Source organism: Lysinibacillus sp. NPDC094403, assembly GCF_050278745.1.
Taxonomy (GTDB): domain Bacteria; phylum Bacillota; class Bacilli; order Bacillales_A; family Planococcaceae; genus Lysinibacillus.
This window is the reverse complement of sequence record NZ_JBNNTL010000012.1, coordinates 1-57,671: the sequence shown is the minus strand read 5'-3', so window position 1 is coordinate 57,671 and position 57,671 is coordinate 1. Positions and strand designations below refer to the sequence as shown.

The 57,671-nt window shown below is 39.4% G+C and carries 67 protein-coding genes, 1 pseudogene and 2 other annotated features (1 of these 70 running past the window's edge); of the genes and pseudogenes, 64 read left to right on the top strand and 4 right to left on the bottom strand.

Translation table 11 applies throughout. The annotated features are described in order from the left end of the window. A protein-coding gene (corA, locus tag ACQKMV_RS16785; RefSeq protein WP_427505296.1) for a magnesium/cobalt transporter CorA crosses the window boundary here: on the bottom strand, positions 1-283 show its start. 674 nt of this gene lie to the left of the window's left edge; 283 of the gene's 957 nt are visible here — the first part of the coding sequence; its start codon is at positions 281-283; its stop codon lies beyond the left edge, outside the window. 72 nt (positions 284-355) lie between these two features. Next, complete coding sequence (locus ACQKMV_RS16780; RefSeq protein WP_427505295.1) at positions 356-1,039, bottom strand: class I SAM-dependent methyltransferase; 684 nt, start codon at positions 1,037-1,039, stop codon at positions 356-358. A gap of 122 nt (positions 1,040-1,161) precedes the next feature. On the opposite strand from ACQKMV_RS16780, the gene ACQKMV_RS16775 reads away from it, so the two are divergent. The 8 genes from ACQKMV_RS16775 to ispD all read left to right on the top strand — a co-directional run bounded on the left by ACQKMV_RS16775 (position 1,162) and on the right by ispD (position 10,021). Further along, a complete protein-coding gene (locus tag ACQKMV_RS16775) occupies positions 1,162-1,467 on the top strand; it encodes a DUF4870 domain-containing protein (protein ID WP_427505293.1) in 306 nt (101 codons plus the stop codon). Positions 1,468-1,669: 202 nt separating this feature from the next. Further along, on the top strand, positions 1,670-2,140 hold the full coding sequence (locus tag ACQKMV_RS16770; RefSeq protein WP_427505292.1) for a CtsR family transcriptional regulator: 471 nt from the start codon (positions 1,670-1,672) through the stop codon (positions 2,138-2,140). Between the two features lie 14 nt (positions 2,141-2,154). Beyond that, positions 2,155-2,703, top strand: coding sequence for a UvrB/UvrC motif-containing protein (locus ACQKMV_RS16765; RefSeq protein WP_427505291.1), 549 nt, complete (start codon positions 2,155-2,157; stop codon positions 2,701-2,703). After that, on the top strand, positions 2,700-3,809 hold the full coding sequence (locus ACQKMV_RS16760; RefSeq protein ID WP_427505289.1) for a protein arginine kinase: 1,110 nt from the start codon (positions 2,700-2,702) through the stop codon (positions 3,807-3,809). The genes ACQKMV_RS16765 and ACQKMV_RS16760 overlap by 4 nt, the downstream gene beginning before the upstream one ends. Beyond that, complete coding sequence (locus ACQKMV_RS16755) at positions 3,799-6,243, top strand: ATP-dependent Clp protease ATP-binding subunit (RefSeq protein ID WP_427505287.1); 2,445 nt, start codon at positions 3,799-3,801, stop codon at positions 6,241-6,243. The genes ACQKMV_RS16760 and ACQKMV_RS16755 overlap by 11 nt, the downstream gene beginning before the upstream one ends. Positions 6,244-6,520: 277 nt before the next feature. Next, positions 6,521-7,897, top strand: coding sequence for a DNA repair protein RadA (gene radA / locus ACQKMV_RS16750; RefSeq protein ID WP_427505285.1), 1,377 nt, complete (start codon positions 6,521-6,523; stop codon positions 7,895-7,897). A gap of 330 nt (positions 7,898-8,227) precedes the next feature. After that, a complete protein-coding gene (locus ACQKMV_RS16745; protein ID WP_427505284.1) occupies positions 8,228-9,313 on the top strand; it encodes a PIN/TRAM domain-containing protein in 1,086 nt (361 codons plus the stop codon). A gap of 12 nt (positions 9,314-9,325) precedes the next feature. Then, entirely contained in the window at positions 9,326-10,021 is a 696-nt protein-coding gene (gene ispD, locus ACQKMV_RS16740; RefSeq protein ID WP_427505389.1) for a 2-C-methyl-D-erythritol 4-phosphate cytidylyltransferase, read from the top strand. Positions 10,022-10,212: 191 nt separating this feature from the next. Here the strand turns inward: ispD and ACQKMV_RS16735 are convergent, their stop codons facing one another. Beyond that, positions 10,213-11,016, bottom strand: a complete 804-nt coding sequence (locus ACQKMV_RS16735) for a hypothetical protein (RefSeq protein ID WP_427505282.1) — start codon at positions 11,014-11,016, stop codon at positions 10,213-10,215. A gap of 292 nt (positions 11,017-11,308) precedes the next feature. After that, positions 11,309-11,872 carry an SWIM zinc finger family protein gene (locus tag ACQKMV_RS16730; RefSeq protein ID WP_427505281.1) on the bottom strand — a complete coding sequence of 188 codons (564 nt, stop codon included), beginning with the start codon at positions 11,870-11,872 and terminating at the stop codon, positions 11,309-11,311. 282 nt (positions 11,873-12,154) lie between these two features. Between ACQKMV_RS16730 and ispF the strand changes: the two genes are divergently transcribed. The 56 genes and pseudogenes from ispF to ACQKMV_RS16450 all read left to right on the top strand — a co-directional run. Then, the gene (gene ispF, locus ACQKMV_RS16725; RefSeq protein ID WP_427505280.1) at positions 12,155-12,631 is read left to right on the top strand and encodes a 2-C-methyl-D-erythritol 2,4-cyclodiphosphate synthase; all 477 of its coding nucleotides are present in this window, start codon (positions 12,155-12,157) and stop codon (positions 12,629-12,631) included. A 91-nt stretch (positions 12,632-12,722) separates the two neighbouring features. Continuing rightward, on the top strand, positions 12,723-14,183 hold the full coding sequence (gltX, locus tag ACQKMV_RS16720) for a glutamate--tRNA ligase (protein ID WP_427505278.1): 1,461 nt from the start codon (positions 12,723-12,725) through the stop codon (positions 14,181-14,183). Positions 14,184-14,233: 50 nt separating this feature from the next. Next, positions 14,234-14,451 (top strand) — a binding site (T-box leader). Between the two features lie 157 nt (positions 14,452-14,608). Beyond that, the gene (epsC, locus tag ACQKMV_RS16715; RefSeq protein WP_427505277.1) at positions 14,609-15,259 is read left to right on the top strand and encodes a serine O-acetyltransferase EpsC; all 651 of its coding nucleotides are present in this window, start codon (positions 14,609-14,611) and stop codon (positions 15,257-15,259) included. After that, entirely contained in the window at positions 15,256-16,656 is a 1,401-nt protein-coding gene (gene cysS / locus ACQKMV_RS16710) for a cysteine--tRNA ligase (RefSeq protein WP_427425633.1), read from the top strand. Before epsC ends, cysS begins: the two co-directional genes overlap by 4 nt. Next, the gene (locus tag ACQKMV_RS16705) at positions 16,641-17,081 is read left to right on the top strand and encodes a Mini-ribonuclease 3 (protein WP_427505275.1); all 441 of its coding nucleotides are present in this window, start codon (positions 16,641-16,643) and stop codon (positions 17,079-17,081) included. The genes cysS and ACQKMV_RS16705 overlap by 16 nt, the downstream gene beginning before the upstream one ends. Beyond that, on the top strand, positions 17,081-17,833 hold the full coding sequence (gene rlmB, locus ACQKMV_RS16700; RefSeq protein ID WP_427505274.1) for a 23S rRNA (guanosine(2251)-2'-O)-methyltransferase RlmB: 753 nt from the start codon (positions 17,081-17,083) through the stop codon (positions 17,831-17,833). The genes ACQKMV_RS16705 and rlmB overlap by 1 nt, the downstream gene beginning before the upstream one ends. A 2-nt stretch (positions 17,834-17,835) precedes the next feature. Then, positions 17,836-18,348, top strand: a complete 513-nt coding sequence (locus ACQKMV_RS16695; RefSeq protein ID WP_427425630.1) for an NYN domain-containing protein — start codon at positions 17,836-17,838, stop codon at positions 18,346-18,348. Between the two features lie 68 nt (positions 18,349-18,416). Next, positions 18,417-19,064, top strand: coding sequence for an RNA polymerase sporulation sigma factor SigH (sigH, locus tag ACQKMV_RS16690; RefSeq protein WP_427425629.1), 648 nt, complete (start codon positions 18,417-18,419; stop codon positions 19,062-19,064). A gap of 7 nt (positions 19,065-19,071) precedes the next feature. Next, entirely contained in the window at positions 19,072-19,287 is a 216-nt protein-coding gene (gene rpmG, locus ACQKMV_RS16685) for a 50S ribosomal protein L33 (protein ID WP_427425748.1), read from the top strand. Between the two features lie 48 nt (positions 19,288-19,335). Next, the gene (gene secE / locus ACQKMV_RS16680) at positions 19,336-19,521 is read left to right on the top strand and encodes a preprotein translocase subunit SecE (RefSeq protein WP_053482826.1); all 186 of its coding nucleotides are present in this window, start codon (positions 19,336-19,338) and stop codon (positions 19,519-19,521) included. A gap of 656 nt (positions 19,522-20,177) precedes the next feature. After that, positions 20,178-20,711 (top strand): transcription termination/antitermination protein NusG, encoded by a 534-nt coding sequence (gene nusG / locus ACQKMV_RS16675; protein WP_427505272.1) that lies wholly within the window; start codon positions 20,178-20,180, stop codon positions 20,709-20,711. A 226-nt stretch (positions 20,712-20,937) separates the two neighbouring features. Further along, entirely contained in the window at positions 20,938-21,363 is a 426-nt protein-coding gene (gene rplK / locus ACQKMV_RS16670) for a 50S ribosomal protein L11 (RefSeq protein WP_004233593.1), read from the top strand. Positions 21,364-21,482: 119 nt separating this feature from the next. Then, complete coding sequence (gene rplA, locus ACQKMV_RS16665; RefSeq protein WP_368637303.1) at positions 21,483-22,181, top strand: 50S ribosomal protein L1; 699 nt, start codon at positions 21,483-21,485, stop codon at positions 22,179-22,181. Positions 22,182-22,242: 61 nt separating this feature from the next. After that, positions 22,243-22,389, top strand: a sequence feature (ribosomal protein L10 leader region). 33 nt (positions 22,390-22,422) lie between these two features. Beyond that, the gene (rplJ, locus tag ACQKMV_RS16660) at positions 22,423-22,923 is read left to right on the top strand and encodes a 50S ribosomal protein L10 (protein WP_427505270.1); all 501 of its coding nucleotides are present in this window, start codon (positions 22,423-22,425) and stop codon (positions 22,921-22,923) included. A 71-nt stretch (positions 22,924-22,994) separates the two neighbouring features. Further along, the gene (gene rplL, locus ACQKMV_RS16655) at positions 22,995-23,357 is read left to right on the top strand and encodes a 50S ribosomal protein L7/L12 (RefSeq protein ID WP_427505269.1); all 363 of its coding nucleotides are present in this window, start codon (positions 22,995-22,997) and stop codon (positions 23,355-23,357) included. Between the two features lie 83 nt (positions 23,358-23,440). Then, positions 23,441-24,043 (top strand): class I SAM-dependent methyltransferase, encoded by a 603-nt coding sequence (locus ACQKMV_RS16650; RefSeq protein WP_427505268.1) that lies wholly within the window; start codon positions 23,441-23,443, stop codon positions 24,041-24,043. A gap of 242 nt (positions 24,044-24,285) precedes the next feature. After that, entirely contained in the window at positions 24,286-27,861 is a 3,576-nt protein-coding gene (gene rpoB / locus ACQKMV_RS16645) for a DNA-directed RNA polymerase subunit beta (protein ID WP_427505267.1), read from the top strand. A gap of 205 nt (positions 27,862-28,066) precedes the next feature. Next, the gene (rpoC, locus tag ACQKMV_RS16640; protein ID WP_427505265.1) at positions 28,067-31,753 is read left to right on the top strand and encodes a DNA-directed RNA polymerase subunit beta'; all 3,687 of its coding nucleotides are present in this window, start codon (positions 28,067-28,069) and stop codon (positions 31,751-31,753) included. 137 nt (positions 31,754-31,890) lie between these two features. Next, positions 31,891-32,139 (top strand): ribosomal L7Ae/L30e/S12e/Gadd45 family protein, encoded by a 249-nt coding sequence (locus tag ACQKMV_RS16635; protein ID WP_427425624.1) that lies wholly within the window; start codon positions 31,891-31,893, stop codon positions 32,137-32,139. Positions 32,140-32,237: 98 nt separating this feature from the next. Beyond that, positions 32,238-32,657 carry a 30S ribosomal protein S12 gene (gene rpsL, locus ACQKMV_RS16630; protein ID WP_008181595.1) on the top strand — a complete coding sequence of 140 codons (420 nt, stop codon included), beginning with the start codon at positions 32,238-32,240 and terminating at the stop codon, positions 32,655-32,657. Between the two features lie 148 nt (positions 32,658-32,805). Further along, entirely contained in the window at positions 32,806-33,276 is a 471-nt protein-coding gene (rpsG, locus tag ACQKMV_RS16625; RefSeq protein WP_036123710.1) for a 30S ribosomal protein S7, read from the top strand. Between the two features lie 42 nt (positions 33,277-33,318). Continuing rightward, positions 33,319-35,397 (top strand): elongation factor G, encoded by a 2,079-nt coding sequence (gene fusA / locus ACQKMV_RS16620; protein ID WP_427505264.1) that lies wholly within the window; start codon positions 33,319-33,321, stop codon positions 35,395-35,397. Positions 35,398-35,536: 139 nt separating this feature from the next. Further along, positions 35,537-36,724, top strand: a complete 1,188-nt coding sequence (tuf, locus tag ACQKMV_RS16615) for an elongation factor Tu (RefSeq protein ID WP_427505262.1) — start codon at positions 35,537-35,539, stop codon at positions 36,722-36,724. Positions 36,725-37,482: 758 nt separating this feature from the next. Continuing rightward, entirely contained in the window at positions 37,483-38,169 is a 687-nt protein-coding gene (locus ACQKMV_RS16610) for a response regulator transcription factor (protein WP_427505387.1), read from the top strand. A 2-nt stretch (positions 38,170-38,171) separates the two neighbouring features. Beyond that, positions 38,172-39,188 carry a sensor histidine kinase gene (locus ACQKMV_RS16605; protein ID WP_427505261.1) on the top strand — a complete coding sequence of 339 codons (1,017 nt, stop codon included), beginning with the start codon at positions 38,172-38,174 and terminating at the stop codon, positions 39,186-39,188. A gap of 96 nt (positions 39,189-39,284) precedes the next feature. Continuing rightward, entirely contained in the window at positions 39,285-40,046 is a 762-nt protein-coding gene (locus ACQKMV_RS16600) for an ABC transporter ATP-binding protein (protein WP_068986547.1), read from the top strand. Further along, a complete protein-coding gene (locus tag ACQKMV_RS16595) occupies positions 40,036-42,024 on the top strand; it encodes an FtsX-like permease family protein (protein WP_427505259.1) in 1,989 nt (662 codons plus the stop codon). The genes ACQKMV_RS16600 and ACQKMV_RS16595 overlap by 11 nt, the downstream gene beginning before the upstream one ends. A 163-nt stretch (positions 42,025-42,187) precedes the next feature. Beyond that, the gene (locus tag ACQKMV_RS16590; RefSeq protein WP_427505257.1) at positions 42,188-43,504 is read left to right on the top strand and encodes a Na+/H+ antiporter family protein; all 1,317 of its coding nucleotides are present in this window, start codon (positions 42,188-42,190) and stop codon (positions 43,502-43,504) included. A 380-nt stretch (positions 43,505-43,884) separates the two neighbouring features. Then, positions 43,885-44,193, top strand: coding sequence for a 30S ribosomal protein S10 (gene rpsJ, locus ACQKMV_RS16585; protein WP_004233624.1), 309 nt, complete (start codon positions 43,885-43,887; stop codon positions 44,191-44,193). Positions 44,194-44,236: 43 nt separating this feature from the next. Beyond that, a complete protein-coding gene (rplC, locus tag ACQKMV_RS16580) occupies positions 44,237-44,866 on the top strand; it encodes a 50S ribosomal protein L3 (RefSeq protein ID WP_049662843.1) in 630 nt (209 codons plus the stop codon). Positions 44,867-44,892: 26 nt separating this feature from the next. After that, positions 44,893-45,516, top strand: a complete 624-nt coding sequence (rplD, locus tag ACQKMV_RS16575; protein WP_197142513.1) for a 50S ribosomal protein L4 — start codon at positions 44,893-44,895, stop codon at positions 45,514-45,516. Further along, complete coding sequence (rplW, locus tag ACQKMV_RS16570; RefSeq protein WP_004233628.1) at positions 45,516-45,800, top strand: 50S ribosomal protein L23; 285 nt, start codon at positions 45,516-45,518, stop codon at positions 45,798-45,800. Before rplD ends, rplW begins: the two co-directional genes overlap by 1 nt. Positions 45,801-45,847: 47 nt before the next feature. After that, on the top strand, positions 45,848-46,678 hold the full coding sequence (rplB, locus tag ACQKMV_RS16565; protein ID WP_427505256.1) for a 50S ribosomal protein L2: 831 nt from the start codon (positions 45,848-45,850) through the stop codon (positions 46,676-46,678). 60 nt (positions 46,679-46,738) lie between these two features. Continuing rightward, complete coding sequence (gene rpsS, locus ACQKMV_RS16560) at positions 46,739-47,017, top strand: 30S ribosomal protein S19 (protein WP_049662848.1); 279 nt, start codon at positions 46,739-46,741, stop codon at positions 47,015-47,017. A gap of 22 nt (positions 47,018-47,039) precedes the next feature. Then, on the top strand, positions 47,040-47,384 hold the full coding sequence (gene rplV, locus ACQKMV_RS16555) for a 50S ribosomal protein L22 (protein ID WP_004233639.1): 345 nt from the start codon (positions 47,040-47,042) through the stop codon (positions 47,382-47,384). A gap of 3 nt (positions 47,385-47,387) precedes the next feature. Further along, positions 47,388-48,041 carry a 30S ribosomal protein S3 gene (rpsC, locus tag ACQKMV_RS16550; RefSeq protein ID WP_049662850.1) on the top strand — a complete coding sequence of 218 codons (654 nt, stop codon included), beginning with the start codon at positions 47,388-47,390 and terminating at the stop codon, positions 48,039-48,041. Position 48,042: 1 nt separating this feature from the next. Beyond that, the gene (rplP, locus tag ACQKMV_RS16545) at positions 48,043-48,477 is read left to right on the top strand and encodes a 50S ribosomal protein L16 (RefSeq protein WP_010860599.1); all 435 of its coding nucleotides are present in this window, start codon (positions 48,043-48,045) and stop codon (positions 48,475-48,477) included. Further along, positions 48,467-48,667 (top strand): 50S ribosomal protein L29, encoded by a 201-nt coding sequence (rpmC, locus tag ACQKMV_RS16540; protein ID WP_049662852.1) that lies wholly within the window; start codon positions 48,467-48,469, stop codon positions 48,665-48,667. Before rplP ends, rpmC begins: the two co-directional genes overlap by 11 nt. Before the next feature lie 18 nt (positions 48,668-48,685). Further along, the gene (rpsQ, locus tag ACQKMV_RS16535) at positions 48,686-48,949 is read left to right on the top strand and encodes a 30S ribosomal protein S17 (RefSeq protein ID WP_053482810.1); all 264 of its coding nucleotides are present in this window, start codon (positions 48,686-48,688) and stop codon (positions 48,947-48,949) included. Between the two features lie 43 nt (positions 48,950-48,992). Continuing rightward, complete coding sequence (gene rplN, locus ACQKMV_RS16530; RefSeq protein ID WP_004233650.1) at positions 48,993-49,361, top strand: 50S ribosomal protein L14; 369 nt, start codon at positions 48,993-48,995, stop codon at positions 49,359-49,361. A 35-nt stretch (positions 49,362-49,396) separates the two neighbouring features. After that, the gene (rplX, locus tag ACQKMV_RS16525) at positions 49,397-49,705 is read left to right on the top strand and encodes a 50S ribosomal protein L24 (protein WP_053482809.1); all 309 of its coding nucleotides are present in this window, start codon (positions 49,397-49,399) and stop codon (positions 49,703-49,705) included. Positions 49,706-49,732: 27 nt separating this feature from the next. Then, positions 49,733-50,272 (top strand): 50S ribosomal protein L5, encoded by a 540-nt coding sequence (gene rplE, locus ACQKMV_RS16520; RefSeq protein WP_427425617.1) that lies wholly within the window; start codon positions 49,733-49,735, stop codon positions 50,270-50,272. Between the two features lie 22 nt (positions 50,273-50,294). Beyond that, positions 50,295-50,480, top strand: a complete 186-nt coding sequence (locus ACQKMV_RS16515; RefSeq protein WP_004233656.1) for a type Z 30S ribosomal protein S14 — start codon at positions 50,295-50,297, stop codon at positions 50,478-50,480. A 29-nt stretch (positions 50,481-50,509) separates the two neighbouring features. Next, positions 50,510-50,908 (top strand): 30S ribosomal protein S8, encoded by a 399-nt coding sequence (gene rpsH, locus ACQKMV_RS16510; RefSeq protein WP_008181717.1) that lies wholly within the window; start codon positions 50,510-50,512, stop codon positions 50,906-50,908. A 30-nt stretch (positions 50,909-50,938) separates the two neighbouring features. Beyond that, complete coding sequence (gene rplF, locus ACQKMV_RS16505) at positions 50,939-51,478, top strand: 50S ribosomal protein L6 (RefSeq protein ID WP_402927294.1); 540 nt, start codon at positions 50,939-50,941, stop codon at positions 51,476-51,478. A gap of 32 nt (positions 51,479-51,510) precedes the next feature. Continuing rightward, positions 51,511-51,870, top strand: a complete 360-nt coding sequence (rplR, locus tag ACQKMV_RS16500; protein ID WP_427505254.1) for a 50S ribosomal protein L18 — start codon at positions 51,511-51,513, stop codon at positions 51,868-51,870. A 21-nt stretch (positions 51,871-51,891) separates the two neighbouring features. Next, a complete protein-coding gene (gene rpsE / locus ACQKMV_RS16495) occupies positions 51,892-52,395 on the top strand; it encodes a 30S ribosomal protein S5 (protein ID WP_249075422.1) in 504 nt (167 codons plus the stop codon). 13 nt (positions 52,396-52,408) lie between these two features. Further along, a complete protein-coding gene (gene rpmD / locus ACQKMV_RS16490; RefSeq protein WP_053482805.1) occupies positions 52,409-52,591 on the top strand; it encodes a 50S ribosomal protein L30 in 183 nt (60 codons plus the stop codon). 34 nt (positions 52,592-52,625) lie between these two features. Further along, complete coding sequence (rplO, locus tag ACQKMV_RS16485) at positions 52,626-53,066, top strand: 50S ribosomal protein L15 (RefSeq protein WP_427425614.1); 441 nt, start codon at positions 52,626-52,628, stop codon at positions 53,064-53,066. Further along, positions 53,066-54,361 (top strand): preprotein translocase subunit SecY, encoded by a 1,296-nt coding sequence (secY, locus tag ACQKMV_RS16480; protein ID WP_427425613.1) that lies wholly within the window; start codon positions 53,066-53,068, stop codon positions 54,359-54,361. The genes rplO and secY overlap by 1 nt, the downstream gene beginning before the upstream one ends. A 70-nt stretch (positions 54,362-54,431) precedes the next feature. Next, entirely contained in the window at positions 54,432-55,085 is a 654-nt protein-coding gene (locus tag ACQKMV_RS16475; RefSeq protein WP_427425612.1) for an adenylate kinase, read from the top strand. A gap of 411 nt (positions 55,086-55,496) precedes the next feature. Beyond that, the gene (infA, locus tag ACQKMV_RS16470; RefSeq protein ID WP_004233690.1) at positions 55,497-55,715 is read left to right on the top strand and encodes a translation initiation factor IF-1; all 219 of its coding nucleotides are present in this window, start codon (positions 55,497-55,499) and stop codon (positions 55,713-55,715) included. 37 nt (positions 55,716-55,752) lie between these two features. Next, positions 55,753-55,866 carry a 50S ribosomal protein L36 gene (rpmJ, locus tag ACQKMV_RS16465; protein ID WP_000868344.1) on the top strand — a complete coding sequence of 38 codons (114 nt, stop codon included), beginning with the start codon at positions 55,753-55,755 and terminating at the stop codon, positions 55,864-55,866. A gap of 24 nt (positions 55,867-55,890) precedes the next feature. Further along, positions 55,891-56,256 (top strand): 30S ribosomal protein S13, encoded by a 366-nt coding sequence (gene rpsM, locus ACQKMV_RS16460; RefSeq protein ID WP_004233729.1) that lies wholly within the window; start codon positions 55,891-55,893, stop codon positions 56,254-56,256. Between the two features lie 25 nt (positions 56,257-56,281). Next, entirely contained in the window at positions 56,282-56,671 is a 390-nt protein-coding gene (gene rpsK, locus ACQKMV_RS16455; protein ID WP_004233731.1) for a 30S ribosomal protein S11, read from the top strand. Positions 56,672-56,810: 139 nt separating this feature from the next. Further along, positions 56,811-57,584, top strand: a pseudogene (locus ACQKMV_RS16450) (DNA-directed RNA polymerase subunit alpha); the annotation flags it as partial. Between the last annotated feature and the right edge of the window lie 87 nt (positions 57,585-57,671).

Sequence of the window (57,671 nt, the reverse complement as noted above, 5' to 3'; positions counted from 1 at the left end):
CAAAAATATTTACTTCCTCAGCTGTTAGTTCTTCGTTAACTCTTTGGATAACAAAGAAATGGAAATCATCATAAAAATCGAGCTTTGGCCGCTGTAAACGCATTAAACAATCTTCTATAGCGAGTGGATGGAAATGAAAAAATGTATCTAAAAGTAGTTCTTCCTCATAGGTCGGACAATTAAAATCGACCCAGTACCATTCAAATTCGTTTTTGTGTATATCTTCAAGCGGAAAATCTTTTATAAGCTTTTGGTCTTTTGTAATACCGATTGTACGTATCACAGCATTCACCTCAATCCTGTAATTCTATCCTAACAGATGTATTTATCTTCTCAAGAAATAACGCTCTAAATTTTATACGCTCTCTCTATAGCATATCCAGCCGCCAAATAAAGTAGTGGCAAAGAATCTAGATGGTTTTGTAAAGCCAGCCTGCTGTAAGAGTGATAAAATATCCTCTTCAAGCATAAATGAAAGAGAACGAATGGATTTCTCCATTTCCGCTACGTCTGATGGTGATAGCTTTGTATGCTGTAGCCAATAAGCACGCCATAAATCAAATTGTAGCTCAGTTTCTAAGGAACCAGGCTGCCCGTATTTTGAGACGAGCACAAATGGAGCACCAGGCTTTAAATTATTTGCTATTTTTTTTAATGTTTCAAGCTTCTCTTGAGTATCTTGTATAAAATGAAGCACTAGTACGCAGCTTGCTGCATCAAACTTCACTGAAGGTAGCTTAGTTTCCAGTATAGTTCCTTGATATAAAGAAATATTATTAGGTAGAGATTTTAAACGTTCGCCAGCTATTTGTAGCATCGCCTCTGATGGATCGATACCAACAAATGACCAATGAGGTCTTTTCTCTGCAAGTTGTAAAATTTCATTACCGCTTCCAGAGCCAACTACTAAAAATTCAGCTTTCTCATGTAATGTAGATTGATAAAAGGTTTGTGTTAAACGTAGCATTGCATCGTAGCTTGGTAGCGTACGACGAATACCTTTTTCATATTCGTTTGCAAGTGTGTTATTAAATTCCATCAAGTATCACATGCCTTTCAAAAATTTTATAAATCCAATTTATATTTGAAACTATTTAAGGTATGGTGCCGTAAATAATAGTACATAAAATAAAGAAAAATTAAATGGAAGGGTTGATATAAGTGGAAACTAAATGGTCTAAGGTAATCATACACGCAAGTGCGTTTTTTGCGCCATGGGTAGTACCAATTATATTTTTCTTAATTAGTTCGGATGAAGAAATAAAAGCTATTTCCGTTCAAGCGTTACTGTTCCAAGTTGTGATGTGGGTTTTAGTTGGAATTTCAAGTGTTTTAAGTTTTTTATTAATTGGCATACCGTTTTTAATAATTTTCGGGATCATGTTATTTGTTGTACCAATTATCGGTATTGTGAAGGCTTTATCTGATGAGCCTTGGCGTTATCCAATTGTTGGTCGCTGGGTATAATTTTTATAGACGCAAGTATATGCTAGTTGCATATGCTTGCGTTTTTTCTATTGCTGAAAAGGGTATCTTATAACTAAGGATAGGCGCATTAATTTTTCTGTGGGCGAAATAATTGCAATTATTTTCAAGCGTTTTGTATAATATACTCAAAGAAAGTCAAAGATAGTCAAAGTCAGTGAAGTAAGCGAGGTGAATTCCTAAAATGCGTAATATATCAGACATCATAGAAGGCTACTTAAAACAAGTACTTGAATTAGGTGGAGAAGGGCATATTGAAATAAAACGTAGTGAAATCGCGGATAAATTTCAATGTGTACCCTCACAAATAAATTATGTAATTAATACAAGATTTACGGCCGAACGAGGTTACCTTGTTGAAAGCAAACGTGGTGGTGGTGGATACATTCGAATTTTACGTGTCCGCGCGAATTCACAAATTGATCTAATCGATGATGTCCTCAGGCAAATAGAAAGTGGGGCATCGCAAACAATGGCAGAAGATTTAGTTTATCGATTAATTGATGAGCAGGTAATTTCAAAGCGAGAAGCGAAATTAATGTTAGCGGCAGTTGATCGCTCAACTATCGATTTGCAACTCCCGTTACGAGATAAAATTCGAGCCAAAATTTTACGAGCGATGCTAACAACGATTAAATATGAACAGCAAAAATAAAAGAGGTGATGGAAATGATTTGCGAACATTGTAAGCAGCGTAATGCGACAGTTACCGTAACACAAGTTCAAAGTGGTCAAAAGGTGGAGCACCATTATTGTGACGTCTGCGCCTCGCAGTTCCATCCATTTCATGCTGAATTTAAGCAAGAGCCAATATCTATTCAACAGCTATTATCCAATTGGTTTGGCTCACCTTCATGGCAGCAACAAAAAGTGGGTGAAAAACAGCAGTCGCAACCACAAACTCAAACATGTCCACAATGTGGATTTACGTATAAACGGTTTTTAAAAGAAGGTAAATTTGGATGCCCTATCTGCTATGACACCTTTAGCGAACACTTACCGAAGCTCTTTAACCGTATACAGGCTGGTCCTCAGCATATAGGGAAAGTGCCCGGTGCTCAAAGTAATGTCTATGTCATCAAAAAGCAAATTGAAGATATTCGTAAACGTATGAGGGTTGCTGTAGATGAAGAGCAATTTGAAGAGGCAGCTAAGCTTCGTGATGAAGTGAAGGAACTTGAGAAGCAGCTACAATTCGAAGGTGGTGATGTGTCGTGATGATTGAAGGGTTTTTAGAGCGTGCTACACCAATATGGATGAGTATGGAGGACGATTATTCAGATATTGTCATTAGTACGCGCATCCGCCTTGCTCGAAATTTAGATGGTTATCGTTTTCCATTAGCCTTTACAGAGGATGAGGCATTACAGGTGGAACAGGCAGTTACACATGCAATAAAGGATAGTACAGAACTTCAAGAAAATTACTCATATTTTGCTATAAAGGATTTAACACCTTTACAGCGTCAAATACTTGTAGAAAAACATTTAATTAGTCCTCAACTTGCAAAAAAAGAGCAAGTTGGCTCCATGCTTTTATCTGATGACGAATCAACTAGCATTATGGTGAACGAAGAAGATCATTTACGCATTCAATGTATGACAGCGAGTTTTCAACTTCAAAAGGCATACGAGCAGGCCAATAAAATTGATCGTACCTTAGATAAAGCTTTGCCTTATGCATTTCGAGATACATTTGGTTATTTAACAAGTTGTCCAACAAATATTGGTACGGGTTTACGAGCGTCTGTCATGATGCACCTGCCAGCCCTTACACTTACTGGTCAGATGAATCAAATCATTAATGCAATGACGCGATTAGGAATGACTGTAAGGGGAATATATGGAGAGGGTAGCGAAAATACGGGTAATGTTTACCAAGTTTCAAATCAGATTACACTAGGGAAAACAGAGGACGATATTTTAGCTGACATCCAAAGTGTCGCTGAAAAAATAATTCAAAAAGAACGGCATGCAAGAGGCAAGCTAATGGAAAAAGCAGAGCTTGCTTTAGAGGACCGCGTATACCGTGCTTTAGGTACTTTAACACATGCTCGAATTTTAACGAGTGAGGAAGCAGCTACCTGTCTATCCAATGTTCGTTTGGGGGTAGATTTACAGTTAATTGAAGGTATTAAAGCGACCAAATTAAACGAATGTGTAGTCAGTATGCAACCTGGATTTTTACAGCATTATGCAGGGGACGTTTTGCCACCTGCTGAGAGAGATCGCGTACGAGCTGAGATGCTTCGTGATGCATTATATCGAGAAAATATGAGTAAGCCAATTATTAGGGGAAAAGGAGAGGATTCATTTGATGTTTAATCGTTTTACACAACGCGCGCAAAAGGTATTACAGCTTGCACAAGAAGAGGCAATTCGCTGGAAACACGAATCAATTGGAACAGAGCATATTCTATTAGGCCTTATCCGTGAAGGTGGCGGTATTGCTGCAAAGGCATTAGAAGCCATTGATATTAGTCCTCAAATGATTGAAGCAGGTATTGAAGAGCTTGTAGGGAAAGGTAAAGAGGATGTTGGTCCAATTGTTCACTACACACCGCGAGCTAAAAAAGTAATAGAACTATCAGTCGATGAATCACGCAAATTAGGTCATTCCTATATTGGAACAGAGCATTTACTATTAGCGCTTATTCGTGAAGGTGAAGGTATAGCGGCCCGTGTATTAAATAATGCTGGTGTCGGATTAAATAAGGCTCGTCAGCAAGTGCTATTGCTATTAGGCAATAACGATAATGCTCAATCTGGTCAACAAGCTGCACAAGCTGCCAATACCCCAACATTAGATAGCCTTGCGCGTGATTTAACGCAAATTGCTCGTGAAGGCACTTTAGATCCGGTCATTGGTCGAAGCAAGGAAATTACACGTGTGATCGAGGTTCTATCTCGCCGTACAAAAAATAACCCTGTATTAATTGGGGAGCCAGGTGTCGGTAAAACAGCTATTGCTGAAGGTTTAGCACAGCAAATTATTAATAATGAAGTGCCAGAAATTCTTCGCGATAAACGTGTCATGACACTTGATATGGGGACAGTTGTTGCTGGAACAAAATATCGTGGTGAATTTGAGGATCGCTTGAAAAAAGTAATGGATGAAATTCGCCAAGCAGGCAATGTTATTTTATTTATCGATGAATTGCATACATTGATCGGTGCAGGCGGTGCAGAAGGTGCCATTGATGCGTCAAATATTTTAAAACCATCTTTAGCACGTGGCGAGCTTCAATGTATTGGTGCGACAACACTAGATGAGTATCGCAAATATATTGAGAAGGATGCGGCATTAGAGCGCCGTTTCCAACCGATTCAAGTTGATGAGCCAACTGTAGAAGAAGCGATTCAAATTATTCAAGGCTTACGTGATCGTTATGAAGCACATCACCGTGTGAAAATCACAGATGAAGCAATTGAAGCGGCAGCAAAAATGAGTGACCGATATATTTCTGATCGCTTCTTACCAGATAAGGCGATCGACTTAATCGATGAAGCGGGTTCTAAAGTGCGCTTACGTTCATTCGCAGTGCCACCAAACTTAAAAGCACTTGAAGATAAGCTTGAAAATGTACGCTCTGAAAAGAATGCAGCCGTCTCAGGTCAAGAATTTGAAAAGGCAGCGTCATTAAGAGATACAGAGCAAAAGCTAAAAGATGAAATTGAAACTACAAGAAAAAATTGGAAGGAAGAACAGGGTAAAGCCGAATCAAAAGTTACAGTGGATGATGTAGCAGCGGTAGTATCTATGTGGACTGGAATTCCAGTATCAAAAATTGCTTCTGAAGAATCTTCTAAGCTATTACAGCTTGAAGAAGAGCTACACAAACGAGTTGTAGGTCAAGGAGAGGCGGTAGAGGCAATTTCTCGCGCAATTCGTCGTGCAAGAGCTGGCTTGAAAGATCCGAAAAGACCAATTGGTTCATTTATTTTCTTAGGCCCAACAGGGGTTGGTAAAACAGAGCTTGCTAGAGCATTAGCTGAGGTTATGTTTGGCGATGAGGACGCAATGATTCGCGTTGATATGTCTGAGTACATGGAAAAACATTCGACTTCACGTTTAGTTGGTTCACCTCCAGGCTATGTAGGCTTTGATGATGGTGGTCAACTAACAGAAAAGGTTCGTCGTAAACCATATTCTGTAGTATTACTAGATGAAATTGAGAAGGCTCATCCAGATGTTTTCAATATCTTACTTCAAGTACTCGAAGATGGCCGTTTAACAGATTCTAAAGGTCGAGTGGTGGATTTCCGCAACACAGTTGTTATCATGACATCAAACGTTGGTGCGGATGCTTTAAAATATCGTAAAAACCTTGGTTTCAATGTAGGTAGTACTGATACGAAGTATAAAGATATGAAGGGTACAATGCTCGAGGAATTGAAAAAAGCATTCCGCCCAGAGTTCTTAAACCGTATCGATGAAATGATCGTCTTCCACTCACTAGAAAAAGAACATTTAAAAGAAATCGTAGCGATGATGGCGAATGCTTTAACAAAACGTCTGAAAGAGCAGGACATTTCGTTAGAGTTAACGGATTCAGCTCTAGAGAAAATTGCAGAGGAAGGCTATGATCCTCAATATGGTGCCCGCCCACTACGTCGTTCATTACAAAAACAAGTAGAAGACCGTTTATCGGAAGAACTGCTGAAAGGCAATGTAGAGAAGGGCAATCAAGTTATCATTGATTACGTAAATGATGAGTTTGTTGTGAAGAAAAAAGAGGAAGTTTCTACTTCTAAATAATCTTCATTAGTGGGGTGCTTCTGCATTCCCTACGAATTATTAGTCTTCACCACTTGGGCTTTTACGGGCAGTTAATCTCTTTGCTTTAGCTGAAATTTAACTTCTTTCAGCAAATGTCTATTGTAGCGAAAGCGAAGCCTCAGCTACAAATGTCTTTGGTATAGATAAATTTCTTCTAGATTAATGTTTATTTGAAAAGGACAGCAAGGCTATAGTGCCAAGCTGTCCTTTTTTATGTACAATAAATATAAGAACAAATATTCGAGGTGGATGAAATTTGGCAAAGAAAAAAACAAAATTTGTATGCTCAAGCTGTGGCTATGAATCCGCAAAATGGATGGGAAGATGTCCAGGGTGTGGAGAATGGAATAAGATGGTTGAAGAAGTGGAGGTCGTTGCGAAAGGGCCACGTGGGGCATTCCAACATTCTGCTACTGTTACCCAAAAGGCTCTCCCTATTATGCAGATTGAAGCTGCTGAGGAGTCGCGAGTTGCAACAGAAATGGGTGAACTTAACCGAGTGTTAGGTGGAGGTATCGTACCAGGTTCTCTTGTGTTAATTGGGGGGGATCCTGGAATTGGGAAGTCGACGTTATTATTACAAGTATCCGCGTTGCTTTCGAATAAGGGACATCGTGTGCTCTATATTTCTGGGGAGGAATCCATCCGTCAAACAAAGCTACGTGCAGAACGTTTAGGGGTAATATCACAGGAGCTTTATATATATTCTGAGACGAATTTAGAGTTTTTAAATCAGACCATTGACGATGTACAGCCAAAGTTTGTTATTGTCGATTCTATTCAAACTGTTTTTCATCCGGAGGTAACGAGTGCACCTGGTAGTGTATCACAAGTGCGTGAATGTACAGCGGAACTTATGCGAATTGCAAAAACAAAGGGAATTGCAATTTTTTTAGTGGGACATGTAACAAAAGAAGGGCAAATTGCTGGGCCACGTATTTTGGAGCATATGGTTGATACGGTATTGTATTTTGAAGGAGAACGACATCATAATCACCGTATTTTACGCAGCCAAAAAAACCGCTTCGGCTCTACGAATGAAATTGCTATCTTTGAAATGCTTCAGGGGGGCTTAAAGGAAGTGTTAAATCCGTCTGAGTTGTTCTTACAGGAACGTTCACAGGGAGCGGCAGGGTCAACGATCGTGGCTTCAATGGAAGGTACACGGCCAATTCTAGTTGAAATTCAGTCGCTTGTTACACCAACAAGCTTTAATTATCCCAAACGAATGGCAACAGGTGTCGACCAAAATCGTGTACAACTGCTTATGGCCGTCCTTGAAAAGAGAATGGGTCTGATGCTACAAGCACAGGATGCATATATTAAAGTTGCTGGCGGCGTGAAGCTTGATGAGCCTGCAATTGATTTGGCTGTGTTGACAAGCATTGTTTCAAGTTTTAAGGATCAAGCTGTCAGAGCAACGGATTGCTTTATTGGGGAAGTAGGTTTGACAGGCGAGGTGCGTCGAGTATCTCGTATTGAACAACGTGTAATTGAGGCAGCAAAGCTCGGATTTAAACGGGCCTTCATACCGGCCTCGAATATCGGTGGATGGGATTTCCCACAAGGTATTGAGATAGTTGGTGTAGAAACAATAAAGGATGCATTGAATGCTTGCTTTAGAGAACTATAAAGAAGCTTGTGCATGTTGGACAATGTTCTGACATGCACTTTTAACTTCTTTCAGCGGGTGTCCAGGCATAACAAGGGTAGTGATTTTTGAAATTCCTAGATAGAAGGTAGGAAACTCAAAGAGGGGAAATGGCGTCTAAGATAACGTCTGTGAAAAGAATTGTTCAATGTCTTGAGCAAATTTTAATGTGAAGGATTTCAGTAATTGATTTTCCCTCTTTCATCAGACGTGAAATGACCAATCAAAAGAACGATACTTTGATGGGTTCATAAAAGATTTTCTACAGTAAACTATGTATAATTATATATTAAGAATTGGAGGTGACAGTTGATGAAAAAATTTGTTCAAATTGCTTTTTTACTGATTGGAGGAGCATTAGGCCTTGTTTTCTTACCGCCATTATACGAATTGCTTCATTTATCATCTAATCCTTGGCTGGATAATCCTTACGTATCAGTAGCTTTAGGAGCGCTTTTACTGTTTACATTATCGTTTGCCTTTTCAGATTATTTTGTAAAGCTCATTAGCTGGATGGAAGAGGTGCTAATTAAAGTACCTGTCGGGGATTTATTATTTGGTACACTTGGACTTATTATCGGACTAATCGTTGCTTATTTTCTAGGCTTTGCAATTGATAGTATAGATTTACCGAAATTTACAAAGGTTTTACCAATAATACTGTCATTTGTGCTTGGCTATTTAGGATTCCGTGTAGGTTTTAAAAAGCGAGATGAATTAATCCAGCTATTTACATTACGTGGTAACAATACAAAGAAAAAATTACCAGAAGGTGTAGAACCTCAAGATGTACGAGGAAGCTATAAACTGTTAGATACTAGTGTTATTATTGATGGTCGTATTGCAGATATTTCTGAAACGGGCTTTATAGAAGGTACACTAGTTGTACCTCAATTTGTCCTTACTGAGCTCCAGCATATTGCTGATTCTTCGGATACATTAAAGCGAACAAGAGGTCGTCGTGGCTTAGATATTTTAAAAAAATTACAAGATGAACGTATGACGAAGGTTGAGATTACTGAAGAGGACTTTGAGGATGTTCAGGAGGTTGACTTAAAACTAGTGCGCCTTGCAAAGAAAAGGGGCAACGATACACAAATTGTTACGAACGACTTTAACCTAAACAAAGTTTGTGAGCTCCACCACGTTAAAGTGCTAAACATCAATGATTTAGCAAATGCAGTAAAGCCTGTCGTTATTCCAGGTGAAGATATGCAAGTGATGGTCATTAAAGATGGGAAAGAGCACAATCAAGGGGTTGCTTATTTAGATGATGGCACAATGATTGTTGTTGAAGGTGGACGTAGCTATATAGGACAGGCAATTACGGTAACGGTAACAAGTGTTCTCCAAACATCAGCAGGTCGTATGATTTTTGCTAAACCAAAGGATGACTAGGAAGTGGGAAATGTGCAATATGAAGTAGTGTTGCCTGCTGCGGGAAGCGGAAAGCGAATGGGTGCAGGACAAAATAAGTTGTTTTTAAATCTTTTAGAACAACCGATCCTCATACACACACTGGAGGTGTTCGAACAGGATAGCCAGTGTACGGGTATTTGGCTTGCAGTGAAGCCAGAAGAGCGTGTATTTATTCAAGAAATGCTAGAGAGGTATGGAATTACTAAAGTTAAAGGTTTACCTGATGGTGGTGCAGAACGACAGCATTCCGTCCATTCGTGCATGAAAGAAATGAAGCAGGTTGATATTGTGCTTGTGCATGATGCTGCGCGTCCATTTATTACTCATGACATTATTGCGAATCTTGTACAAAGTGCGCATGACTTTGGCGCAGCGATTGCTGGTGTTCGTGCAAAGGATACGATGAAAAAAGTACGTAATGGTGTTATTGAAGAGACGATTGATCGAGATAGCTTATGGATGATTCAAACCCCACAAGCATTTCAATTTGATTTGATTGTAGAGGCAGAGGATGTCGCTGAGAAGGTAGGCTTCCTTGGCACCGATGAAGCAATGCTAGTTGAACGTCTCGGCCATGAGGTGCATATCGTAGAAAGCAGCTACGAAAATGTCAAGATGACGACGCAAGAGGATTTAGTCTTCGGTGAAGCGATATTACGTAAACGTGCTTTGAATGCGAGTAGTTGAAGTGAGACAATAGGTAGCGGCTAAAGTAGCTATACAAAATCCCGTAATGAAGTGCACTATAACTTCTTTACGGGATTTTATTATAAGCTTAAAGTAGATTTTTTCTCTTCTGCTGATTAACTATAGCTATTTTAGCAATGTTTTTAAATGCCTCATTTTCTTTAAGCAACTCTTTTTGCGGAGAAAATTTACTATTTCATAATACTCTTTAATTCCTCTATAAAAGCAGGGCGTTTTGGGTAAGTTTGTAGTAAATCAGCAATCAATCGTTCGGCTTCTACGGCATAGCCAGCGTTTCGCATCACATTGATAGAACGACAGATACTTTTATATTTTTTTCGATTAGTGGAAGATTGAGCATCGATAGCGATGGCGTCAATGAAGAGAGCACAAACTTCTTCATAGTACTGCTCTTTAATGTATTGATGATAGTGCTCTATTTGTGATGGTTTTTCTTTACAATAGTCCAGAATACGTTTAGTCTGTTGTTCCTCTACGATAATTCTTACATATAAGTGGGAATTTGCAAGGCTCTTTAATAATTCTTCTAGAACTTCTGGCCATTGTTCAGTAGAGTGAAGGGCTTTGAATTCCTTGTAATAATCATATTCCCCCTTTTGTAATAGCTCTAAAGCTAATTCACGCATTTCTTCTGTATGTCCTAAATGTTGATGAGCTATAAAGGCATAGCGCTTCCACATGTTCGCAATTCCAGGAGGTTGCTGGTCTTGCTGGAGTCCATCCGCTGTTAATTGTAATACTTTTTCATATTCCCCTCGGTTAATGGCAAATTTAATAATTTGTTCACGCATATGGTAGTCCTCAATATGCTTCTCCAAAAATGCCTCTACTTCCTTACTGCTGTATTTGTTCTGTAATAAGTGAAGTTCGATCTGTTTTAACTCTGTATTTAAATATTGTGCATTCCAACCATCTGATGTACTTTCCATTGAATGAATAAGGGTTTTAAACTGTTCCTCAATCGCATCATACAAACAAAGAGGAACACAGGCGTGGAGCATATGAATTCGACAATCTACCCAGTCATCTAACTCGTGTTGCATTGCTTTTTGAATAACGAGTTCATATACTGTTTCATACTGCTTTTTTGACCAAAGTATTGCCCCTTCTTCAATCGCTTGACTAATTAATTCAAGACTTTCATTAATGGCATCACCGAAGTAACCATCGGAGTCATCACCATATTGTAGTGCCTCTAATGTATATTGGAGGCACAGAAAGCTAAGCTCAATTGCCGTAATATTATCCTCTTTGTCGATATGCTCCTCAGCGTGCTGAAGTGTTGCGAAGACACCTTTTAGTGCTCTCGATGCTCGATTGCGTGGGATGAAACCGCTTCGCCCCTCTTGCCCAATTTTTAGATTTTGGACAATTATTTTTTTTAGCGGCCATTACTATATCTGTTGGCTCCATTAGTCGCATTTCTAATTCTTGCAAAAAATTAGGGGAGTTCTTCCCAACCGTTAGAATTAGGTTTATTAAATTCTCTTTTGTTTGTGTTGCTAGCAATTGCTGTAATGTTGATTTTTTTGTTTTAGATGATCTAGATACTGATACAGGAGGATTGTTAAACTGCTCCTGGATTGCGTATAGAACAGCGACAATATGCTTGCAATCATCATCGTAAGGGCAGTCGCAATTCGCATATGTAATATCGCCATTTGATTTGATGGCGACATCTACAGTATACGGTTCAGTTCCTTCAACCTCTGCCCGCCAATTGCTATTGTCAATTTGCATAATATCAATAACATGATTATTCACATAATAATCGTACCCACGCTGTACAATTACTTTTTTAAACTGCTTTTCAAAAGTATTGATGTTCATTTCAACGCCGCCTTATCGCATTAGTAAGGCAAGCATAACAAAAAATGTGAGGGAGATGGGAGTCCGAATATTATATAGCTTTGTCGAGACACTCATTTCCTAGGAAATATGTTAAAATGTGAGGGTATAATATAAAGTAAATATAAGAGTGAAGGAAGGTGAATGAGACTGCCTTATAAGCTGAATAGAAGCTTTTTAAGTCTGCATATTTTTTGAAGTAAATGAGCTTCAGTTGGTGGATTTTCCTACTTTATTTATCTTATTAGACAGTCTCAAAATCATATGTTTCGAGTAGGACAAGGATTTGACGTACATGCATTTGAAGAAGGGCGTCCATTAATTATTGGAGGTATAACAATTCCTCATGAAAAAGGATTAGTAGGGCATTCGGACGCAGATGTTTTATTACACACTGTAACAGATGCAGCGTTAGGAGCTATTGGTGAGGGAGATATCGGTCGTCATTTCCCAGATACAGATCCCGCGTTCAAGGATGCTGATTCAGCAAAATTATTAGAGCATATTTGGAAGATTGTTGAGGATAAGGGCTATGTTTTAGGTAATGTGGATTGTACGATTATGGCACAACGTCCGAAAATGGCACCGTATATTGAACGAATGCAAAATCGTATTGCTGAATTGCTTCATGCTGAGCCTTCTCAAGTGAATGTTAAAGCAACAACAACTGAGCGTTTAGGTTTCACAGGTCGCGAGGAAGGGATTGCTGCGATGGCGACAATCCTATTAATTAAGAAGTAAAAGCAGACTCTCTTCGCTTTTATTTCCTGTAACAGAGTGGTAAAATGAACAAAGTCAATTTTTTGATCGAAAATTTAGGAGGCTTTTAATTATGGCGAAAGAAGTTCGTGTTCGTTACGCGCCATCCCCAACTGGTTTCTTACATATCGGTGGAGCGCGTACAGCATTATTTAACTATTTATATGCAAAACATCATAATGGTAAATTCATCGTACGTATTGAGGATACAGATATCGAGCGTAATGTAGAAGGCGGAGAAGCATCTCAGCTAGATAACTTAAAATGGTTAGGTATTGAATATGATGAGTCAATCGATATCGGTGGACCATATGCACCTTATCGTCAGATGGAGCGTCTTGATATTTATAAAGAGCACGCTGAAAAGCTATTAGAGCAAGGTTTAGCTTACAAATGCTTCTGTTCTTCTGAAAAATTAGAAGCGTCTCGTGAAGAACAAAAAGCACGAGGTGTAGCAGCTCCAACTTATGATGGTACTTGTCGTCATTTATCAGCAGAGGAAGTTGCAGCTAAAGAAGCTGCTGGTGAAGCATATACAATTCGTATGAGCGTACCTGAAAATGTAACTTATGAGTTTGAGGATTTAGTACGTGGACAAGTAGCATTTGAGTCAAAGGATATTGGTGACTGGGTACTTGTTAAAGCAAACGGTATCCCGACGTATAACTATGCAGTAGTGCTAGATGATCACTTTATGGAAATTTCACATGTATTCCGTGGTGAAGAGCATTTATCAAATACACCAAAACAAATGATGATTTTTGATGCATTCGGCTGGGAATATCCACGCTTTGGTCATATGACATTAATCATTAATGAAAACCGTAAGAAATTATCAAAACGTGATGAATCAATTATTCAATTCGTAACACAATATAAAGATTTAGGATACCTACCTGAAGCGATGTTCAACTTCTTCGCATTACTTGGCTGGTCTCCTGAAGGGGAAGAAGAGATTTTCTCAAAAGAAGAATTTATTAAAATCTTTGATGAAAAACGTCTTTCAAAATCACCATCGATGTTCGATAAACAAAAGCTTACTTGGATGAATAACCAATACATTAAAAAACTATCTTTAGAAGAAGTAGTGGCGTTATCTTTACCACACTTACAAAAAGCAGGCTTATTACCAGAAGAGCTAACAGCAGAAGAACGTGCATGGGCAACTGATTTAATCGCACTTTATCATGATCAAATGAGCTTTGGTGCTGAAATTGTAGATCTATCTAGCCTATTCTTTAACGATCATATTGAATATGATGAAGAAGCAAAAGCAGTTTTAGCGGGTGAGCAGGTACCTGAAGTAATGGCTGCATTTAAAACACAGCTTGAAGTTTTAGAGGAATTTACTCCTGACGCTGTCAAAGCAGCTATTAAAGCTGTTCAAAAAGAAACAGGTCATAAAGGTAAAAATTTATTCATGCCAATCCGCGTCGTAACGACGGGTGAAACGCATGGTCCAGAGCTTCCTAACGCTATTTGCTTAATTGGCAAACAGAAAACAATTGATCGTGTAGAAAAATTTGCGCAATAAGTAGAAATTGATTGACAATTTATTAGTTCGTTGTAAAATGTACTTACATTGAGAAAGCGTTGATAAGGAGAAGTAAGTGAAGCATGCTCCAAAGAGAGGACCATCACCGGCTGAAAGTGGTCTGAGCCTAGGCAAAACTGAAATGCACCTTTGAGCATAAAGCTGAACAATAGTAGGCTTTATCGATTCGTTCCCGTTACAGAACGTCCAGAGTGGAAGGTTTTCTCCTTCAATCAGAGTGGAACCGCGCAAATTTAGCGTCTCTGTCATTCCTTTTTGGGATGATAGGGGCGCTTTTTTATTTTCTGGACATGTGACTTGAAACAATGGGTGCGCCAATTCTACTCGACTAACTAACTCTGCAGTGAAATCAACGTCAAAGGCCAGGATGCAGGGCAGATCAAAACGAAAAGGGGGAGTTTTTTGTGTTTAAAAGAATGAAGGAAGATGTAGAAACAATTTTTGAGAATGATCCAGCAGCACGCAGTGTATTCGAAGTTATATTAACATACTCAGGTCTGCATGCTACTTGGGCGCATCGGGTTGCCCATTGGTTCTTTAAAAGGCGTCTTTATTTTATAGCCCGTGCCATTTCACAAATTAGTCGCTTCTTTACTGGAATTGAAATTCATCCTGGAGCTAAAATTGGTCGACGTTTCTTTATTGACCATGGGATGGGCGTTGTAATTGGCGAAACTTGTGAGATTGGTGATAATGTAACGTTGTATCAAGGCGTAACTTTAGGTGGTACAGGAAAAGAAAAGGGGAAACGCCATCCAACATTAGAGGATAATGTTCTAGTTGCAACGGGTGCAAAAGTTTTAGGTTCTATTACAATTGGTGAAAATAGTAAAATTGGTGCAGGCTCAGTTGTCTTAAAAGAAGTACCGCCAAATGCTACAGTTGTCGGTATTCCTGGTAAAATAGTGATTAAGGATGGAGTCCGTCTAGAGAAAAAGCTAGATCACCAAAATATACCTGACCCTGTAGAAGAACGTTGTCAAGCTTTCGAGAAGCAAATTACAGCATTGCATAAGGAAATCGAACGCTTACAAAAGGAGAGAGAAACACAATGAGTATTCAAATTTTCAACTCATTAACACGACAAAAGGAAATTTTCGTACCTCTAGAAGAAGGCAAAGTAAAAATGTACGTTTGCGGTCCGACCGTTTATAACTACATTCATATTGGGAATTCACGTCCAGTAATTGTCTATGATACAGTGCGACGTTATTTTCAATACAAAGGCTACGATGTGAAATTTGTTTCAAATTTCACAGATGTGGACGACAAAATTATTAAGGCTGCCAATGAACTTGGAGAAGAAGTGCATGAATTAACGGAACGCTTTATCGCCGCATACTTTGAAGATGTTACAGCGTTAGGTTGCAAGAAAGCAGATGTACATCCACGCGTAACAGAGCATATGGATGATATCATTCAATTCATTCAAGTTTTAATCGATAAAGGCTACGCTTATGAGTCAGCTGGTGATGTCTATTACCGAACTCGTAAATTTAATGGTTACGGTAAATTATCTCATCAATCAGTGGATGATTTAAAAATTGGTGCTCGTATAGAAGCAGGCGAGAAAAAAGATGATGCTTTAGATTTTGCTTTATGGAAAGCTGTGAAGCCAGGTGAAATTTACTGGGAGAGTCCATGGGGCAAAGGACGTCCAGGGTGGCATATTGAATGCTCTGTAATGGCACGTGAGCATTTAGGAGATACTATTGATATTCATGCTGGTGGGCAAGATTTAACATTCCCGCATCATGAAAATGAAATTGCACAATCTGAAGCTCATAATGATAAAACATTTGCACGTTACTGGATGCACAATGGGTATATTAATATTGATAATGAAAAAATGTCCAAATCCCTTGGTAATTTTGTACTCGTTAATGATATTCGTAAACAAATTGACCCACAAATTTTACGCTTCTTTATGCTTTCTGTGCATTATCGTCATCCGATTAACTTTGCAAAGGATTTAGTAGATGCAGCCGCAACTGGTTTAGAACGAATTCGTACTGCCTACAACAATGTGAAACACCGTTTAACAGCAACTGCGAGCTTAGGTGATCACTCAGAGGAATGGCTTGAAAAAATTGCTGAACAAAAAGCGCTTTTTGAAGAAGCAATGGATGATGACTTTAATACAGCCAATGCCATTTCTGTATTATTTGAATTAGCACGTATCGCAAATATTTATTTAAATGAAACGAATACTGATGAAAAAGTATTATTGAGTTTTACTGAAACTTTTGAGGTGATAGGTGACGTCTTAGGTATTGAATTTGCAAAAGAAGAAGAGCTGCTAGACGAAGAAATTGAAGCACTTTTACAGGAGCGTGTAGAAGCACGTAAAAATCGTGATTTTGCTCGTTCAGATGAAATTCGTGACCATTTGCAAGCGCAAGGTATCATTTTGGAAGATACGCGACAAGGAACTAGATGGAAACGAGGGTAAGTAACTTGGATAAACTCCGCAACGAAGATGTTAAGCAATTGAATGCATTAGCGTTAGCCTATATGGGAGACGCAGTTTTAGAACAAAAGGTACGAGAGCATTTGCTACGTGCTGGCCGTGTCAAACCTAACACACTGCATAGAGAAGCGACACGTTATGTATCAGCGAAAGCGCAATCTATGATTGTACATCGAATGATGGATGAGGGCTTTTTAACAGAGGAGGAGTTGGCTGTGTTCCGTCGTGGACGCAATGCCAAATCCGGCTCTGTGCCAAAAAATACAGATGTTCAAACATACCGTAATAGCTCGGGCTTTGAGGCTGTGCTTGGTAGCTTATATTTATTAAATGAATTAGAACGCGTGTATGCAATCATTGCATACGCTATTCAAATAATCGAGGAATCGAAAGGAGTGTCGAAATAATGGCAGAGCAGAATGGTGAAATTATTGCAGGTAAAAACCCAGTGTTAGAAGCACTTCGTTCAGGCCGCGATATGAATAAAGTATGGATTGCAGAGGGTGTAAAAAAATCAGGGGTTAATGAACTTCTAGATTTAGCACGAGAACGTGGCGTCATTGTTCAATTTGTCCCGAAGAAAAAGGTTGATCAATTATCAGATGCAAATCACCAAGGAATTGTTGCCTCTGTTGCAGCATATAGATATGCAGAGCTAGAGGATTTATTTGCTGCGGCGACAAAAAAACAAGAAGATCCATTTTTCTTAATTTTAGATGAGCTAGAGGACCCGCATAATCTAGGTTCTATTATGCGAACGGCTGATGCGATAGGTGCGCACGGCATTATTATTCCGAAGCGCCGTTCTGTGAGTTTGACAGCTGTAGTGGCAAAGGCATCAACTGGAGCGATTGAGCATGTACCTGTCGTGCGTGTTAATAACCTAGCGCAGACGGTAGATGAGTTAAAAGAACGAGGAGTATGGATTGCAGGTACAGATGCTAAAGGTTCTGCAGACTATCGTAAAATGGATGCAACATTGCCACTCGCTATTATTATTGGTAGTGAAGGCAAAGGTATGAGTCGCCTATTAAAAGAGAAATGTGATTTTTTATATCATTTACCGATGGTTGGGCATGTTACATCCCTAAATGCATCAGTAGCTGCTGCACTCTTAATGTACGAAGTGTATCGTAAACGTCAAGAAGCGAATGATTGACGATGAAAAACATTTTGCTTGTTGACGGCTATAATATGGTAGGAGCTTGGAAAGAGCTACGACCATTACGTGATACGAATTTTGAAGATGCCCGTAGGAGATTAATTGAGCTTCTGGCTGAGTATAAGGCAGCTATGGGATGGCGCGTAATTATAGTTTTTGATGCACATCTTGTACCGGGTGTGGAGCAAACTTATTTAGAAAATGATGTCGAAGTCATTTATACACGGAAAAACGAAACAGCAGATGAACGTATTGAAAAAATGACACACGAACTAAAAGCTAGAAATGTACAGATTCACGTAGCAACCTCCGATATGGCAGAGCAAAATGTTATTTTTGGTAACGGTGCTCTGCGAAAATCGGCAAGAGAGCTAGAAATTGATATGGGGATTATCCAGCATAAAATTTCTCATGATGTGAAGCGAAAACAGGTTAGCAAGCCGCCTTCCCGCATAGAGCTAAAGCCTGATGTTGCTTTAGCCTTTGAAAAATGGCGGCGTGGTTTGAAATGATTTATTGACGCATATTTTCCAATTCCGTTATACTGTTCCTAATTATCTGTTGTGGCTGAGGTGATACCATGTTTAAAAATAGTATTGTACAAGTGACACAAGATTTTGAACGATTCAATGATGAAGAACTTATTGAAATGGTGCATCAAGGTAATACAGATGCGTTGGATTTTTTAATTACGAAATACCGTTTGTTAGTGAGAGCGAAGGCTAGATCATATTTTTTAATTGGTGCAGATAAGGAAGACATTGTGCAAGAGGGTATGATTGGACTATATAAAGCCATTCGCGATTTTAAGGGAGATAAGCTTGCTTCTTTTCGAGCTTTTGCTGAGCTATGTATTACAAGACAGATTATTACGGCTATTAAAACAGCTACAAGACAAAAGCATATACCGCTAAATTCTTACGTTTCTTTGGACAAGCCTATTTTTGATGAAGAGTCAGATCGTACATTAATGGATGTGTTAACTGGTGCTATTATGGATGATCCGGAAGAGTTAATGATTCATAGAGAAGAGTTTGGCTACTTAGAAGAAAAGATGAGTGAGATTTTAAGTGAATTAGAATTACAAGTATTAGCTCTTTACTTAGATGGTCAATCATATCATGAAATTTCAGCGAAATTAAATCGTCATGTGAAGTCTATTGACAATGCTTTACAACGAGTAAAGCGAAAATTAGAGCGACATTTAGTTCTTGAAGAAATGTCCTAGCGGTTGCATGCCTTTATTGACATTGACAAATATAGGTGTTAGTCTTGAAAAGACAAAGTGCCGAAAAGGTGATAATATGGCAAAAAAAGTCGTTCTAAATTGCGAAAAATGCGGATCGAGAAATTATACGTTTCCAGCTAAGGAAGGTTCAAATGTACGCCTCGAACTAAAGAAATTTTGCTCGCATTGCAATGAACATACAGTGCATAAACAAACGCTATAAAATGATTCGTAAATAGACAGATATGATTGATTCGGAGGTTAGGCTAGAATGGGCAAGATTAAAGGCTTTTTCAGCAATGTAATGTCGGAAATGCGCAAAACAAGCTGGCCAAAAAGTAAAGAACTGACGAAATATACAGTCGTTGTAATTTCAACTGTTGTAATTATGGCTTTATTTTTTGTGTTAGTAGACTTAGGTATTTCATCATTATTCCGCTGGTACTTAGATCTATAATTTAGTAAATAGCATGTTAATACTTCTGAAATAGCCCGTCATTACAATAAACGGGTTTTTTCGTTTGTTTTATCTTCATTCAGCAGATCTTTCCTGTAGCGAAAGCAAAGCGTCAGCACAGGAGACTCCCATCTTGATAGAATGAAGATAATGCCTCCGGTGGATGTCGCGGATTTTGAATTGTGCCAGCACAATTCAAAATCTCGCCAAGGCGAAATTGAAGAAGTGAACAGCAATAAAATATTCTCAATATGGTAAGTATGCTACTAGGGATAGTATGAGGGTAGCGATAGATGACTATGCTAGTTTGGGTATATATCATCGGGCTTTCGCTAGGCTATTAGCGGAAGCTATGTTTTTCTAATGGGTAGTTTGTGAAAAGAGTAAAGGATACGCTTAGCATATCGCGATTCATTTTTTCACTTTTATCTTCATTCAGTAGAAGATTCCTGCTTCTAAAAGTGGTAGGATGAATGCAAATGCAGTTCCTTTTTAGTAAGTGTTAAAACACCGACTGAATGAAGATAAAGCCGCTGGCAGATGTCACGGATTTTGAAAGGAACCAATTGTGCAAGCACAATACAAAATCCAGACACAATTACGCCAAGGCGTAATTGATTTGGTAAGGGAGGGACGGACGAGGAGTCCTAGTAGTTATGGAGAAAAATTGGTATGTTGTTCATACGTATTCAGGGTATGAGAACCGTGTAAAAGCAAACCTAGAGAAACGTGTAGAAACAATGGGTATGCAAGATAAGATTTTCCGTGTTATTGTGCCTGAACACGAAGAAACAGAAATGAAGGATGGGAAAAAACGTACAATGATGCGTAAAGTTTTCCCTGGTTATGTTTTAGTAGAGCTAATTATGACAGATGATTCGTGGTATGTTGTACGTAATACGCCAGGTGTAACTGGATTTATCGGTTCATCTGGTGGTGGTGCAAAGCCAACACCTTTATTACCTGAAGAAGCGGATCGTCTACTACAGCAAATGGGAATGACTGACAAAATTGTCGAGATCGATATTTCTGTTGGGGAAGCAGTAGAAATATTAGAAGGGCCTTTTGCTCACTTCCAAGGGCGTGTTGAAGAAATTGACACTGAAAAAGGAAAAGTGAAAGTTTCTGTCGATATGTTTGGTCGCGAAACAATTATGGAATTAGATTTTGAGCAAATGCAAAAAATATAGTTCTAGTAACAAAAGTGTCATATGTCTGAGGCGTATGACGCAGATTTTGTTAATTACTACTTGCTTTAAAAAAATAAAAGTGGTATCATTTCAAGGTCAGACTGTCAGACTTTGGTTTGACGTCTACAATGATAATTTTAATGTTATCGGCACTTAGCTGACAGACAGATATTGAGTGGGAGGGGCAACCCAATTACCACATCACGGACTTAAGGAGGTGTGTCTCGTGGCTAAAAAAGTTATTAAAGTTGTTAAACTTCAAATCCCTGCTGGTAAAGCAAACCCAGCTCCACCGGTTGGTCCTGCATTAGGTCAAGCAGGTGTGAACATCATGGGATTCTGTAAAGAATTCAACGCGCGTACTGCAGATCAAGCTGGTCTTATCATTCCAGTTGAAATTTCAGTATTCGAGGACCGTTCATTCACTTTCATTACAAAAACTCCACCTGCAGCAGTACTACTTAAAGTAGCAGCTGGTATCCAATCTGGATCTGGTGAACCAAACCGTAAAAAAGTGGCAACGGTTAAACGTGATAAAGTTCGCGAAATCGCTGAAACTAAAATGCCAGACCTTAACGCTGCTTCAGTAGAAGCTGCAATGTTAATGGTTGAAGGTACTGCACGAAGCATGGGTATTGTTATCGAAGACTAATCCCATTACTTGATGATGTATTTGTTTTTTGGAAGGTTGCGGAGTTTCTTTGTGAACGCGCAACCTTTATTCGTGGGAGGTAAAATCCGCTATAACCACAATCAAGGAGGAATTATATAATGGCTAAAAAAGGTAAAAAACTGCAAGATGCAGCAAAATTAATCGACCGTAACGCACTATACGGCGCTCAAGAAGCAATCGAACTTGCTCAAAAAACTAGCACAGTGAACTTCGACGCTACTGTAGAAGTTGCTTTCCGTTTAGGAATCGATACTCGTAAAAACGACCAACAAATCCGTGGTGCAGTAGTGTTACCAAACGGTACTGGTAAAACTCAACGCGTATTAGTGTTCGCTAAAGGTGAAAAACTTAAAGAAGCTGAAGCTGCTGGTGCTGACTATGTAGGCGATGCAGAATACATCCAAAAAATCCAACAAGGTTGGTTTGATTTCGATGTAATCGTTGCAACTCCTGACATGATGGGTGAAGTTGGTAAACTTGGTCGTGTATTAGGACCTAAAGGTTTAATGCCAAACCCTAAAACTGGTACAGTTACTTTCGATGTAACAAAAGCTATCAACGAAATTAAAGCTGGTAAAGTAGAATACCGTGCTGATAAAGCTGGTATCATCCACGCTCCTATCGGTAAAGCTTCATTCTCTGCAGAAAAATTAGTAGAAAACTTCTTAACTGTATTTGATGTAGTGCAAAAAGCAAAACCTGCTGCAGCTAAAGGTACTTACATGAAATCTGTAAACGTTACAACTACAATGGGTCCAGCTATTAAAGTTGATGCTTCAAGCGTAGTAGTAAAATAATTAAAGTTTTTATGTAAACCTGTTGACGGCGCTGTCTATCTATGATAAGATGGTTGCTGTTGTGAATCATCCATTTGTACCGTAGACAGTAGGAGTGACTTGTCACTTAATGATCCTACCGAGGACATCGGAATTCGGATTCTTATTTTAAAGATGATGACTTTCAGCCTCTGCGTCTATTTGACCCAGAGGCTTTTCTTTTGTCGGTATAAATGACCCATTCTAAATAGGAGGTGTCATCATGAGCAAAGTTATCGAAAACAAACAAGCACAAGTTCAAGAGATTACTGAGAAATTTCAAAATGCTGCTTCTGTAGTAGTTGTGGATTACCGTGGTCTTAACGTTGCGCAAGTGACTGAACTTCGTAAACAACTTCGTGAAGCTGGCGTTGAGTTCAAAGTTTACAAAAACACTTTAACACGTCGTGCTACTGAAGCTGTTGGCCTTGAAGGAATCAACGACGTATTAGTTGGTCCTAACGCAATTGCGTTCTCAAAAGAAGATGTTGTAGCTCCTGCTAAAATCATCAACGAGTTCGCTAAGAAAAATGAAGCTTTAGAAATTAAAGCAGGTATCATTGAAGGTACAATCTCTTCTGTTGAAGATGTTAAAGCACTTGCAGAACTTCCATCACGCGAAGGTCTTCTTTCTATGCTTTTATCTGTACTTCAAGCTCCAGTGCGCAACTTCGCACTTGCAACAAAAGCTGTTGCAGAACAAAAAGAAGAACAAGGCGCGTAATTTCATACGCACTCTAACTTCTGCGGCCTGACCGCAACAATAAAACATTATCCAATTAGGAGGAAATTATAATGAATAAAGAGCAAATCTTAGAAGCTATCAAAGCTATGACAGTTCTTGAATTAAACGATTTAGTAAAAGCTATCGAAGAAGAATTCGGTGTAACAGCTGCTGCTCCTGTAGCAGTAGTTGCTGGTGGTGCTGCTGGCGCTGCTGAAGAAAAAACTGAGTTCGACGTAGTATTAGCATCTGCTGGTGCAGAAAAAATTAAAGTAATCAAAGTGGTTCGTGAAATCACTGGTTTAGGTCTTAAAGAAGCTAAAGAAGTAGTAGATAACGCTCCTAAAGCTCTTAAAGAAGGCGTTTCTAAAGATGAAGCTGAACAAATCAAAGCTAAACTTGAAGAAGTTGGCGCATCTGTAGAAGTTAAGTAATCTCGCGTTACTTTTACTTTTAAACAAAAGGAAAGCTCGTCATTTTGGCGAGCTTTTTTTCTTCATTCTGAGGAGGCGTGAAAATGTCAGATCACTATTATACAAATAAGCCTCAAACTGAGAGTAAACCTCGTCACTGGACATTCAAATTGTTAGGGCATACGTTTTCCTTTGAAACGGATGCAGGTGTATTTAGTAAAAGCGAAGTAGATTTTGGATCCCGTGTTTTAATAGATGCTTTTCAAATGCCTGATATTGATGGTGCGATTTTTGATGTGGGGTGCGGGTATGGACCAATCGGATTATCGATTGCCAAAACAAACCCAGACCGTACCGTGTTTATGATGGATATAAATGAACGTGCAGTTGCACTCTCGCAAAAAAATGCGCAAGTAAACGGTGTTCAAAATGTACGGATATTTGTGAGTGACGGACTATCGATGGTTGACAAGGATGTAAAAGCCGCAGCTATTTTAACCAATCCTCCAATTCGCGCAGGAAAGGAAACAATTTTCCGTTTTTACGATGGAGCTTACGATAAGTTAGTATCATCTGGTGAGCTATGGGTAGTAATACAGAAGAAGCAAGGTGCGCCATCAACGGTAAGTTACTTAGAAGAAAAATTTTCTGAAGTCGATGTTGTGGAGAAGAAAAAAGGGTACTGGATAGTACGTGCAAAAAAATAGATGAAGTATGCATAAATTATTGACTTGACAAATCGGCTATGATAATATAATAAAATGCAAAAATATTATTTTGAGGTCGTATGCCCTTTTTGTATATGATTGTTTTAATGTGGGTATACTTGCCAAGATAGGTTTAGTTAACCGAAAATGAGATCTTTTTGAAGACTCGTTTTCTTTTTGTCTTTCGAAATCATACACTATTTGTATGATTTTGCAAAGACCTAATATCGCTTTATTGAGGGGTGAATGAGTTGACAGGTCAACTAGTTCAGTATGGACAACACCGCCAGCGTAGAAGCTTTGCGCGTATTAAAGAGGTGCTTGAGCTTCCAAATCTGATTGAGATTCAAACGGCGTCTTACGAGTGGTTCCTTGAAGAAGGTTTACGTGAAATGTTCCGTGACATTTCGCCGATCGAGGACTTTACAGGCAATCTTTCATTAGAATTTATCGATTATTCATTAGGTGATCCTAAGTATGATGTCGATGAGTGTAAAGAGCGAGATGTTACTTACGCAGCTCCATTACGTGTGAAAGTACGTCTTTACAACAAAGAAACAGACGAAGTGAAAGAACAGGATGTCTTCATGGGTGACTTCCCATTAATGACAGAGACAGGTACGTTCATTATCAATGGTGCTGAACGTGTTATCGTTTCACAATTAGTTCGTTCACCAAGTGTGTATTTCCATGATAAAACTGATAAAAACGGTAAGAAAGGTTTCGGAGCAACAGTTATTCCTAACCGTGGTGCATGGTTAGAATATGAAACTGACGCGAAAGATGTAGTATATGTGCGTATTGACCGTACTCGTAAGCTACCAGTAACAGTGTTACTTCGTGCATTAGGCTTCGGTTCAGACCAAGAAATTATCGATATTATCGGTGACAATGAATATTTACGTAATACGTTAGAAAAGGATAACTCTGAAAGTACTGAAAAAGCACTTTTAGAAATCTATGAACGTTTACGTCCAGGTGAGCCACCAACAGTTGAAAGTGCGAAGAGTTTATTATACTCTCGCTTCTTTGATGCGAAACGTTATGATTTAGCGAATGTTGGTCGCTACAAAATGAATAAAAAGCTTCATATCAAAAATCGTTTATTTAACCAAACGATTGCTGAAACGCTTGTAGACCCAGAAACAGGCGAAATTTTAGTAGAGAAAGGTACAGTTCTTGACCGTCGCACTTTAGATAAAATCTTACCGTATCTAGAAGATTCATCAAAAGGAATCGGTTACCGCACTTTATCACAAGTAGGTGGAGTGCTTGAGGATGATGTAACAATCCAATCTATTAAAATCTATGCACCAAAAGATGAAGCGCAAAAAGAAATCAATATTATTAGTAATGCGTACATCGATGAAGAAGTGAAGAATATTACGCCTGCTGACGTATTATCTTCAGTAAGTTATTTCTTCAACTTACTTTACCAAGTAGGGGCAACAGATGATATTGACCATTTAGGTAACCGTCGTCTACGTTCTGTTGGTGAGCTTTTACAAAACCAATTCCGTATCGGTTTATCTCGTATGGAACGTGTCGTACGTGAGCGTATGTCTATTAACGATACAGCTGCTATCGTACCACAACAATTAATTAATATTCGTCCGGTAATTGCGTCAATTAAAGAGTTCTTCGGAAGCTCTCAGTTATCACAATTCATGGACCAAACAAACCCACTGGCAGAGTTAACGCATAAACGTCGTCTATCTGCATTAGGGCCTGGTGGTTTAACACGTGAGCGTGCTGGTTTCGAAGTACGTGACGTTCACTACTCTCACTATGGTCGTATGTGTCCAATCGAGACACCAGAGGGTCCAAACATTGGTTTAATCAACTCATTATCTTCATTTGCCAAAGTAAATAAATTCGGATTCATTGAAACGCCTTATCGTCGTATTGACCATGAAAAAGGCCAAGTAACGGATCAGATTGATTATTTAACAGCTGATGAAGAAGATAACTACTATGTAGCACAAGCGAACTCACTATTAAATCCTGATGGTACATTTGCTAAAGACGAAGTAGTAGGTCGTTTCCGTGGGGATAATACAGTATTCAATAAAGCTCAAATGGACTACATGGACGTATCTCCGAAACAAGTAGTTTCAGCTGCGACTGCATGTATCCCGTTCTTAGAAAACGATGACTCGAACCGTGCACTTATGGGTGCCAACATGCAACGTCAAGCAGTTCCTCTTCTTAACCCAGAAGCACCATTTGTTGGTACTGGTATGGAACACGTTGATGCGCGTGACTCAGGTGCGGCTGTAGTAGCGAAATATGATGGTATTGTTGAGCATGTTGAAGCTCGCTCTATCCATGTTCGCCGTATTGAAGTCGTTGATGGTAAAGAAGTTAAAGGCGATTTAACAAAATATAAATTACAAAAATTCATTCGTTCTAACCAAGGTACTTCATACAACCAACGTCCACTTGTAAAAGTTGGCGAACGTGTGAAACCTCGTGACATTTTAGCAGATGGTCCATCTATGGAAAAGGGTGAACTTGCTCTTGGTCGTAACGTACTTGTTGCGTTCATGACTTGGAACGGATTTAACTATGAAGATGCTGTTATCATGAGCGAACGCCTTGTAAAAGACGATGTTTATACATCTGTTCATATTGAAGAATACGAATCAGAGTCTCGTGATACAAAATTAGGACCTGAAGAAATCACTCGTGATATTCCAAACGTTGGGGAAGATGCGCTTCGTAACTTAGACGAACGTGGTATCATCCGCATCGGTGCAGAAGTTCGTGATGGTGACATTCTTGTAGGTAAAGTAACACCTAAGGGAGTTACAGAATTAACTGCTGAAGAACGCTTATTACATGCTATCTTCGGTGAAAAAGCTCGTGAAGTTCGTGATACTTCATTACGTGTACCACATGGTGCTGGCGGTATTATTCTTGACGTGAAAGTATTTAACCGTGAAGATGGCGATGAGTTACCACCAGGTGTTAACCAATTAGTTCGTGCTTACATTGTTCAAAAACGTAAAATTCGCGTAGGGGACAAAATGGCCGGACGTCATGGTAACAAAGGGGTTATCTCTCGTATCTTACCGGAAGAGGATATGCCATTCATGCCAGACGGTACTCCTGTTGATATCATGTTAAATCCACTTGGCGTACCTTCTCGTATGAACATCGGACAAGTTTTAGAGTTACACTTAGGTATGGCTTCTCGTTACCTAGGCGTTCATATGGCAACTCCAGTATTTGATGGTGCCAACGAGGAAGATGTTTGGGAAACGATGGAAGAAGCAGGGATGAACCGCGATGGTAAAACAACCCTGTATGATGGACGTTCAGGTGAACCATTCGATAACCGTGTATCAGTAGGGATCATGTACATGATCAAACTTGCTCACATGGTTGATGATAAACTTCACGCACGTTCAACTGGTCCTTACTCACTTGTTACTCAACAGCCACTTGGTGGTAAAGCACAGTTCGGTGGACAACGCTTTGGTGAGATGGAGGTATGGGCACTTGAAGCATACGGTGCTGCCTATACACTTCAAGAAATCTTAACAGTTAAATCCGATGACGTTGTTGGTCGTGTGAAAACATACGAAGCAATCGTTAAGGGTGAAAGTGTACCAGAGCCAGGCGTTCCTGAATCATTCAAAGTATTGATTAAAGAACTTCAATCTCTTGGTATGGATGTGAAAATGTTAACTGTTAATGATGAAGAGGTAGAGCTTCGCGACTTAGACGAAGAGGAAGATCTTCAACCAGCTGACGCACTTAACATTGCACCACAGCAAGAAAAAGAAGAAGAGCCAGTAGAGTCTTTTGAATAATGGAAAACGTTAGTTCACACCTTTGTGAACGCGGTCAAAGTTATTTTTCAAATTAGTCGGGCAGGATTTAACGCCCTGTCCGGCTTTTTCTTTCAATAAATCATTCTATTTTTAATCTTTTGCCAAAGAGACATTTCTTGCAAACGATTATCGAGCTGCGTAAAAGAGTCTTTATAAAGACCTATACTAGAGGGAGGTAGGCTCCTTGATAGACGTTAATGAATTTGAATATATGAAAATCGGTTTAGCTTCTCCTGACAAGATTCGTTCTTGGTCATACGGTGAAGTCAAAAAACCTGAAACAATTAACTATCGTACTTTAAAACCAGAAAAAGATGGTTTATTCTGTGAGCGTATTTTTGGTCCAACTAAGGACTGGGAGTGTCATTGTGGTAAATACAAACGTGTACGCTATAAAGGCGTAGTTTGTGATCGTTGTGGAGTTGAAGTAACACGCGCTAAAGTTCGTCGTGAACGTATGGGCCACATCGAATTAGCAGCACCAGTATCTCATATCTGGTACTTCAAAGGTATTCCTAGTCGTATGGGTCTTATTTTAGATATGTCCCCACGTGCACTAGAAGAAGTAATTTACTTTGCTTCTTACGTTGTAATCGAACCAGGTGCTACAAACCTAGAAAGTAAACAACTACTTTCTGAAAAAGAGTACCGTGCATATCGCGAAAAATTCGGCAACACATTCGAAGCATCTATGGGTGCGGAAGCAATTAAAAAATTATTAGGCAAAATTGATCTTGAAGATGAGACTCATTCTTTAAAAGAAGAGTTAAAATCAGCACAAGGTCAACGTCGTACACGTGCCATTAAACGTCTTGAAGTTGTTGAATCATTCCGTAACTCAGGTAACTCTCCTGAATGGATGATTTTAGATGTACTACCGGTTATTCCACCAGAGCTTCGTCCAATGGTGCAATTAGATGGTGGGCGTTTTGCAACTTCTGACTTAAACGATTTATATCGTCGTGTAATCAACCGTAATAACCGTTTAAAACGTTTACTAGACCTTGGTGCTCCAAGTATCATCGTACAAAACGAAAAACGTATGTTACAAGAAGCTGTTGATGCATTAATCGATAACGGTCGTCGTGGTCGTCCCGTAACAGGTCCTGGTAACCGTCCATTAAAATCACTTTCACATATGCTGAAAGGTAAACAAGGTCGTTTCCGTCAAAACTTACTTGGTAAACGTGTTGACTACTCTGGTCGTTCGGTTATCGTAGTAGGTCCAAACTTAAAAATGTATCAATGCGGTCTACCAAAAGAAATGGCAATTGAGCTATTTAAGCCTTTCGTAATGAAAGAGTTAGTAGAACGTGGTCTTGCTCATAATATAAAATCTGCTAAACGTAAAATCGAGCGTTTGAACAACGATGTATGGGACGTTTTAGAAGATGTAATTCGTGAGCATCCGGTATTACTAAACCGTGCACCTACGCTTCACCGTCTTGGTATTCAAGCGTTTGAACCAACACTAGTTGAAGGTCGTGCTATTCGTCTTCACCCATTAGTATGTACAGCTTATAACGCTGACTTCGATGGTGACCAAATGGCGGTTCACGTACCATTATCAGCTGAAGCACAAGCAGAAGCTCGTCTTCTAATGCTTGCTGCACAAAATATCCTGAACCCGAAAGACGGGAAACCAGTTGTAACACCATCTCAAGATATGGTATTAGGTAACTACTACTTAACACTTGAGCGTGAAACAGCTCGTGGCGAAGGAACACTTTTCTATGGACCAAACGAAGTATTAATTGCATATGATACAGGTCATGTTCATTTGCATACTCGTATTGCGATTAAAGCAAGTTCGTTAAATAACCCAACATTTACTGAGGAACAAAATGACATGTTCTTATTAACGACTGTTGGTAAAGTAATCTTTAACGAAATCTTGCCTAAATCATTCCCATATATTAATGAGCCAACTGAATTCAACTTAGAGCAAGAAACACCAGACAAATACTTTGTTAATTTAACAATTGACGAAGAAACGTTAAAAGAGCTTGAAGCAGATGCTGCTTATAATGGACTTGATGAAAAAGGTAAAGTTGAAGCACAACGTACAGCTGTACTGCGTAAACACTTTGCATCAGTACCAGTTGTAAACCCATTCCGTAAAAAATTCTTAGGTAATATCATTGCTGAAGTATTTAAACGTTTCCACATCACAGAAACATCTAAAATGCTTGACCGTATGAAGAACTTAGGATTCAAATATTCAACACGTGCTGGTATCACTGTAGGTGTATCTGACATCGTCGTATTACCAGACAAAGGCGAAATTTTATTGGAAGCACAAGAAAAAGTGGATAAAGTTCAAGCGCAATTCCGTCGTGGTTTCATCACGGAAGATGAGCGTTATGATCGCGTTATCTCAAGCTGGAGTGCTGCGAAAGATGAAATTCAATCGAAGCTGATGAAGTCGCTTGAGAAAACAAACCCAATCTTTATGATGTCTGACTCAGGTGCCCGTGGGAACGCATCTAACTTTACACAGTTAGCAGGTATGCGTGGTCTGATGGCCAACCCGGCTGGTCGTATTATCGAACTTCCAATTAAATCTTCATTCCGTGAAGGTTTAACGGTATTAGAATACTTTATCTCGACTCACGGTGCTCGTAAAGGTCTTGCCGATACAGCCCTAAAAACTGCCGATTCAGGTTACTTAACACGTCGTCTTGTTGACGTAGCACAAGATGTTATCGTTCGTGAGGATGACTGTGGAACTGACCGTGGTTTAACAATTGGTGCGTTAATGGAAGGTACAGAGTTAATTGAAGCGTTAGATGAACGTATTATCGGTCGTCATACGAAGAAAACAATCGTGCATCCAGAAACAGGTGAAGTTATCTTAGAAAAAGATGGCTTAATCGATCAAGATATCGCTCGTGCGGTTATCGAGGCTGGTATCGAGGAAGTAACAATCCGTTCAGCATTCACATGTAATACAAAACATGGTGTATGTAAAAAATGTTACGGCATGAACTTAGCAACAGGTGAAGAGGTTGAAGTTGGAGAAGCAGTTGGTATTATTGCGGCTCAATCAATCGGTGAACCAGGTACACAATTAACAATGCGTACATTCCATACAGGTGGGGTTGCCGGGGATGATATTACACAAGGTCTTCCACGTATCCAAGAGATTTTTGAAGCACGTAATCCTAAAGGTCAATCAGTCATTTCTGATATCGCGGGTACTGTTTCAGACATCACTGAAATCCGTGAAGGTCTAAAAGAGATTACAATTGAAGGTGAAGTAGAAACACGTAAATACGCAGCACCTTACAATGCCCGTCTGAAAGTACAAGAAGGCGACTTTGTAGAACGTGGTCAAGTATTAACAGAAGGTTCTATCGATCCAAAACAATTGTTAAAAGTTAAAGACGTTCCAACAGTTCAAGAATACCTGTTAAAAGAAGTACAAAAAGTATACCGTATGCAAGGGGTAGAAATTGGAGATAAGCATATCGAGGTAATGGTTCGCCAAATGCTTCGTAAAGTACGTGTAATTGAAGCTGGTGAAACAGAATTATTACCAGGCTCATTACTAGATATTCACCAATTCTCAGAAGCAAATGTAGATGCTGTGTTAAATGGCAAAAACCCTGCAACTTGTCGTCCTGTTATCCTAGGTATTACAAAAGCGTCTCTTGAAACAGAATCATTCTTATCTGCTGCATCATTCCAAGAAACAACTCGTGTGTTAACGGATGCTGCTATTAAAGGAAAACGCGATGAACTTCTGGGTCTGAAGGAAAACGTAATTATCGGTAAACTTGTTCCTGCAGGTACTGGTATGCAACGTTACCGTCAAATTCGTATTGAAAAAGATGAACTTGATACAGAGGATCTAATTTCTGCTGAATAATTATTAAATAAGTGCCGAAGGGATGTATTGTCATCATCTCTTCGGACTTTTTAAAGATATAAGTTGACAGTCGAAATTGATAATGATAATATATTGAAGGTTGATAGTTAACTATCTGTACTTCGGAGGATATGAAAATGTCTTATGATAGAGTAAGGGATAGTCAAACAATCATAGGTACAAAGCAAGCAGTAAAAGCAATGCGAGCCGGTTCAGTGAAAGAACTTTTTGTGGCACTCGATGCAGACAATTGGGTAACCGTTTCGGCCATATCTTTCGCGAGAGAAATCGGAATACCAGTTATTCTTGTTGAGTCGAAAAAGGAACTGGGCAAGGCCTGTGGAATCCACGTTGGAGCTGCAGTAGTTGCGATTACTGTAGAGTAGTTTTTGTGTATTAAACACAAAGACTTTGTTTTTACCCAAAAAATGAACCACCTGGATGTGTGGTATTAACAAGGAATAAATGAAGGGAGGAAATACCGATGCCTACAATTAACCAATTAGTACGTAAGCCTCGTCAATCTAAAAGCACGAAATCAAAATCACCAGCGTTAAACAAAGGATATAACTCATTTAAAAAATCTTTAACTGATGTTAAATCTCCACAAAAACGCGGAGTTTGTACTCGTGTAGGTACAATGACACCTCGTAAACCAAACTCAGCGTTACGTAAATACGCTCGTGTTCGTTTAACTAACCAAATCGAGGTTACAGCTTATATCCCAGGTGAAGGCCACAACTTACAAGAGCACAGTGTTGTTCTTATCCGTGGCGGACGCGTAAAAGACTTAGCGGGTGTTCGTTACCATATCGTACGTGGAGCTCTTGATACAGCTGGTGTAAACGGTCGTTTACAATCACGTTCTAAATACGGAACAAAACGCCCTAAAGAAAAAAAATAATTTAACGTTATTTAACGTTGCTTAATAATGAGCATAAGTAGTTGTCGCAAATTTCTAATCTTGCTAGCAGATTGGAAATTTTTGCGGCGAATATGACAAGCCAATTCTTACAAAATAAATCGATAATTATTCGAAAGGAGGAAAACACATGCCTCGTAAAGGTCCTGTTTCCAAACGTGACGTGTTACCAGATCCAATTTATAGTTCAAAACTAGTAACTCGTTTAATTAATAAAATGATGGTTGATGGTAAAAGAGGTACTTCTCAAAAGATTTTATACGGTGCGTTCGAACTTGTTAAAGAACGTTCTGGTGAAAATCCAATTGAAGTATTCGAAGCTGCTCTAAATAACGTAATGCCAGTTCTTGAAGTACGCGCTCGCCGTGTTGGTGGTTCTAACTACCAAGTGCCAGTAGAAGTACGTCCAGAACGTCGTACAACTTTAGGTCTTCGTTACCTAGTTAACTACGCTCGTCTTCGTGGTGAAAAAACAATGGAAGAGCGTTTAGCTAACGAAATCCTTGATGCTTCTAACAACACTGGTGCATCAGTTAAAAAGCGTGAAGATATGCACAAAATGGCAGAAGCGAACAAAGCATTCGCTCACTACCGTTGGTAATCTAAACATCGCATAAGCCCAATATGGAAGGAGAAATACCTTATGAAACGCGAATTCTCTCTAGAGAATACTCGTAATATTGGGATCATGGCTCACATTGATGCTGGTAAAACAACAACTACTGAGCGTATCCTTTATTACACAGGTAAGATTCACAAAATTGGTGAAACTCACGAAGGCGCTTCTCAAATGGACTGGATGGAACAAGAGCAAGAACGTGGTATCACAATCACTTCTGCTGCGACAACAGCTCAATGGAACGGCAACCGTGTAAACATCATCGATACTCCTGGACACGTAGACTTCACTGTAGAAGTTGAACGTTCACTACGCGTACTTGATGGTGCTGTAACAGTTCTTGATGCTCAATCTGGTGTTGAACCTCAAACTGAAACAGTATGGCGTCAAGCTACAACTTACGGCGTTCCACGTATCGTGTTCATTAACAAAATGGATAAAACAGGAGCAGATTTCCTATATTCTGTAGGAACTCTACACGAACGTTTACAAGCAAACGCTCATCCTATCCAATTACCTATCGGAGCTGAAGATCAGTTCTCAGCAATCATTGACTTAGTTGAAATGAAAGCTACTTTCTACGGCGACGAAAAAGGTACAGCAGTAACTCAAGGTGAAATTCCTGAAGAACACCGCGCACAAGCTGAAGAATACCGTGAAAAATTAATCGATGCTGTTGCAAGTGTTGATGAAGATATCATGGAAAAATATTTAGAAGGCGAAGAAATCTCTGTTGCTGAACTTAAAGCGGCTATCCGTCGTGCTACGATCGCAGTAGAATTTTACCCAGTAATCTGTGGTACAGCATTCAAACACAAAGGCGTACGCCCAATGTTAGATGCAGTTATCGATTACTTACCATCTCCATTAGATGTACCAGCAATCAAAGGTACTGATGTTGATGGTGAAGAGGAATTAGAACGTCATTCTTCAGATGAGGAGCCATTCTCAGCTCTTGCATTCAAAGTTATGACTGACCCATTCGTAGGTAAACTAACTTTCTTCCGTGTGTACTCTGGAACATTAGATTCAGGTTCATACGTACAAAACTCTTCTAAAGGTAAACGTGAGCGTGTAGGTCGTATCCTACAAATGCACGCAAACTCTCGTGAAGAGATTTCTAAAGTATTTGCTGGGGATATCGCAGCAGCAGTAGGTCTTAAAGATACTACTACTGGTGATACTCTATGTGACGAGAAAAACCTAGTTATTCTTGAATCAATGGAGTTCCCTGAACCAGTAATTTCTCTTTCTGTAGAACCAAAGTCAAAAGCTGACCAAGATAAAATGGGTCAAGCTTTACAAAAACTTCAAGAAGAGGATCCAACTTTCCGTGCTCACACTGACACAGAAACTGGTCAAACAATCATCTCAGGTATGGGTGAGCTTCACCTTGATATCTTAGTTGACCGTATGCGCCGTGAATTTAAAGTAGAAGCTAACGTAGGTGCTCCAATGGTATCTTACCGTGAAACATTCCGTAGCTCTGCAAAAGTTCAAGGTAAATTCACTCGCCAATCTGGTGGTCGTGGACAATATGGTGACGTAACGATTGAGTTCTCTCCAAACGAAGAAGGTAAAGGCTTTGAATTCGAAAACGCTATCGTTGGTGGTGTAGTACCTCGTGAATACATTCCTGCTGTAGAAGCTGGTCTTCGTGACTCTCTTGAGCGCGGTGTAGTAGCTGGTTACCCACTAATCGACATTAAAGCGAAATTAGTATTCGGTTCTTACCATGACGTTGACTCGAATGAGATGGCGTTCAAAATTGCTGCATCTATGGCTCTTAAAGAAGCTGCAAAACAATGTGATGCAGTTATCTTAGAACCAATGATGAAAGTAGAAGTTGTAATTCCAGAAGAATACCTTGGTGATATCATGGGTAACATTACTTCTCGTCGCGGACGCGTTGAGGGTATGGAAGCTCGCGGTAACTCTCAAGTTGTTCGTGCAATGGTTCCTTTATCGGAAATGTTTGGTTATGCAACAACTCTTCGTTCAGCAACACAAGGTCGTGGTGTATTCTCAATGACATTCGATCATTATGAAGAAGTACCAAAATCAATCGCTGCTGATATCGTCAAAAAAAATAAAGGTGAATAATTGAATTTTCATCTTGCATAAAGTATAACTAATTTGTAAGCTATGATTGTGAGATGGTGGATGGGCCCGTTCGCCATCAGCAATCATTCTATAGTTTTTTAAAAAATATAAACATATAATTTTGAGGAGGCAATCTCTAATGGCTAAAGAAAAATTCGACCGTTCAAAAACGCATGCTAACATTGGTACAATCGGACACGTTGACCATGGTAAAACAACTTTAACTGCTGCAATCGCAACAGTTCTTTCTAAAAAAATGGGTGGAGAAGCTAAATCATACGCTGATATCGATAACGCTCCAGAAGAAAAAGAACGTGGTATCACAATCAATACTTCTCACGTAGAATATGAAACAGAAACTCGTCACTATGCACACGTTGACTGCCCAGGACACGCTGACTATGTTAAAAACATGATCACTGGTGCTGCACAAATGGACGGCGGTATCTTAGTAGTATCTGCTGCTGACGGCCCAATGCCACAAACTCGTGAACACATCCTTTTATCTCGTCAAGTAGGTGTTCCATACTTAGTAGTATTCATGAACAAATGTGATATGGTTGATGACGAAGAATTATTAGAATTAGTAGAAATGGAAATCCGTGACCTACTATCTGAATATGACTTCCCAGGTGATGACCTACCAGTAATCAAAGGTTCAGCTCTTAAAGCTCTTGAAGGCGAAGCTGAATGGGAAGAAAAAATCGTTGAATTAATGGATGCTGTAGATGCTTACATCCCAACTCCAGAACGTCAAACTGACAAACCATTCATGATGCCAGTTGAGGACGTATTCTCAATCACTGGTCGTGGTACAGTTGCAACTGGCCGTGTTGAACGTGGTCAAGTTAAAGTTGGTGACGTAGTTGAAATCGTAGGTATTACTGAAGAAGCTAAATCTACAACTGTAACTGGTGTAGAAATGTTCCGTAAATTATTAGACTACGCTGAAGCTGGTGACAACATCGGTGCTTTACTTCGTGGTGTAGCTCGTGAAGATATCCAACGTGGTCAAGTATTAGCTAAACCAGGTTCAATCACTCCACACACAAGCTTCAAAGCTGAAGTTTACGTTTTATCAAAAGAAGAGGGTGGCCGTCATACTCCATTCTTCACTAACTACCGTCCTCAGTTCTACTTCCGTACAACTGACGTAACAGGTATCTGTAACTTACCAGAAGGCGTTGAAATGGTAATGCCTGGCGATAACATCGAAATGACAGTAGAACTTATCGCTCCAATCGCTCTTGAAGAAGGTACTAAATTCTCTATCCGTGAGGGTGGCCGTACTGTAGGCGCTGGCGTAGTTGCTTCTATCCAAAAATAATTTTAGCGCAAGCTAATTTTTCAAAACCAATCTGTAGGGACGCTTACAGATTGGTTTTTTATGTTAAAATAGGTAATGGATATTTGATAATCTAACTTGAATTAGAGTATTTTATGTATACATAATAGGTGAAATACCAAAAAGCAGAAATATCGATTTTTTACGAAACCGCTAGAGGTGAAAGCTAGTACCAGAGACATCCGCCGGAGGTTTTAACTTCTTTCAACGGTGGTTTGGACATCTGCTGAAAGAAGTTGAAATTAAAAGGTAGTGCAGCATATAGTGTATAGAATCGCACCCCTTTTAATTACTATTAACCGTTTAATATTATCCTTAAGAAGTTAGGATAATATTTATTAAAAACGTAAGCCTTATATAAGTTGATTGGAGTGGAGGCTGGGTGACTCCTTGGGAATCAGCGTCACAGATGAGACCCTGGAGCGAGCAGACAGAGGAACGAAGGCTAAAAGCATCACGTCCTGTGATAACGCCTTCGTGACCAACATCGTGTCGCTGACGCTGCGTTTGCACTACGCTTTCGCACAGAAAACATTTGTTGCCCCAAGCGGCTCATCGGACGCCCCCAGGAAGCTCTGCTCTGCGCGAAAGCGAAGCGTCAGCAGCAAATGTTTTATCTGTGCGAAAGCGAAGCGTCAGCAACAAAGCGCCCAGTCAGAGCGGAAATCAACCTCACGTTATGACGATTAGCCTATTTAATACATAAGAACACTTCATGGAAGGAGAATTTGCAAATGGAGATGAAAATATTGCTGATAGAAGATGATCCATCTATTTTTGAAATGATTCAGACACGTTTTGCACAATGGTCGCTTCAAGTAGTTGGCCCTAAAGATTTCCAAAAAGTGATGGATGATTTTATTGAGCAGAAGCCACAGCTTGTATTGATTGACATTCAGCTACCAGCCTATGATGGCTTTCATTGGTGTCGTGAAATTCGTCATATCTCAAAAGTGCCAATTCTCTTTCTATCTTCACGGGATCACCCAATGGATATGGTGATGGCAATGCAAATGGGCGCAGATGATTTTGTACAAAAGCCTTTTCATATGGAGGTATTACTTGCAAAGGTTCAGGCTATTTTACGTCGTACATATGATTACGTAGAAGAATCAATGGATGTCACACGGTTTAATGGTGCAGTTATTGATTATGCACGCGGTGAGATTATGTATGATGGAAATCTTACTTCATTAACTAAAAATGAACTCTTTATTTTACGTATTTTAGTGGAGAAGGCCGATCAAATTGTTTCTAGAGATGATTTGATGAGAAAGCTATGGGATGATGAGCGCTTTGTCAATGATAATACATTGTCGGTAAATGTTAATCGATTGCGTACTAAGCTTGAGGATATAGGTTTACAAGAAGTGATTTTAACTAAAAAGGGACTTGGTTATATGGCTGTAACACAGGGACGTGAGTGACAATGCTAATTTTATTTTTAAGAGAACGACTCTCATGGATAGGCTTTTTCGTTTTTATCATCATTATTATCAATGTTTTATTTTCTTTAGACGCTGGATTAGAGGGAATATCTATTTGGTATATGAATATTAGCGTGTTTATTAGTTTTATGATTTTTCTTATATGGCGATATGTAGTAGAAGTGGAGCAGGTAAAGGATTTCCTGGGAAATGTGGACAGCCAACTTGATGACGCACACAGTAGAAACTTAGCGTTATCACCTTTTCAAGCTGCGTATTTTACAAAGATTGAAGATGTCTTTTACGATAAGGATACGGAGTTAAATCAAGCAAAAGTACAGCTACAGGAATATACAGATGAGCTCTTGGCCTGGGTTCATGAAGTAAAAGCACCATTAACTTCGATTAATTTAATGTTAGACCGTATTGAAGATTTGACATTACGTCGTAAATTAGAAGCTGAGTGGTTAAGGCTACATTTATTGGTTGATCAGCAGCTACATCAAACACGTTTTTCTTCAATTGAAAAAGATAATTATATGGCAGAGATCGAACTCAGAACGGTTGTCTATAAGGAAATAAGAGCTATGCAAGCCTGGTGTATTGAAAAAGGCATCGGTTTTGATGTTGATGAGTTAACGGAGACTGTGATGACGGATGGTAAATGGCTAGCTTTTATCGTGCGACAAATTTTATCCAATGCCATTAAATATAGTCCTGCAAATTCCGAAGTATTAATATTTACGGAGGTAGATCCGAAGGGCGCAACATTATTACATATAAAAGATGCAGGCATTGGTATTTGTAAGGAGGATTTGCCTCGAATTTTTCAAAAGTCGTATACTGGAACAGCTGGGAGAGAATCTGCACAGTCGACAGGCATGGGTTTGTATTTAGCGCATAACGTGGCTCAGAAGATAGGTGTTCGTATTAGTGTACAATCAACTGTAGAAGAAGGCTCAATATTTACCTTACGTTTTCCGTTACAAAATGAATATGTCAAACTAACAGGTAGATGACGATATTGTCACCTACCTTTTTATATTGTCATGTAAAACGCACGAATTGAGGGAGCAGACAGGGTACACTTGAACTATAGAAGGGGGCGTTTACCAGTGGCAGTTTTAATTGGTCGTAAAGTAAAAAAGGTATATGGAAAAAAATCAACAGCTCAAGAGGTTTTAAAGGGCATTGATTTAGAAGTGAATAAAGGTGAATTTGTCGGCATTATGGGACCATCAGGCTCAGGAAAAACAACACTTTTAAACGTTTTGTGTTCGATTGACTTTGCAACAGAAGGTGTCATTGAAATAAATGGTCAAAACCTACGTGGTATGAAGGAGAAGGCGCTAGCTAATTTCCGCCGTGAGCAATTAGGGTTCATATTCCAGGATTATAATTTATTAGATACATTGACGGTGAAAGAAAATATTCTACTCCCATTAGCCATTAGTAAACTACCGAAGGCTGTTGCGGAGAGTCGTTTAAAGGAGCTTACACACTTACTAGGTATTACCGAGATTTTAAACAAATACCCAAACGAAATATCAGGTGGTCAAAAGCAACGTACATCGGCAGCTCGTGCACTTATTACAAATCCATCGCTTGTATTTGCTGATGAACCTACAGGCGCACTTGATTCAAAATCAGCTACTGCACTTTTAAAAAACCTACAAAGTATTAATGAGACAAAAAAAGCAACGATTATGATGGTTACGCATGATGCGGTGGCAGCAAGCTTTTGTACACGCGTTTTGTTTTTAAAAGATGGACTCATTTATAGTGAGCTATATAAAGGGGATAAAACGAGACAGGCATTTTTCCAAGAGATCATGCATACGCAAAGTGTGCTAGGTGGTGACGGTTATGAGTCTTAGTAAACTCGTGTTACGCAGCATGAAGAAAAATATGAAGCACTATTATTTATATTTCTTCGCACTTATTTTTAGCGTTACTTTATATTTTTCCTTTGTGACATTGCAAAATAACCCTAACGTGCTAGCTACTGTACAGGAGAGCGGTACAGCCACAGCAGGCTTTGAAGCAGCAACATATATGTTGTACTTTATTATTTTGTTTTTCGTACTTTATGCAAACCATTTATTTATGAAGCGTCGCAGTAAGGAAATAGGCTTGTATCAGCTGATAGGGATGACAAAGGGGCTTATCGTACGCTTATTGGCGGTAGAAAGTATCCTATTATTTGTAGGTGCGGTCGTTTTAGGTATGCTTGCAGGGTTCTTCAGCTCACGCTTATTTGCAATGATTTTACTGCGCGTACTAGAAAAAGAGGCACTTGTGACGATGACATTTAGTACGCAAGCACTTCAACAATCCGTTGCAGTATTTGCCATTCTACTAGTAATTGTACTTGTGCAAATGGCTTGGATGATTCATCGTGTATCACTACTGTCACTATTTACAGCTGCTAAACAAGCAGATGAGCGTGTAAAACGATTTAGTCCACTACAAATGGTCATCGGTTTTTTAGGTCTTGTGTTAATTGTATATGGCTACTATGCATCAACAAAGTTATTTGATATTGACAATTCAGGAAATTTATTTTTAAATATGATCATTATTTTAGCTTCTACCATTGGTGGAACCTTTCTTGTATTCCGTTTTTCCATAGCATTTATTATGAATTCAGTTCGCCTAAAGAAAAATGGCCATTTATCTGTACATGATGTACTCGCATTAACACCAATTATGCATCGTATGAAAAGTAATGCAAAATCATTGACGCTCATTACTGTTTTAACGGGTGTATCACTCGGGATTGCCACATTAGCATATATTTCGTATTATTCATCAGAAGCACATGCACATAGTCGAGTACCTGGCGACTATATATTGCTTGAAGATAATAATCAGGATTTTTTTAAAAAGCTAGAAGAAAATAATATTGCTTATAATAAAATAGACTACCGATTACAGGGTGTAACAGCGGCAGTTGGACAATTAATACCAGAAGAAGATCAACAAGAAGGTAATCCTTTTAATAATATGGAAGGAACTATTTATACAATTCCACTTTCTGATTATCAACAAAGAGTTCCTGAGGCATCAGTATCTGGTAATGAAGCCATCTTAACAAACTATGGTGGGTATATGGAAGCGATGTTCAAGTTAGAGAAAGACCGAGATATTGTAGTATCTGCGGGAGAGCTTGAGGAAACATTCCATGTTGTAGATATTCAAAAGGAAAGTATTATTAGTGGAATTGTGACTAGTGGGCCAGGAGGACCTATTTTTGTAGTATCAGATGAAGTATTTGAAAAGCTTGCTACAAAATCTGATCTTTTCCAATTTCATAAACAAACTACTATTATGTTAAAGTCGAAAAGCGATATAGACTTAGCTGAGAAATTGTATAAACAAACAATAGGTTCAGGTGTTATATCTGTTAGAGATAGCGAAGGCAAAACAATGAAATTTACGCAAACATCTTATGAAGGTGAGCGTCAAGAGAATATTGAAACATTAGGCACAACAATTTTTACAACGGCATTTTTAGCTTTAGCATTTTTAATGACAACAGGTAGTATTTTATACTTTAAACAAATGTCTGAGGCTGAAGAGGAGCGAGCTTCTTATACGATATTAAGAAAGATTGGCTTCGCTGAAAAAGATATTATGAAAGGTATATATATGAAACAAGCCTTTAACTTCGGTGTTCCATTAATAATAGGGTTACTCCATAGTTACTTTGCTGTTAAGTCGGGATGGTTCTTCTTTGGATCTGAGTTAACAGCACCATTATGGATTGCTATGAGCTGCTATATAGCGTTATATGCTATCTTCGCTATACTTTCTGTTGGCTATTATAAAAAAGTCATTCGTGAATCGTTATAATAGGAAGAAACAAAAAAACAGTGTGATTTTAAGATCATACTGTTTTTTTGGTGTTTGAATTTGGAAAGTTTTTGTAGGTTCATAAAAACATCTTGACTTTCAACTATTAGACTATTAAAGTTTAGTGTGTTAGTAATCTAGTGTACGAAAGTGAAGTGTTGAAATGAATGCAGTAATTGTGGCAGTGGCTGTCATGTTAATATTAAGTTTGCTCCGTATTAATGTTGTTCTTTCTCTTGTATTGGGGGCCTTTGCGGGAGGTCTATCAAGCGGCATGGGTATAGAAGCAACTGTACAATCATTTACAGAAGGATTAGGAGCAGGCGCAACGATTGCTTTAAGTTATGGATTGCTTGGTGGTTTCGCTATTGCCATTTCAAAAACAGGAATCCCTGAATTAATGATTGCAGGGATTTTAAAGATATTAAATAAAAACGGTTCAAGTAATCGACAAGGTTTAGTAAAGGTTTTAATATTCTTACTGATTTTTATGATGTCTATTTTCTCACAAAACTTAATTCCAATTCATATAGCCTTTATTCCATTATTGATACCTCCAATCTTAAAGGTTTTAAATATGCTAGAAGTTGACCGACGAATTATCGCAACATTAATTGCTGTTGGTTTAGTAGGTACATATAGTTTCGTACCTGCTGGTTTCGGAGCTATATTCCAAGATATCGTTTCTACTCAAGTAACTAAGGCAGGTATGGAGGCATCTTCACATGATGTACCAGTAGCGATGGCTATACCAGTTCTAGGGATGTTAATTGGATTATGTGTAGCCTTTTTCGTTTACCGAAAACCTCGACAATATCAAAATAACGATGTTGAGACAGAGTCTTTAAATGTTAATGTTAGTAAGTTTGTTATTGTTTCTACAGCTGCAGCTTTAATTGTCTCTCTATGTGCACAAATTTATACTGATTCAATGATTGTAGGTGCTTTTGCAGGAATTATGATTATGTATTTTACTGGGGCACTTAAATGGAAAGAGGCAGATGAGATTCTTTCAGAAGGAATGAAGATGATGGCCTTTATTGGTTTTGTTATGATTGCTGCAAATGGCTTTGCATCTGTTATTAACGCCACGGGCCATGTAGATAGCTTAATTACAAACTCATTAACAATTCTTCAAGGGAATAAGAGTCTAGCTATATTTATTATGTTGGTCATTGGTTTAATTGTGACGATGGGGATTGGATCATCCTTTGCAACAGTACCTATCATCGCAACCTTATTTGTGCCTCTTGCACAAGGGTTAGGAATGAGTCCTTTGGCGATTATTTGTCTAATAGGTACAGCAGGTGCTTTAGGTGATGCAGGCTCTCCTGCTTCAGATTCTACTCTTGGACCAACAGCAGGTTTAAATGTAGATGGACAGCATAATCACATTTGGGATACGTGTGTGCCAACGTTTATCTTTATTAATATCCCACTTATTATATTTGGCTGGGTTGCATGTGTGTATTTCTTATAAATTGATAGAAAGAGCGGTCTCTAAATATTAGAGACTGCTTTTTAACATATTGGCATCGCTTAATTGTTAGAAATGTCCGAAAACGTTGATATAACAGCATTATGTGTTGCAAAGTGCAATGAAATTTTATATACTAATAAACGGCTTAGATAAGCGATAAATATCAGTAAAAATATTAGTAGTAGGAATAACTGCAACATTTAAAAGAATTTAGCTAAAAGACTTGCTTATTCTTTTTTTATTGTGTATAATGTTGAATGTTGGTCTTTGACTGCGATGAAACGAGAGGTTGCCGACACACCCGGCCGCTTTGCCATGGCGGTGTGTTGGAAAATTTTCGTGGAGAATGTCTAGAAAATAGGCGAGAAGGAGGGAAAATAATGGCAAAACAAAAGATTCGTATTCGTTTAAAAGCGTATGATCACCGTATTTTAGATCAATCTGCTGAGAAAATCGTGGAAACTGCAAAGCGTTCAGGTGCAAGTGTATCAGGTCCGATTCCACTTCCAACTGAGAAGTCTGTGTACACAATTCTACGTGCTGTTCACAAGTACAAAGATTCTCGTGAACAATTCGAAATGCGTACGCATAAACGTCTGATCGATATCGTTAACCCAACACCACAAACTGTTGACGCGTTAATGAAACTTGATTTACCATCTGGCGTTGATATCGAAATCAAACTTTAATGGTAAAAATATAACTTTTTAAAACTTACAGGAGGTGTGACAAATGGCTAAAGGAATCTTAGGTAGAAAAATTGGTATGACACAAGTTTTCGCTGAAAACGGCGATTTAATCCCGGTAACAGTTATCGAAGCTACTCCAAACGTAGTACTTCAAAAGAAATCTGTTGAAACAGACGGCTACGAAGCTATCCAAGTTGGTTTCGAAGACAAGCGTGTTAAGCTTTCTAACAAACCAGAACAAGGTCACGTAGCAAAAGCGAACACTGCTCCTAAGCGCTTCATTCGTGAATTCCGCAACGTGAACGTAGCAGAATACGAAGTTGGTCAAGAAGTCAAAGTAGAAATTTTCGCAGAAGGCGATGTAATTGATGTAACAGGTGTTACTAAAGGTAAAGGTTTCCAAGGTGTAATTAAACGCCATGGTCAATCTCGTGGTCCTATGGCCCACGGTTCTCGTTACCACCGTCGTCCTGGTTCAATGGGTCCAGTTGCTCCGAACCGCGTATTCAAACAAAAGAAATTACCTGGTCAAATGGGTGGCACAGTAGTTACAATCCAAAACTTAGAAATCGTGAAAGTTGATGCGGAACGTAACTTACTACTTGTTAAAGGTAATGTTCCTGGTTCTAAAAAAGCTCTAGTTACAGTTAAAACTGCAATTAAAGCTAAGTAATCACCTAAGGAAAGGAGGAAACAGGAATGACAAAAGTATCTGTACTTAGTCAAACAGGTGCTTCAGTTGGTGAAATCGAATTAAACGATGCGATCTTCGGAATCGAGCCAAATGAAGCAGTATTATTCGACGCTGTAGTAGCACAACGCGCTTCTCTTCGTCAAGGTAATCACAAGGTTAAAAACCGTTCTGAAGTTGCTGGTGGTGGTCGTAAACCATGGCGTCAAAAAGGAACTGGACGTGCTCGTCAAGGTTCTATCCGTTCTCCACAATGGCGCGGCGGTGGTATCGTATTCGGTCCAACTCCACGTAGCTATTCTTACAAATTACCTAAAAAAGTTCGTCGCTTAGCTCTTAAATCAGCTTTATCAGCTAAAGTTGTAGAACAGAACTTCTTAGTTCTTGATGCTCTTTCATTAGCAGCACCAAAAACAAAAGAATTCACAAAAATCCTTAAAGATCTTTCTTTAGAGAAAAAATCTTTATTCGTAACTGCTGACCTAGATGAAAACGTAGCATTATCTGCTCGTAACATCCCTGGTGTAACAGTTTTAACTGCAAATGGAATCAACGTTCTTGATCTATTAGGTCATGAAAAAGTTGTATTCACAAAATCTGCAGTAGAAAAAGTTGAGGAGGTGCTTGGATAATGGAAGCACGTGATATTTTAAAACGTCCGGTCATTACTGAGCGTTCTTCAGAACTTATGGCAGAGAAAAAGTATACTTTCGAAGTAGACACTCGCGCTAACAAAACTCAAGTAAAAGACGCTGTAGAAGAAATCTTTGGTGTAAAAGTTGAGAAAGTAAACGTTCTTAACTACAAAGGTAAATTCAAACGCGTTGGCCGTTATGGTGGTTACACTAACAAACGCCGTAAAGCGATTGTTAAATTAACTGCTGACAGCAAAGAAATCGAATTATTCGAAATGTAATCCTTTATGGATTTATGATTTGAACAATCAAGAAGGAGGGAAACACAATGGCGATTAAAAAGTATAAACCTACCTCTAATGGTCGTCGTAATATGACGTCTTTAGACTTTGCGGAAATTACAACTAACAAGCCTGAGAAATCATTGCTTGAACCAACTAAACGCAAAGCTGGTCGTAACAACCAAGGTAAAATCACTGTTCGTCATCATGGCGGTGGACATAAGAAGCAATACCGTGTTATCGATTTCAAACGTGTAAAAGATGGCATTCCGGCTAAAGTTGCTACTATTGAATATGATCCAAACCGTTCTGCGAATATCGCATTAATCAACTACGCTGATGGAGCAAAAGCTTACATCTTAGCACCTAAAGGTCTAGAGGTTGGTCAAACAATCGTTTCTGGTCCAGATGCTGATATTAAAGTAGGTAACGCATTACCATTAGCAAACATTCCAATGGGTACTACAATCCATAACATCGAGTTAAAACCTGGTAAAGGTGGACAATTAGTACGTTCTGCTGGTACTTCTGCACAAGTACTTGGTCGTGAAGACAAATACGTAATCGTTCGTCTACAATCTGGTGAAGTACGTTTAGTATTAGCTACTTGCCGCGCTACAATCGGTCAAGTTGGTAACGAACAACACGAACTTGTAAACATCGGTAAAGCAGGTCGTAGCCGTTGGTTAGGTAAACGCCCAACAGTTCGTGGTTCTGTAATGAACCCTAACGATCACCCACACGGCGGTGGTGAAGGACGTTCTCCAATCGGACGTAAATCACCAATGACTCCTTGGGGTAAACCAGCACTTGGTTACAAAACTCGCAAGAAGAAAAACAAAACGGATAAATTCATCATCCGTAGTCGTAAAAAATAATGTGGTTAAACTACGGTTCTATGTGAGGGCCGTGGTGGAATCACGAAGGGAGGTTCCTACATGGGTCGCAGCTTGAAAAAAGGACCTTTTGTTGATGACCACTTAATGAAAAAAGTGGAAGCGCAAGAGGCTTCTGAGAAAAAACAAGTTATTAAAACTTGGTCTCGCCGTTCTACAATTTTCCCTACTTTTATCGGTTTAACGATTGCTGTTTATGATGGACGTAAACACGTTCCTGTATACGTAACAGAAGATATGGTAGGCCACAAACTTGGTGAATTCGCACCAACACGTGCTTACAAAGGTCACGGTGCAGACGACAAGAAAACAAGACGCTAATTTTGAGAGGAGGTAAATCCTAATGACACAAGCTAAAGCTATCGCTCGTACAGTTCGCATTGCTCCTCGTAAAGTACGTCTAGTAGTAGACTTAATTCGAGGCAAGCAAGTTGGTGAGGCAGTTGCAATTTTACGTCATACTCCAAAAGCGGCGTCTCCAGTCGTTGAGAAAGTATTAAAATCTGCAGTTGCTAACGCTGAGCACAACTACGATCTTGACATCAACTCTTTAGTAGTTTCTGAAGTATTCGTTGATGAAGGTCCAACATTAAAACGTTTCCGTCCACGTGCACAAGGACGTGCAAGCGCAATTAACAAACGCACAAGCCACATTACACTAGTGGTATCTGAGAAGAAGGAGGGCTAATCCGTGGGTCAAAAAGTACATCCAATAGGACTGCGCGTTGGTATTATTCGTGACTGGGAGTCAAAATGGTACGCTGAAAAAGACTATGCAACTCTACTTCACGAAGACATCAAAGTGCGTAAATATATTGAAACGGCTCTTAAAGACGCTTCTGTTTCTAAAGTAGAAATCGAACGTGCTGCAAACCGTGTAAACATTACAATTCACACTGCGAAACCAGGTATGGTAATCGGTAAAGGTGGTTCTGAAGTTGAAAACCTTCGTAAATACCTTAGCGATTTAACTGGTAAACGTGTACACATCAACATTATCGAAATCAAACGTGCTGATCTTGACGCTCGTCTAGTAGCTGAAAACATCGCTCGTCAATTAGAAAACCGTGTATCATTCCGTCGTGCGCAAAAGCAAGCGATCCAACGCACAATCCGTGCTGGTGCAAAAGGAATTAAAACACAAGTATCTGGTCGTTTAGGTGGCGCTGATATCGCGCGTGCTGAACACTATAGTGAAGGAACTGTTCCACTTCATACTCTACGTGCTGACATCGACTATGCACACGCAGAAGCTGACACTACTTACGGTAAATTAGGCGTTAAAGTATGGATCTACCGTGGTGAAGTTCTTCCTACGAAGAAATCTGTGGAAGGAGGCAAATAATATGTTATTGCCTAAACGCGTAAAATACCGTCGTGAACACCGCGGAAACATGCGTGGCGAAGCGAAAGGCGGTAAAGAAGTATCTTTCGGCGAATGGGGCTTACAAGCTCAAACAGCTAGCTGGATCACTAACCGTCAAATCGAATCTGCACGTATCGCGATGACTCGTTACATGAAACGTGGCGGTAAAGTTTGGATTAAAATCTTCCCACACAAACCTTACACTAAAAAACCTCTAGAAGTCCGCATGGGTTCTGGTAAAGGTTCTCCTGAAGGTTGGGTAGCAGTAGTAAAACCAGGAAAAGTAATGTTCGAAATCGCTGGTGTATCTGAAGAGATCGCACGTGAAGCACTTCGTTTAGCATCACATAAGCTTCCTGTTAAATGTAAGATCGTAAAACGTCAAGAAACTGGTGGTGAATCTAATGAAAGCTAATGAAATCCGTGACCTTGCCACTTCTGAATTAGAGTTAAAAGTGAAATCACTGAAAGAAGAGCTTTTCAACCTTCGCTTCCAATTGGCGACTGGTCAATTAGAAAACACAGCTCGTATTCGTGAAGTGCGTAAAGCAATCGCGCGTATGAAAACTGTTATTCGTGAAAGAGAAATCAGTGCAAATAACTGATAAAGGAGGTTTTCAAGTATGACTGAGCGTAATCAACGCAAAGTTTACACGGGCCGCGTTGTTTCAGATAAAATGGACAAAACTATTTCTGTTTTAGTTGAAACTCACAAAAAGCACAAGCTTTATGGTAAACGTGTAAAATACTCTAAAAAGTTTAAGGCTCATGATGAGTTAAACACAGCGAAAATCGGTGATATCGTACGTATCATGGAAACTCGCCCGCTATCAGCTACTAAACGTTTCCGTCTAGTTGAAGTTGTAGAAAAAGCGGTTATTATTTAATAACTATTTCGGAACAACCAATTTCCGAAGGGAGGTAACCTAAGTGATCCAACAAGAAAGTCGTATGAAAGTTGCTGACAACTCAGGTGCACGTGAAGTTCTTACAATTAAAGTCCTTGGTGGCTCTGGCCGTAAAACTGCTAACATCGGTGATATCGTTGTTTGTACAGTTAAGAAAGCAACACCAGGTGGCGTTGTTAAGAAGGGTGACGTTGTTAAAGCTGTTATCGTTCGTACTAAATCAGGCGTACGTCGTAAAGATGGTACGTACATCAAATTTGATGAAAATGCTTGTGTAATTATTCGTGATGATAAATCACCACGCGGAACTCGTATTTTCGGACCTGTTGCACGTGAATTACGTGACAGCAACTTCATGAAAATCGTTTCTCTAGCTCCAGAAGTTCTTTAATTTCATGACAGTGCCAATCAAGGAGGTGCGACAGCATGCATGTAAAAAAAGGTGACAAGGTTAAGGTAATCACTGGTAAGGATAAAGGCAAAGAAGGCGTTATTCTTGCTGCTTACCCTAAACAAGATCGCGTTCTTGTTGAAGGTGTGAACATCGTGAAAAAACACGTAAAACCTAACCAATTGAATCCACAAGGTGGTATTGTAAGCCAAGAGGCTGCAATTCACGTTTCGAACGTAATGCTAATCGATCCTAAATCTGGCGAGCCGACTCGTGTAGGTTATAAAATCGAAAACGGTAAAAAAGTTCGTGTTGCAAAAAAATCAGGTGCAGTAATCGACTAATTTCTATAGAAGAAGGGAGGTACACAAATGAGCCGCCTAAAAGAAAAATATTTAAATGAAGTTTCATCTGCTCTTATGAGCAAATTTGGATATAAATCAGTTATGCAATTGCCGAAAGTTGAGAAAATCGTTATCAACATGGGTGTTGGTGACGCAGTTCAAAACTCAAAAGCATTAGATGCAGCTGTAGAAGAATTAACAATTATCACTGGTCAAAAACCAGTTGTAACTAAAGCGAAAAAATCGATTGCAGGTTTCCGTTTACGTGAAGGTATGCCAATCGGTGCTAAAGTTACATTACGCGGTGAGCGTATGTATGAATTCTTGGATAAATTAATCTCAATTTCACTACCTCGTGTACGTGACTTCCGTGGTGTTTCTAAAAAAGCATTCGATGGTCGCGGTAACTACACTTTAGGTGTTAAAGAGCAATTAATTTTCCCAGAAATCGATTACGATAAAGTTTCAAAAGTACGCGGTATGGACATCGTGATCGTAACGACAGCGAATTCTGATGAAGAAGCTCGCGAGTTATTGACACAATTCGGTATGCCGTTCCAAAAGTAATTTAAACAAGGAGGGCGAAAACGTGGCTAAAAAATCTATGATCGTTAAACAACAACGTAAGCAAAAATTTAAAGTGCAAGAATATACACGTTGTGAACGCTGTGGCCGTCCACACTCTGTATATCGCAAATTTAAACTTTGCCGTATTTGTTTCCGAGAACTTGCATATAAGGGACAAATTCCTGGCGTGAAAAAAGCCAGCTGGTAATCCCCTAATTTGGGAAGGAGGTAAATGTAATGACAATGACTGATCCGATTGCAGATATGCTTACTCGCATTCGTAATGCGAACATGGTTCGTCACGAGAAGTTAGAAGTACCAGCTTCCAACGTGAAAAAAGAAATCGCTGAAATTTTAAAGCGTGAAGGTTTCGTACGTGACGTAGAATACGTGGAAGACAACAAACAAGGTATCATCCGTATCTTCTTAAAATACGGTAAAGATAACGAGCGTGTTATCACTGGTTTAAAACGTATTTCTAAACCTGGTCTACGAGTATATGCAAAAACAAATGAAGTGCCTAAAGTACTGAACGGTCTTGGTATCGCTTTAGTGTCAACTTCACAAGGTTTATTAACAGATAAAGAAGCTCGCGCTAAACAAGTTGGCGGCGAAGTTCTAGCATACGTTTGGTAATTAGCAATAAATGAATGGAGGTGCAACTAAATGTCTCGTGTAGGTAAAAAAATTATCGAGGTACCAGCTAACGTAACTGTTACTGTTGCAGCTGACAACAATGTTACTGTTAAAGGTCCTAAAGGCGAACTTGTTCGTTCTTTCCACCAAGATATGAAAATTGAGCAAGAAGGTAACGTAATCACAGTATCACGTCCTTCTGACTCAAAAGAACACCGCACAAACCACGGTACAACTCGTGCGCTATTAGCGAACATGATTACTGGTGTTTCTGCAGGTTTCGAAAAATCATTAGAACTTATCGGTGTCGGTTACCGTGCGCAATTACAAGGTAAAAAACTTGTTCTTAACGTAGGTTACTCTCACCCAGTTGAGTTCACACCTGAAGATGGTCTAGAAGTAGAAGTTCCTTCTAACACTAAAATCATCGTTAAAGGTATTAGCAAAGAACGCGTTGGCGCTCTTGCATCTAACATCCGTGACGTTCGTCCACCAGAGCCGTACAAAGGTAAAGGTATCCGTTACGAAGGCGAATACGTTCGTCGTAAAGAAGGTAAAACAGGTAAATAATGCTGCCTAAGCATTAGAAAGGAGTGACCCTTGTGATTACGAAACAAGATAAAAATCAGGTTCGTAAAAAACGTCATGCACGCGTACGTTCTAAAATTTCGGGTACTGCTGAGCGTCCACGCTTAAACGTATTCCGTTCTAACAAGAACATCTACGCGCAACTTATCGATGACGTAGCAGGCGTAACAATTGTTAGCGCATCTTCTCAAGAAAATGGTTTTGATGGTGCTGGTAGCAATGTTGATGCTGCAACTAAAGTCGGTGAATCAATCGCAAAACGCGCTACGGAAAAAAATATTACTGCTGTAGTATTTGACCGTGGTGGTTACTTATATCATGGACGCGTAAAAGCTTTAGCTGAAGCTGCACGTGAGAACGGTTTACAATTTTAATAAAAAGGAGGGACACATTTCATGAGTCGAATTGACGCAAACAAACTTGGAGAACTTGAAGAACGCGTAGTTACTATTAACCGTGTTGCTAAAGTTGTTAAAGGTGGACGTCGCTTCCGCTTCACAGCATTAGTTGTAGTTGGCGATAAAAACGGTCACGTTGGTTTCGGTACTGGTAAAGCTCAAGAGGTGCCAGATGCTATCCGTAAAGCTGTTGAAGATGCGAAGAAAAACTTAATCGAAGTGCCACGCGTAGGTGGAACAACTCCACACTTAGTGCAAGGTCGCTTTGGTGCAGGAGAAATCCTAATTAAACCTGCTGCTCCTGGTACAGGAGTTATCGCCGGTGGTCCAGTACGTGCCGTACTAGAACTTGCTGGTATTACTGATATTCTTTCAAAATCTCTTGGAACTAACACACCAATCAATATGGTGCGTGCAACTATTCAAGGTTTAACTGAATTAAAACGCGTAGAGGACGTAGCTAAATTACGTGGTAAATCAGTGGAAGAACTATTAGGATAAGGGGGGAAAGATAATGGCTAATAAATTAGAAATCACCCTTACAAAATCTGTGATTGGTTCTAAACCAGCACAACGCAAAACTATTGAAGCTCTAGGTTTACGTAAATTACACCAAACTGTTGAGAAAGCTGACAATGCAGCAACTCGCGGTATGATTGATGTAGTAGCTCACTTAGTTACTGTAAAAGAAAACTAATTTTTAATTAACGAACAAGGAGGTGCCATCCAATATGAAACTTCATGAGTTAAAACCAGCAGAAGGTTCCCGTAAAGTACGTAACCGCGTAGGTCGCGGTATCGGTTCTGGTAACGGTAAAACTGCAGGTAGAGGTCATAAAGGTCAAAACTCTCGTTCTGGCGGCGGTGTACGCCCTGGATTCGAAGGTGGTCAAAACCCTTTATTCCGTCGTTTACCGAAACGCGGCTTTACTAACATTAACCGTAAAGAGTACGCGATCGTTAATCTTGACACATTAAACCGTTTTGAAGATGGTGCAGAGGTAACTGCTGCATTATTACTTGAAACTGGTCTTGTGAGCAATGAAAAAGCTGGAATTAAAGTTCTTGGAAACGGAACTCTTGATAAAAAGCTTACAGTAAAAGCTCATAAATTCTCAGCTTCAGCTAAAGAAGCAATCGAGAATGCCGGTGGAACTACTGAGGTGATTTAATGTTTCAGACGATCTCTAACTTTATGCGTGTTCGAGATATACGAAATAAAATCATTTTCACTCTTTTAATGTTAATCGTTTTCCGTATTGGTACGTTTGTACCGGTACCAAACGTTGACGCTAATGTATTAAAGGCAACTGATGAGTACAATCTCGTTGGTTTCCTCAATACTTTTGGCGGTGGTGCTTTGAAAAACTTCTCTATCTTTGCGATGGGAATTATGCCTTACATCACTGCTTCAATTATTGTTCAGTTATTGCAAATGGACGTAGTACCGAAATTTGCTGAGTGGGCAAAGCAAGGTGAAGTCGGAAGACGTAAACTTGCTCAATTTACTCGTTACTTTACAATTATTCTTGCCTTAATCCAATCATTCGCGCTCTCATTTGGATTTAATAAAATGTATGGCGGAACTTTGATTAAAGAAGAAGGAATTTTAACATATGTTACGATTTCTATTGTATTAACAGCGGGTACAGCATTCCTAGTATGGCTTGCTGAACAAATTACTGCGCATGGTGTTGGTAATGGTATTTCTGTTATAATTTTCGCAGGTATCGTTGCGGCATTACCGAATGGCATTAACCAAATCTATGCACAGCAAATCGAGGGTGCTGGTGATAAGCTATTTATCAATCTAGTGATTCTTGGTTTACTTGTTTTAGTTATGCTTGCAGTTGTTGTTGGAGTTATCTACGTGCAACAAGCACTACGTAAAATTCCAATTCAATATGCAAAACGCGTTACAGGACGTAACCAACAAACTGGCGGTCAACAAACGCATTTACCGTTAAAAGTTAATGCTGCAGGGGTTATTCCGGTAATCTTTGCTTCAGCGTTTCTAATGACACCACGTACGTTAGTTCCGTTCTTGGGTGATAGTGGTTTATCAACATTCATTCAAAACACTTTTGATAATACAAAACCTGTTGGGATGATTGTTTACATCGCATTGATCGTCGCGTTCACATATTTCTACGCATTCGTACAAGTGAATCCAGAAAATGTGGCAGATAACTTGAAAAAGCAAGGTGCTTACATTCCAGGTATTCGTCCTGGTGAAAGCACACAAACGTATTTAACAAGCGTGTTATATCGTCTGACATTTGTCGGTGCGATTTTCTTAACTGTTATTTCAGTAATGCCGATTATATTCATAAAATTTATGAATCTACCTGCCACAGTGCAAATCGGTGGTACTAGTATTATTATCGTAGTCGGCGTAGCGCTCGAAACGATGAAACAGCTAGAATCTCAACTTGTTAAACGTCACTACAAAGGCTTTATGAAGTAATGTTGGTTTTTAGGGAACGTTCTATCGTTTCCTGAAATCAGCAAACCTTTTGTGGGAGGAATATTTCCGTATGAATATCGTTTTAATGGGTCTGCCAGGTGCTGGTAAAGGTACACAGGCAGATAAAATTGTTGAGAAGTACGCGATTCCTCATATTTCTACAGGCGATATGTTCCGTGCTGCTATTAAAGATGGTACAGAACTAGGCTTGCAGGCTAAATCGTTTATGGATCAAGGTGCTCTTGTACCGGATGAAGTAACGATTGGTATTGTTCGTGAACGACTTGGTAAACCTGATTGTGAAAAGGGCTTCTTATTAGATGGATTCCCACGTACGGTTCCTCAAGCTGAAGCTTTAGACAGCATTCTTGCTGATCTTGGTAAAGCTATTGAACATACAATTAACATCCAAGTTGAAAAAGATGAGCTAGTTGCTCGTCTATCGGGTCGTCGTATTTGTAAAACTTGTGGTACATCTTATCATCTAGTTTTCAATCCTCCAGCTGAGGAAGGAAAATGTGATAAAGATGGCGGCGAGCTTTATACACGTGCGGATGATAATCCTGAAACGGTTGCAAACCGTCTGGAAGTAAATATGAAACAAGCACAACCATTACTTGACTACTATGAAGTAAAAGGTGTGTTAACAAATATAGATGGACAGCAAGATATTAACAAAGTGTTTGCTGATCTTGATGCTCTATTACAGGGCAGCCGCAGCTGATACCCGGCTCCGGGCGCAGAATACTGCTTCCGCGGGAGGCATGCGGGAGCAACAACGAAGCATAATTTTTTTGAGAGTTGCAAAAGCATATTGTGCCCGGTATATATTTCTTTTAAAAAGTGCAACATTACTTTTGGAAGAGTATAATGGGTTTCGTGGAAGCATCTGTGTAACGGGTATGAATATCTCATCCTAGACATTCCGGTATTCGTGTAAACATGGGAAATCAGTGTCCTTACTGGTCCTGTATATTCCGTGGATTGTGTGAAACGAAACCAGACGAGCGTCTTTCAACATCTCTCATACAATCCAAACATATGTTGAAACGAGGTTGCATCTATAGTTGCAGCAGATATCCGTTTGATGTAACGATGAGAACTTTAATTTGCATATAGAGAGGAGACAGAGTAGATGGCGAAAGATGATGTAATTGAAGTCGAAGGAACAGTTGTTGAGACTTTGCCAAACGCGATGTTTAAGGTAGAATTAGAAAATGGACATGTGATTCTAGCACACGTTTCGGGTAAGATTCGTATGCACTTTATCCGTATTCTACCGGGAGATAAGGTTACTATCGAGTTATCTCCTTATGATTTAACTCGCGGTCGTATCACATACCGTTTTAAATAATCTTTTGCGCTCCGGACTATTAAGGAGGTTAGGTTAGATGAAAGTGAGACCATCTGTGAAACCGATCTGCGAAAAATGTAAAGTAATTCGCCGACGCGGTAAAGTAATGGTAATCTGTGAAAATCCTAAACACAAACAAAAACAAGGTTAATTCTAAAGGAGGTGCACAACGTACATGGCACGTATTGCTGGTGTTGACATTCCTCGCGACAAACGCGTGGTAATTTCATTAACGTACATTTTCGGTATTGGTAAAACTACAGCTCAGAAAGTACTAGCTGACGCAGGTATTTCAGAAGATACACGCGTACGCGACTTAACTGAAGATGAGTTAAACAAAATCCGTGAACAATTAGATTCATACAAACTTGAAGGTGACTTACGTCGCGAAACTTCATTAAATATTAAACGTCTGATGGAAATCGGTTCATTCCGTGGTATCCGTCACCGTCGTGGTTTACCTGTTCGTGGTCAAAATACGAAGAACAATGCGCGTACGCGTAAAGGTCCTCGTAAAACAGTTGCGAACAAGAAAAAATAATAAGTAAAGGAGGTTCCTTCTTAACATGGCTCGTAAACAACAAACTCGTAAACGTCGTGTGAAAAAGAATATCGAATCTGGTATCGCTCACATTCGTTCTACATTTAACAATACAATCGTAACGATTACAGATATGCAAGGTAACGCTGTATCTTGGTCAAGTGCTGGTGCTCTTGGTTTCCGTGGTTCACGTAAATCTACACCATTCGCTGCTCAAATGGCTGCAGAAACTGCTGCTAAAACTTCCCTTGAACATGGTCTGAAAACGTTGGAAGTAACTGTTAAAGGTCCTGGTGCTGGTCGTGAAGCTGCAATTCGTGCACTTCAAGCTGCTGGTTTAGAAGTAACTGCTATTAAAGACGTTACTCCAGTTCCTCATAACGGTTGCCGTCCGCCAAAACGTCGTCGCGTGTAATGGGTGCGTCTCATATTGTATGAGAACATCATTTTTTGTACAGACTGTCTTGTGCAGATAATAAACGATACGTCAATGACGATCGAATCTATGATGGAAAGAACCTATACAATCGATGTTTTGAAGGAGGGTAAATAAAATGATCGAAATTGAAAAACCAAAGATTGAAACGGTGGAGATCAGCGAAGATTCCAAATATGGAAAGTTTGTTGTAGAACCGCTTGAACGCGGATATGGAAACACTTTGGGTAATTCTTTACGTCGTATCCTTCTGTCTTCATTACCAGGAGCTGCTGTCACTTCAATTCAAATTGACGGTGTTCTTCACGAATTCTCAACTGTAGAAGGCGTTGTAGAAGATGTAGCTTCAATTATTTTGAATGTGAAAAAACTAGCTCTTAAAATCTACTCTGACGAAGAAAAAGTTATTGAGATTGATGTAAAAGGCGATGGTACAGTTACAGCTGCTGACATTACACATGACAGTGATGTAGAAATTTTAAACCCGGATCTATATATTGCAACAATCGCTAAAAACGGTCATTTACGTATGCGTATGTACGCACAACGCGGCCGTGGTTACACTCCTGCTGATCAAAACAAACGTGAGGATCTTCCTATCGGCGTGATCCCGATCGACTCTATTTACACTCCAGTATCACGCGTCAATTTCCAAGTGGAAAATACTCGTGTAGGTCAGTCTTCTGACTACGATAAACTTTCTCTTGATGTGTGGACAGATGGTAGCATCGGTCCGAAAGAGGCGATTTCGCTCGGAGCAAAAATTTTAACCGAGCATCTAAACATCTTCGTTGGCATGACAGATGAGGCACAAACAGCTGAAATCATGGTCGAAAAAGAAGAAGATCAAAAAGAAAAAGTTTTAGAGATGACTATCGAAGAACTTGATCTATTATTAATTGCCAAGAGGTACACGCTAAGTGAAGTGGTTGATTGGAGTGGAGACTGAGCGACTCCTTGGGGATTAGCGATAGAGGAA

Coding starts and splice junctions, on each gene's coding strand:
- rpsS (WP_049662848.1), top strand. CDS start 46,739: ATGGGTCGCAGCTTGAAAAAAGGACCTTTTGTTGATGACCACTTAATG.
- rplO (WP_427425614.1), top strand. CDS start 52,626: ATGAAACTTCATGAGTTAAAACCAGCAGAAGGTTCCCGTAAAGTACGT.
- rplV (WP_004233639.1), top strand. CDS start 47,040: ATGACACAAGCTAAAGCTATCGCTCGTACAGTTCGCATTGCTCCTCGT.
- rpsJ (WP_004233624.1), top strand. CDS start 43,885: ATGGCAAAACAAAAGATTCGTATTCGTTTAAAAGCGTATGATCACCGT.
- rlmB (WP_427505274.1), top strand. CDS start 17,081: ATGGCAGAGCAGAATGGTGAAATTATTGCAGGTAAAAACCCAGTGTTA.
- cysS (WP_427425633.1), top strand. CDS start 15,256: ATGAGTATTCAAATTTTCAACTCATTAACACGACAAAAGGAAATTTTC.
- ACQKMV_RS16745 (WP_427505284.1), top strand. CDS start 8,228: ATGAAAAAATTTGTTCAAATTGCTTTTTTACTGATTGGAGGAGCATTA.
- secY (WP_427425613.1), top strand. CDS start 53,066: ATGTTTCAGACGATCTCTAACTTTATGCGTGTTCGAGATATACGAAAT.
- rplW (WP_004233628.1), top strand. CDS start 45,516: ATGGAAGCACGTGATATTTTAAAACGTCCGGTCATTACTGAGCGTTCT.
- nusG (WP_427505272.1), top strand. CDS start 20,178: ATGGAGAAAAATTGGTATGTTGTTCATACGTATTCAGGGTATGAGAAC.
- rplF (WP_402927294.1), top strand. CDS start 50,939: ATGTCTCGTGTAGGTAAAAAAATTATCGAGGTACCAGCTAACGTAACT.
- rplX (WP_053482809.1), top strand. CDS start 49,397: ATGCATGTAAAAAAAGGTGACAAGGTTAAGGTAATCACTGGTAAGGAT.
- rpsE (WP_249075422.1), top strand. CDS start 51,892: ATGAGTCGAATTGACGCAAACAAACTTGGAGAACTTGAAGAACGCGTA.
- rplE (WP_427425617.1), top strand. CDS start 49,733: ATGAGCCGCCTAAAAGAAAAATATTTAAATGAAGTTTCATCTGCTCTT.
- rpmJ (WP_000868344.1), top strand. CDS start 55,753: ATGAAAGTGAGACCATCTGTGAAACCGATCTGCGAAAAATGTAAAGTA.
- ispF (WP_427505280.1), top strand. CDS start 12,155: ATGTTTCGAGTAGGACAAGGATTTGACGTACATGCATTTGAAGAAGGG.
- rplB (WP_427505256.1), top strand. CDS start 45,848: ATGGCGATTAAAAAGTATAAACCTACCTCTAATGGTCGTCGTAATATG.
- rpmC (WP_049662852.1), top strand. CDS start 48,467: ATGAAAGCTAATGAAATCCGTGACCTTGCCACTTCTGAATTAGAGTTA.
- rplJ (WP_427505270.1), top strand. CDS start 22,423: ATGAGCAAAGTTATCGAAAACAAACAAGCACAAGTTCAAGAGATTACT.
- infA (WP_004233690.1), top strand. CDS start 55,497: ATGGCGAAAGATGATGTAATTGAAGTCGAAGGAACAGTTGTTGAGACT.
- ACQKMV_RS16770 (WP_427505292.1), top strand. CDS start 1,670: ATGCGTAATATATCAGACATCATAGAAGGCTACTTAAAACAAGTACTT.
- gltX (WP_427505278.1), top strand. CDS start 12,723: ATGGCGAAAGAAGTTCGTGTTCGTTACGCGCCATCCCCAACTGGTTTC.
- rplP (WP_010860599.1), top strand. CDS start 48,043: ATGTTATTGCCTAAACGCGTAAAATACCGTCGTGAACACCGCGGAAAC.
- rpmD (WP_053482805.1), top strand. CDS start 52,409: ATGGCTAATAAATTAGAAATCACCCTTACAAAATCTGTGATTGGTTCT.
- rpsQ (WP_053482810.1), top strand. CDS start 48,686: ATGACTGAGCGTAATCAACGCAAAGTTTACACGGGCCGCGTTGTTTCA.
- rpsH (WP_008181717.1), top strand. CDS start 50,510: ATGACAATGACTGATCCGATTGCAGATATGCTTACTCGCATTCGTAAT.
- fusA (WP_427505264.1), top strand. CDS start 33,319: ATGAAACGCGAATTCTCTCTAGAGAATACTCGTAATATTGGGATCATG.
- ACQKMV_RS16610 (WP_427505387.1), top strand. CDS start 37,483: ATGAAAATATTGCTGATAGAAGATGATCCATCTATTTTTGAAATGATT.
- ACQKMV_RS16650 (WP_427505268.1), top strand. CDS start 23,441: ATGTCAGATCACTATTATACAAATAAGCCTCAAACTGAGAGTAAACCT.
- rplL (WP_427505269.1), top strand. CDS start 22,995: ATGAATAAAGAGCAAATCTTAGAAGCTATCAAAGCTATGACAGTTCTT.
- rplA (WP_368637303.1), top strand. CDS start 21,483: ATGGCTAAAAAAGGTAAAAAACTGCAAGATGCAGCAAAATTAATCGAC.
- ACQKMV_RS16590 (WP_427505257.1), top strand. CDS start 42,188: ATGAATGCAGTAATTGTGGCAGTGGCTGTCATGTTAATATTAAGTTTG.
- tuf (WP_427505262.1), top strand. CDS start 35,537: ATGGCTAAAGAAAAATTCGACCGTTCAAAAACGCATGCTAACATTGGT.
- rpmG (WP_427425748.1), top strand. CDS start 19,072: ATGCCTTTATTGACATTGACAAATATAGGTGTTAGTCTTGAAAAGACA.
- secE (WP_053482826.1), top strand. CDS start 19,336: ATGGGCAAGATTAAAGGCTTTTTCAGCAATGTAATGTCGGAAATGCGC.
- rpsM (WP_004233729.1), top strand. CDS start 55,891: ATGGCACGTATTGCTGGTGTTGACATTCCTCGCGACAAACGCGTGGTA.
- ACQKMV_RS16635 (WP_427425624.1), top strand. CDS start 31,891: ATGTCTTATGATAGAGTAAGGGATAGTCAAACAATCATAGGTACAAAG.
- ACQKMV_RS16605 (WP_427505261.1), top strand. CDS start 38,172: ATGCTAATTTTATTTTTAAGAGAACGACTCTCATGGATAGGCTTTTTC.
- ACQKMV_RS16595 (WP_427505259.1), top strand. CDS start 40,036: ATGAGTCTTAGTAAACTCGTGTTACGCAGCATGAAGAAAAATATGAAG.
- rpsK (WP_004233731.1), top strand. CDS start 56,282: ATGGCTCGTAAACAACAAACTCGTAAACGTCGTGTGAAAAAGAATATC.
- rpsL (WP_008181595.1), top strand. CDS start 32,238: ATGCCTACAATTAACCAATTAGTACGTAAGCCTCGTCAATCTAAAAGC.
- ACQKMV_RS16730 (WP_427505281.1), bottom strand. CDS start 11,872: ATGAACATCAATACTTTTGAAAAGCAGTTTAAAAAAGTAATTGTACAG.
- rplC (WP_049662843.1), top strand. CDS start 44,237: ATGGCTAAAGGAATCTTAGGTAGAAAAATTGGTATGACACAAGTTTTC.
- rplD (WP_197142513.1), top strand. CDS start 44,893: ATGACAAAAGTATCTGTACTTAGTCAAACAGGTGCTTCAGTTGGTGAA.
- rpsG (WP_036123710.1), top strand. CDS start 32,806: ATGCCTCGTAAAGGTCCTGTTTCCAAACGTGACGTGTTACCAGATCCA.
- ACQKMV_RS16705 (WP_427505275.1), top strand. CDS start 16,641: ATGGAAACGAGGGTAAGTAACTTGGATAAACTCCGCAACGAAGATGTT.
- ACQKMV_RS16780 (WP_427505295.1), bottom strand. CDS start 1,039: ATGGAATTTAATAACACACTTGCAAACGAATATGAAAAAGGTATTCGT.
- ACQKMV_RS16475 (WP_427425612.1), top strand. CDS start 54,432: ATGAATATCGTTTTAATGGGTCTGCCAGGTGCTGGTAAAGGTACACAG.
- ACQKMV_RS16765 (WP_427505291.1), top strand. CDS start 2,155: ATGATTTGCGAACATTGTAAGCAGCGTAATGCGACAGTTACCGTAACA.
- sigH (WP_427425629.1), top strand. CDS start 18,417: ATGTTTAAAAATAGTATTGTACAAGTGACACAAGATTTTGAACGATTC.
- ACQKMV_RS16695 (WP_427425630.1), top strand. CDS start 17,836: ATGAAAAACATTTTGCTTGTTGACGGCTATAATATGGTAGGAGCTTGG.